The 56,888-nt window shown below is 72.8% G+C and carries 49 protein-coding genes and 2 pseudogenes (1 of these 51 running past the window's edge); 27 read left to right on the top strand and 24 right to left on the bottom strand.

The window, feature by feature from the left end:
- On the bottom strand, positions 1-1,258 hold the 5' portion of the coding sequence (locus tag ACFYUY_RS33605; RefSeq protein ID WP_387906259.1) for a M48 family metalloprotease. It extends 65 nt beyond the left edge of the window; the window shows 1,258 of its 1,323 coding nt (coding positions 1-1,258); it begins with the start codon at positions 1,256-1,258; its stop codon lies off the left edge, out of view.
- Positions 1,259-1,415: 157 nt separating this feature from the next.
- Positions 1,416-2,318 carry a LysR family transcriptional regulator gene (locus ACFYUY_RS33600; protein ID WP_387906257.1) on the bottom strand — a complete coding sequence of 301 codons (903 nt, stop codon included), beginning with the start codon at positions 2,316-2,318 and terminating at the stop codon, positions 1,416-1,418.
- Positions 2,319-2,508: 190 nt separating this feature from the next.
- On the opposite strand from ACFYUY_RS33600, the gene ACFYUY_RS33595 reads away from it, so the two are divergent.
- From ACFYUY_RS33595 to ACFYUY_RS33580, 4 genes are all read left to right on the top strand, one after another.
- A complete protein-coding gene (locus ACFYUY_RS33595) occupies positions 2,509-2,802 on the top strand; it encodes a DUF1330 domain-containing protein (RefSeq protein WP_360215380.1) in 294 nt (97 codons plus the stop codon).
- An 875-nt stretch (positions 2,803-3,677) separates the two neighbouring features.
- Positions 3,678-4,379 carry a helix-turn-helix transcriptional regulator gene (locus ACFYUY_RS33590; protein ID WP_387906253.1) on the top strand — a complete coding sequence of 234 codons (702 nt, stop codon included), beginning with the start codon at positions 3,678-3,680 and terminating at the stop codon, positions 4,377-4,379.
- 281 nt (positions 4,380-4,660) lie between these two features.
- Positions 4,661-5,044 carry a peptidase inhibitor family I36 protein gene (locus ACFYUY_RS33585; protein WP_360215386.1) on the top strand — a complete coding sequence of 128 codons (384 nt, stop codon included), beginning with the start codon at positions 4,661-4,663 and terminating at the stop codon, positions 5,042-5,044.
- 7 nt (positions 5,045-5,051) lie between these two features.
- Positions 5,052-5,966 (top strand): hypothetical protein, encoded by a 915-nt coding sequence (locus ACFYUY_RS33580; protein ID WP_387906251.1) that lies wholly within the window; start codon positions 5,052-5,054, stop codon positions 5,964-5,966.
- 213 nt (positions 5,967-6,179) lie between these two features.
- Here the strand turns inward: ACFYUY_RS33580 and ACFYUY_RS33575 are convergent, their stop codons facing one another.
- Positions 6,180-6,749, bottom strand: a complete 570-nt coding sequence (locus ACFYUY_RS33575) for a hypothetical protein (RefSeq protein WP_387906249.1) — start codon at positions 6,747-6,749, stop codon at positions 6,180-6,182.
- 145 nt (positions 6,750-6,894) lie between these two features.
- Positions 6,895-7,878, bottom strand: a complete 984-nt coding sequence (locus ACFYUY_RS33570) for a hypothetical protein (RefSeq protein ID WP_387906246.1) — start codon at positions 7,876-7,878, stop codon at positions 6,895-6,897.
- A 292-nt stretch (positions 7,879-8,170) separates the two neighbouring features.
- Between ACFYUY_RS33570 and ACFYUY_RS33565 the strand changes: the two genes are divergently transcribed.
- On the top strand, positions 8,171-8,632 hold the full coding sequence (locus tag ACFYUY_RS33565; RefSeq protein WP_387906243.1) for a hypothetical protein: 462 nt from the start codon (positions 8,171-8,173) through the stop codon (positions 8,630-8,632).
- A gap of 193 nt (positions 8,633-8,825) precedes the next feature.
- On the opposite strand, the gene ACFYUY_RS33560 is transcribed toward ACFYUY_RS33565, so the two are convergent.
- Positions 8,826-9,242 (bottom strand): hypothetical protein, encoded by a 417-nt coding sequence (locus tag ACFYUY_RS33560; protein ID WP_360215401.1) that lies wholly within the window; start codon positions 9,240-9,242, stop codon positions 8,826-8,828.
- 526 nt (positions 9,243-9,768) lie between these two features.
- Between ACFYUY_RS33560 and ACFYUY_RS33555 the strand changes: the two genes are divergently transcribed.
- The gene (locus ACFYUY_RS33555) at positions 9,769-10,203 is read left to right on the top strand and encodes an Hsp20/alpha crystallin family protein (RefSeq protein ID WP_387906241.1); all 435 of its coding nucleotides are present in this window, start codon (positions 9,769-9,771) and stop codon (positions 10,201-10,203) included.
- Positions 10,204-10,467: 264 nt separating this feature from the next.
- The gene (locus ACFYUY_RS33550; protein WP_360215404.1) at positions 10,468-10,866 is read left to right on the top strand and encodes a DUF2267 domain-containing protein; all 399 of its coding nucleotides are present in this window, start codon (positions 10,468-10,470) and stop codon (positions 10,864-10,866) included.
- A gap of 239 nt (positions 10,867-11,105) precedes the next feature.
- Here ACFYUY_RS33550 and ACFYUY_RS33545 read toward each other — a convergent pair whose 3' ends face one another.
- A complete protein-coding gene (locus ACFYUY_RS33545; protein WP_387906238.1) occupies positions 11,106-11,756 on the bottom strand; it encodes a hypothetical protein in 651 nt (216 codons plus the stop codon).
- Positions 11,757-11,943: 187 nt separating this feature from the next.
- Between ACFYUY_RS33545 and ACFYUY_RS33540 the strand changes: the two genes are divergently transcribed.
- From ACFYUY_RS33540 to ACFYUY_RS33525, 4 genes are all read left to right on the top strand, one after another.
- On the top strand, positions 11,944-12,234 hold the full coding sequence (locus ACFYUY_RS33540; protein WP_360215466.1) for a hypothetical protein: 291 nt from the start codon (positions 11,944-11,946) through the stop codon (positions 12,232-12,234).
- Between the two features lie 155 nt (positions 12,235-12,389).
- Positions 12,390-14,462, top strand: coding sequence for a SpoIIE family protein phosphatase (locus ACFYUY_RS33535; RefSeq protein WP_360215409.1), 2,073 nt, complete (start codon positions 12,390-12,392; stop codon positions 14,460-14,462).
- A 105-nt stretch (positions 14,463-14,567) separates the two neighbouring features.
- A complete protein-coding gene (locus ACFYUY_RS33530) occupies positions 14,568-15,101 on the top strand; it encodes a DUF6924 domain-containing protein (protein ID WP_387906236.1) in 534 nt (177 codons plus the stop codon).
- A gap of 201 nt (positions 15,102-15,302) precedes the next feature.
- Positions 15,303-15,899, top strand: a complete 597-nt coding sequence (locus tag ACFYUY_RS33525; protein WP_387906234.1) for a GNAT family N-acetyltransferase — start codon at positions 15,303-15,305, stop codon at positions 15,897-15,899.
- Positions 15,900-16,349: 450 nt separating this feature from the next.
- Here ACFYUY_RS33525 and ACFYUY_RS33520 read toward each other — a convergent pair whose 3' ends face one another.
- Entirely contained in the window at positions 16,350-17,261 is a 912-nt protein-coding gene (locus ACFYUY_RS33520) for a YihY/virulence factor BrkB family protein (protein ID WP_387906231.1), read from the bottom strand.
- Positions 17,262-18,303: 1,042 nt separating this feature from the next.
- Here ACFYUY_RS33520 and ACFYUY_RS33515 point away from each other — a divergent pair.
- A complete protein-coding gene (locus ACFYUY_RS33515; RefSeq protein WP_387906229.1) occupies positions 18,304-18,618 on the top strand; it encodes a DUF6296 family protein in 315 nt (104 codons plus the stop codon).
- A gap of 388 nt (positions 18,619-19,006) precedes the next feature.
- Here ACFYUY_RS33515 and ACFYUY_RS33510 read toward each other — a convergent pair whose 3' ends face one another.
- The gene (locus ACFYUY_RS33510; protein ID WP_360215424.1) at positions 19,007-20,104 is read right to left on the bottom strand and encodes a glutamate--cysteine ligase; all 1,098 of its coding nucleotides are present in this window, start codon (positions 20,102-20,104) and stop codon (positions 19,007-19,009) included.
- Between the two features lie 570 nt (positions 20,105-20,674).
- Here ACFYUY_RS33510 and ACFYUY_RS33505 point away from each other — a divergent pair.
- From ACFYUY_RS33505 to ACFYUY_RS33495, 3 genes and pseudogenes are all read left to right on the top strand, one after another.
- Positions 20,675-21,805 (top strand): annotated as a pseudogene (locus tag ACFYUY_RS33505) (molybdopterin cofactor-binding domain-containing protein); the annotation flags it as partial.
- A gap of 163 nt (positions 21,806-21,968) precedes the next feature.
- Positions 21,969-22,760, top strand: a complete 792-nt coding sequence (locus ACFYUY_RS33500) for an ABC transporter ATP-binding protein (RefSeq protein ID WP_387906228.1) — start codon at positions 21,969-21,971, stop codon at positions 22,758-22,760.
- Positions 22,754-25,159, top strand: coding sequence for an FtsX-like permease family protein (locus ACFYUY_RS33495; RefSeq protein WP_387906225.1), 2,406 nt, complete (start codon positions 22,754-22,756; stop codon positions 25,157-25,159). The genes ACFYUY_RS33500 and ACFYUY_RS33495 overlap by 7 nt, the downstream gene beginning before the upstream one ends.
- Positions 25,160-25,407: 248 nt before the next feature.
- On the opposite strand, the gene ACFYUY_RS33490 is transcribed toward ACFYUY_RS33495, so the two are convergent.
- Positions 25,408-26,472 (bottom strand): aldo/keto reductase, encoded by a 1,065-nt coding sequence (locus ACFYUY_RS33490; protein ID WP_360215434.1) that lies wholly within the window; start codon positions 26,470-26,472, stop codon positions 25,408-25,410.
- A 127-nt stretch (positions 26,473-26,599) separates the two neighbouring features.
- Between ACFYUY_RS33490 and ACFYUY_RS33485 the strand changes: the two genes are divergently transcribed.
- Positions 26,600-27,436: a helix-turn-helix domain-containing protein gene (locus ACFYUY_RS33485; protein WP_387906223.1), complete on the top strand. Its 837-nt coding sequence runs from the start codon at positions 26,600-26,602 to the stop codon at positions 27,434-27,436.
- Positions 27,437-27,731: 295 nt separating this feature from the next.
- Here the strand turns inward: ACFYUY_RS33485 and ACFYUY_RS33480 are convergent.
- Positions 27,732-27,920 (bottom strand): annotated as a pseudogene (locus ACFYUY_RS33480) (IS982 family transposase); the annotation flags it as partial.
- A 307-nt stretch (positions 27,921-28,227) separates the two neighbouring features.
- On the opposite strand from ACFYUY_RS33480, the gene ACFYUY_RS33475 reads away from it, so the two are divergent.
- The 4 genes from ACFYUY_RS33475 to ACFYUY_RS33460 all read left to right on the top strand — a co-directional run bounded on the left by ACFYUY_RS33475 (position 28,228) and on the right by ACFYUY_RS33460 (position 31,149).
- A complete protein-coding gene (locus ACFYUY_RS33475) occupies positions 28,228-29,061 on the top strand; it encodes an inositol monophosphatase family protein (RefSeq protein ID WP_387906220.1) in 834 nt (277 codons plus the stop codon).
- A gap of 95 nt (positions 29,062-29,156) precedes the next feature.
- Positions 29,157-29,753, top strand: coding sequence for an NADPH-dependent F420 reductase (locus tag ACFYUY_RS33470; protein ID WP_387906217.1), 597 nt, complete (start codon positions 29,157-29,159; stop codon positions 29,751-29,753).
- 243 nt (positions 29,754-29,996) lie between these two features.
- Entirely contained in the window at positions 29,997-30,380 is a 384-nt protein-coding gene (locus ACFYUY_RS33465) for a hypothetical protein (RefSeq protein WP_360215452.1), read from the top strand.
- A gap of 175 nt (positions 30,381-30,555) precedes the next feature.
- On the top strand, positions 30,556-31,149 hold the full coding sequence (locus tag ACFYUY_RS33460) for a GNAT family N-acetyltransferase (protein WP_387906214.1): 594 nt from the start codon (positions 30,556-30,558) through the stop codon (positions 31,147-31,149).
- A 15-nt stretch (positions 31,150-31,164) separates the two neighbouring features.
- Here the strand turns inward: ACFYUY_RS33460 and ACFYUY_RS33455 are convergent, their stop codons facing one another.
- Positions 31,165-31,983 (bottom strand): glycine betaine ABC transporter substrate-binding protein, encoded by an 819-nt coding sequence (locus ACFYUY_RS33455; RefSeq protein WP_360215457.1) that lies wholly within the window; start codon positions 31,981-31,983, stop codon positions 31,165-31,167.
- Between the two features lie 595 nt (positions 31,984-32,578).
- Here ACFYUY_RS33455 and ACFYUY_RS33450 point away from each other — a divergent pair.
- Genes ACFYUY_RS33450 through ACFYUY_RS33440 form a run of 3 tightly spaced genes read left to right on the top strand, consistent with a single transcriptional unit; the run spans position 32,579 to position 34,331 of the window.
- Complete coding sequence (locus ACFYUY_RS33450) at positions 32,579-33,262, top strand: LodA/GoxA family CTQ-dependent oxidase (RefSeq protein WP_387906211.1); 684 nt, start codon at positions 32,579-32,581, stop codon at positions 33,260-33,262.
- The gene (locus tag ACFYUY_RS33445) at positions 33,259-33,612 is read left to right on the top strand and encodes a hypothetical protein (protein WP_387906209.1); all 354 of its coding nucleotides are present in this window, start codon (positions 33,259-33,261) and stop codon (positions 33,610-33,612) included. The genes ACFYUY_RS33450 and ACFYUY_RS33445 overlap by 4 nt, the downstream gene beginning before the upstream one ends.
- Entirely contained in the window at positions 33,609-34,331 is a 723-nt protein-coding gene (locus ACFYUY_RS33440) for a hypothetical protein (protein ID WP_387906206.1), read from the top strand. Before ACFYUY_RS33445 ends, ACFYUY_RS33440 begins: the two co-directional genes overlap by 4 nt.
- Positions 34,332-34,845: 514 nt before the next feature.
- Here ACFYUY_RS33440 and ACFYUY_RS33435 read toward each other — a convergent pair.
- Together ACFYUY_RS33435 and ACFYUY_RS33430 are read right to left on the bottom strand one after the other, a co-directional pair.
- Positions 34,846-35,265, bottom strand: a complete 420-nt coding sequence (locus ACFYUY_RS33435) for a hypothetical protein (RefSeq protein ID WP_387906204.1) — start codon at positions 35,263-35,265, stop codon at positions 34,846-34,848.
- Positions 35,266-35,330: 65 nt separating this feature from the next.
- Positions 35,331-36,356, bottom strand: coding sequence for an IS982 family transposase (locus ACFYUY_RS33430; RefSeq protein ID WP_387906201.1), 1,026 nt, complete (start codon positions 36,354-36,356; stop codon positions 35,331-35,333).
- 572 nt (positions 36,357-36,928) lie between these two features.
- Between ACFYUY_RS33430 and ACFYUY_RS33425 the strand changes: the two genes are divergently transcribed.
- Positions 36,929-37,771, top strand: coding sequence for a hypothetical protein (locus tag ACFYUY_RS33425; RefSeq protein WP_387906199.1), 843 nt, complete (start codon positions 36,929-36,931; stop codon positions 37,769-37,771).
- Positions 37,771-38,388, top strand: coding sequence for a HEAT repeat domain-containing protein (locus ACFYUY_RS33420; protein WP_387906325.1), 618 nt, complete (start codon positions 37,771-37,773; stop codon positions 38,386-38,388). Before ACFYUY_RS33425 ends, ACFYUY_RS33420 begins: the two co-directional genes overlap by 1 nt.
- Positions 38,389-38,479: 91 nt before the next feature.
- On the opposite strand, the gene ACFYUY_RS33415 is transcribed toward ACFYUY_RS33420, so the two are convergent.
- From ACFYUY_RS33415 to ACFYUY_RS33395, 5 genes are all read right to left on the bottom strand, one after another.
- Positions 38,480-39,232 carry a hypothetical protein gene (locus ACFYUY_RS33415; protein WP_387906197.1) on the bottom strand — a complete coding sequence of 251 codons (753 nt, stop codon included), beginning with the start codon at positions 39,230-39,232 and terminating at the stop codon, positions 38,480-38,482.
- Positions 39,233-39,707: 475 nt separating this feature from the next.
- Positions 39,708-40,898, bottom strand: coding sequence for a HEAT repeat domain-containing protein (locus ACFYUY_RS33410; RefSeq protein WP_387906195.1), 1,191 nt, complete (start codon positions 40,896-40,898; stop codon positions 39,708-39,710).
- A 1,124-nt stretch (positions 40,899-42,022) separates the two neighbouring features.
- Positions 42,023-43,414, bottom strand: coding sequence for a DNA-binding protein (locus ACFYUY_RS33405; protein WP_387906193.1), 1,392 nt, complete (start codon positions 43,412-43,414; stop codon positions 42,023-42,025).
- Positions 43,415-43,820: 406 nt separating this feature from the next.
- Entirely contained in the window at positions 43,821-44,516 is a 696-nt protein-coding gene (locus tag ACFYUY_RS33400) for a DUF4241 domain-containing protein (RefSeq protein ID WP_387906191.1), read from the bottom strand.
- A gap of 732 nt (positions 44,517-45,248) precedes the next feature.
- Positions 45,249-46,127: a hypothetical protein gene (locus tag ACFYUY_RS33395; RefSeq protein ID WP_387906188.1), complete on the bottom strand. Its 879-nt coding sequence runs from the start codon at positions 46,125-46,127 to the stop codon at positions 45,249-45,251.
- Positions 46,128-46,207: 80 nt separating this feature from the next.
- On the opposite strand from ACFYUY_RS33395, the gene ACFYUY_RS33390 reads away from it, so the two are divergent.
- Complete coding sequence (locus tag ACFYUY_RS33390; RefSeq protein ID WP_387906185.1) at positions 46,208-46,690, top strand: hypothetical protein; 483 nt, start codon at positions 46,208-46,210, stop codon at positions 46,688-46,690.
- Positions 46,691-47,277: 587 nt separating this feature from the next.
- On the opposite strand, the gene ACFYUY_RS33385 is transcribed toward ACFYUY_RS33390, so the two are convergent.
- The 4 genes from ACFYUY_RS33385 to ACFYUY_RS33370 all read right to left on the bottom strand — a co-directional run bounded on the left by ACFYUY_RS33385 (position 47,278) and on the right by ACFYUY_RS33370 (position 49,702).
- Entirely contained in the window at positions 47,278-47,787 is a 510-nt protein-coding gene (locus ACFYUY_RS33385; protein ID WP_387906182.1) for a hypothetical protein, read from the bottom strand.
- 135 nt (positions 47,788-47,922) lie between these two features.
- The gene (locus ACFYUY_RS33380; RefSeq protein ID WP_387906180.1) at positions 47,923-48,066 is read right to left on the bottom strand and encodes a hypothetical protein; all 144 of its coding nucleotides are present in this window, start codon (positions 48,064-48,066) and stop codon (positions 47,923-47,925) included.
- Between the two features lie 311 nt (positions 48,067-48,377).
- A complete protein-coding gene (locus tag ACFYUY_RS33375; RefSeq protein ID WP_387906178.1) occupies positions 48,378-48,860 on the bottom strand; it encodes a TniQ family protein in 483 nt (160 codons plus the stop codon).
- 122 nt (positions 48,861-48,982) lie between these two features.
- Entirely contained in the window at positions 48,983-49,702 is a 720-nt protein-coding gene (locus tag ACFYUY_RS33370) for an ATP-binding protein (RefSeq protein ID WP_387906322.1), read from the bottom strand.
- Between the two features lie 357 nt (positions 49,703-50,059).
- Here ACFYUY_RS33370 and ACFYUY_RS33365 point away from each other — a divergent pair, with 357 nt between their 5' ends.
- Positions 50,060-51,568 (top strand): HEAT repeat domain-containing protein, encoded by a 1,509-nt coding sequence (locus ACFYUY_RS33365; RefSeq protein WP_387906176.1) that lies wholly within the window; start codon positions 50,060-50,062, stop codon positions 51,566-51,568.
- Between the two features lie 2,420 nt (positions 51,569-53,988).
- Here the strand turns inward: ACFYUY_RS33365 and ACFYUY_RS33360 are convergent.
- Together ACFYUY_RS33360 and ACFYUY_RS33355 are read right to left on the bottom strand one after the other, a co-directional pair.
- Entirely contained in the window at positions 53,989-54,150 is a 162-nt protein-coding gene (locus ACFYUY_RS33360; protein WP_387906173.1) for a hypothetical protein, read from the bottom strand.
- A 782-nt stretch (positions 54,151-54,932) separates the two neighbouring features.
- Complete coding sequence (locus tag ACFYUY_RS33355) at positions 54,933-55,460, bottom strand: hypothetical protein (RefSeq protein ID WP_387906170.1); 528 nt, start codon at positions 55,458-55,460, stop codon at positions 54,933-54,935.
- Positions 55,461-56,888: the final 1,428 nt, after the last annotated feature.

The following is a 56,888-nucleotide window of genomic DNA, read 5'->3' as shown; positions in this document are numbered from 1 at the left end:
CGGACTCGGCAGCGTCGGCGGTGACCGCGGCCGGGACGGCGGGGCCGCGGTCGAGCAGGGCGATGCGCAGGTGCGTCGGGGGGTGGGTGGCGTCCACCGCGCGGCCCTCGCGCCGCGAGCGGCGCACCAGCCGTTCGCGTTCCAGCGGCGGCAGGGACGCGAGGTGGTTACGGAGTTCCTGCCAGAGCAGATCGGTGTCGGGCGTCGGCGAGGCCTCACGGCGGCCGCGGTGCGGGCGGGACTTCACCTGCGCGCGCACCCGCAGGACGACCGTTGCCGCGGCCTCCGCGAACAGCAGCGCGTGGAGCGTCGCGATCGCGGCGCCGGTCGAGCCCGCGCGGGCGGCGAGCTCGTCGGCGCGGTACTCGGCCTGCTGGCCGGCCCGGGCGGTGAGCCGGTCGAGCAGCAGGACCAGGCGCAGCACCAGCCAGGCGACGACGTGGAGGAAGGCGTTGCCGAGGTAGTCGGCCACGAGCATCAGCAGGTGGAACCCGCCCACGCCCGAGCTGCCGGCCCGCTGGCGCGGCAGGGCGAAGTGGTACCAGTGCGCGAGGGAGCAGATCGCGGACCCGAGCCAGAGCCGGCCGCGGTGGTCGCCGTTGATCCGGTGGGCGAGTTCGTGCCCGAGCAGGGCGATCCGCTGCTGGTCGTCGAGCACCTCCCAGAGCGGCAGGCCGACGGTGAGGACGGAGGTGCGGCGCAGGCCGACCACGGCCATGCTCGCGTTGAAGTCGTCGCCCACCACGATGACGTCGACCTTCCGGGCCCCGAGCTGCTCGGCGATCCGGTCCGCCAGCGCGTACAGGGCCGGTGCCTCGGCCCGGGTGAGCACCCCGGTGCCGCGCGGTGCCCGGCCGAGCCGGGGGCGCAGCAGGAACACGACGGCGAGGACGGCGGCGCCGACCCAGCGCAGCGGCGTGTTCCCGGTGACGAGCAGCCAGATCCCCGTGCCGGCGAGCGTGGCGGTGAGGAGGTGGACCAGGGTCGCGACGGCGGTCGCGGCGAGCCAGCCGCGGCGGCTGGTGTCGGCGCGGCCGGCCATGACGTCCTGGAACACCTGCTCGGTCCGCTCGGCGGCGGACCGTTCGCGGGCGGCCGTCCTGGCGTCCTTGGCCGCCTCCTCGGCGGCCTCCTGCTCGGTGACGACGTTCCACTCGCAGGCCGGGCACCAGGTGGTGAAGCGGGGGTCGGCGTCGAGGGGCCGGGTGCAGTCCGGGCAGGTCTGCGGGCGCGCGGGGGCGACGGTGGGATTCGGCACGACGGGTGATCATGCCATGTGGCGCCGACACGACAAACCGGTATTCGGCACCCCGGACATCCGGCAGGACCGCCGTCGTCATCACCGCGACGTCCGCCGGGCGATGGGTCTTAGGCTCCGCCATCGCAGGCGTCCGTCCCGCTCGACCTCGTGCGCGTCAGTGCGGCAGCCAGTGCAGCTCGTGCGCCAGGGTCCTGGCGACGGCACGGACACGGCGGTGCAGCGGCGACTGCTCGCGGGGGAGGACCAGGTGGATCGTCATGCCGGGCGCGCCCCGCAGCGGCCGCCAAGTGAGCCCGGCCGGCGATGTCGTGGCCGCGGTCTCTCCGGCCGGGGCGAGGGTGACCCCGTCGCGCAGGTCGCGCTGGGACATGTCGAAGGCGACTGCGGGCGTGTGGAACCGGGGGTGCGGCCGGGCGCCTCGGAACAGGGCGGACAGCTGATCGTGGATCACGGGGTTGGTCGCTCGGTCCGGGATGCGCAGCGGATACGCGGCCGCCTCGGCGATCTCGATCTCGGCGTGTTCGGCGAGCGGATGGTGCTGCGCCAGCTGGACCCCGATGCGCGCACGCCGCAGCAGGGACCGGCGCACGCCACGGCCCGGTTGTTCACCGCGGGTGATCCCGGCGTCGATGCGGCCGTCGGCGACCGCGGGGGAGATCTCCGGCGTCGCCATCGGGACCGCGTGGACCTCGAGTCCGCTGGTGCCGCGCATCAGCCGGTCCACCAGGGCCGGTGTCGTCTCGGCCCCGGTGCTGAGGCTGTATCCGATGCGCAGCGTGCCCAGTTCACCGGCCGCGGCGCTGCGGGCGGTGTCCCAGGCCCGGTCCAGCGCCGCCAGTGCGGCCGGTGCGGACTCCGCCAAGGCCGCGCCGGCCGTGGTCAGTTCGACGCTACGGGTGCTGCGCACCAGCAGGGCCGTGCCGAGGTCCGCCTCCAGCCGGCGGATCCGGGCGCTGAGCGCGGGCTGGGCGATGCCGATCCGTGCGGCCGCCCGGGTGAAGTTCAACTCCTGTGCCAGCACCAGGAAGTACCGCAGGCTCACGGTGTCCGGCGCCACGTGCCCTCCCCGGCCGATTGATAACGATCCGTTCTGAGCCTATCCCGCATCGGTCTTTCCCCCGGCCGCACATCGAGTCCTAACCTGCGGATACGGCGATTCCACCGACCGCGGTAGCCGTCGCGGGAATCGATCGAGCCGAGTGTCCATCCGACGTCGGACGTGTCCGACCGAACGCAGGAGTGTGTCCATGGCCAAGGGCTACTGGGTCAGTGTCTACCCCGCCGTTTCCGACCTCGAGGGGCTGGCCGTCTACGACGGACTGGCCGGTCCGGCCGTCCGGGCCGCGGGCGGGCGCGTCCTGTCCCGTGGTGCTCGCGTCGTCGCCCGCGAGGCCGGACTCACGCAACGCGTCGTCCTGGTCGAGTTCGACAGCCTTGAGCAGGCCGTCGCGGCGTACGAGAGCGAGGCGTACCAGAAGGCGCTGGCGGCCTTCCCCGAAGGGGTCGAGCGCGACTTCCGCATCACCGAAGGCGTCGACTGACCGGCGGAGCGGTTCGAACGCCCTGGCCGTGCCGCGCTGCCCGGTCCTCGGCGGCACGGGGCGGCCCCGGGGGTGGTGCTTCCGGCCCGCCCCGGGTGGCGGGGGAGGGGAGCCCTTGGCGAGCGGCCCCTTGGCTGTCCGATTGGCCCACGGGATCGGCGCCCGATTGGATACCCGCCGGGGGCATGCCTGCTGCCTAGTCTCGGAGCACACGCTGCGTCGCCGGTGCGGCGCGCGCCAACGGGAGGAAACAGCATGCGCAGGACCATCGCCAGACTGGCCGTCAGATCGCCTTCCCCTCAAGCCGATTCGCTATCGACGCCGTCCGGCCGGAGGTGTCAGTGACCACGGTCGACCTGTCCGTCGGAGTCGGGCACGCCGTCCCCGGGGAGCCGGTAACCCCGAGGGCCGCGGCCCGGAGCCGGCCCGCTGTCCGCAGCGGCCGGGCCAAGGCCCTTCGGCGGAGCCGCGGTTGCGGTTGTCCCGCCGGGGCCGCGGCGGCCTCGGGCCCCTGCCGGATCGCGTCCCACACCGCGGCCGGGCGGCGGGGGGCGGACCGGGGCCACCGGGTGGGGCGGGGCGGGGGTGCTCGTCCTCGTGGGCTCCGGGCATCGTTGCGGACGGCGGATCACCCGCTCCCGGCACGCTCGCCGAGGCGAGTCCGACCGCGACCTCCGGCACCGCGTCCGCAGCGGCGGACGTTCCCCGTGTTGGTCCTGGGGCGACGGGCAACGAGGCCACCTGCCAAGGGCATTCGGCCCCGCGCCGGGATCCGATCCGTCCAGCTGCCCGTGTCGGGTACGGGCGTCGGCACCGCGGACGGCGTGGCCCCGCCGTCGACGCACGGTGTCGCCGGCCCGGACAGCCAGGTCTCGATGACGTGGAACGGCGAAGCACGCAACTACGTCCTCACCGTTCCGGACTGGGCCGTCGCGCAGGCCCTGGAGCCACGCAGGGGAAGGCCGTCCACCGCCTCGGGGCGCTTCGACCCGGTACTCGACGAGCAGGACCCGCTGGTCAGCGCCTGGATCGAACTCGTCCGGGGATTCGACGAGTTCCTCGCCTCGCCGTCGAGCCGCCACTCTCCGCGGGGAGCGCGGCACCGCGAGCAGCGGAACCTCGAACAGCGACACCTCGAACAGCTCCCGACCGACGGCCTGCCGGACGCCCAACGCCACTCCCGGAGCGGCACCCCGACGGGCAGCGGCCCGGCCGCTCTGCCACCCGCCGTACGCCGGGCCAAGGCGTTCTGCGAGGAGCACGTGCACGAGCCCGTCTCGGTGGCGGACATCGCCCTCGCCGCGCGCACCAGTCTGCCGAACCTGAGGCAGGGGTTCCGGGCCCACCTGAACACCACGCCCCGGGCGTACCTGCGCCGGCTGCGCCTCGACCACGCCCACCGCGACCTCCTCGCCATCGCCGACGGCCGGGCGCAGGGCACGGTGACCGACGTGGCCTGCCGCTGGGGCTTCACCCACCTCGGCCGCTTCAGCGCGGAGTACCGCAAGTCCTTCGGACAGCCGCCGTCCGAGACGCTGCGCCGAAGCCGTCGGGCGACCCAGCGTCCGGGCGCCTAGCGACCCAGCGTCCGGGCGCCTAGCGACCGAACGACCGAACGGCCGCGCAGCCGCCCGCCCGGGTGCGTGAAGAGCTTCCGCGCCGCTCCGCCATCCGCAGGTCCGCCCTGCTCCGCTATCCGAAATGCGGGAACTCCCGCCGCCACGAAAGCGGATAGCGGCGTGATCACGATCCGGAGAGGCTCTTCCCCGGAACGCGGCCGGAAGCAGTCCACCGGCCGTCGGCACCACCGCACGAAATCCAAGGCCAACGTCCACAGCACCCTCGAAGGGACACCTCCGTGACCATCAAGTCGCGCATCGCCAAGGCCGCCGCCGCGACCGCCGTCGCCGGCGCCGCCCTCTTCACCCTGGTCGGCACCGCCCCCGCCGCCCAGGCCGCACCGTCCGGCTGCAACGCAGGCGGCCTCTGCGTGTACTGGAACGCCAACTACGGCGGCGGCGTCCAGACCGTCTACCAGGACAACAACGACCTCAGCCAGTACACCAACTTCGCCCACAGCCAGGGCGGTTCGGCGTTCAACAACGGCAACAGCTGCAACGTCGTCGTCTACGCGGACAAGAACGCCCAGGGCCAGGGCTGGATCCTCTACCGCGGCCAGGGCTGGACCCTGATCGGGGACAACCTGCCCACGATCTACTCCAACCGCTGGTGCACGGTCTGATCCAGCGATGAAGACCAGGACCACCCTCGCCCTCGCGGCGGTCCTCCTGGGCCTCGGTGCCGCCGGATGCTCCACATCCGGCGGCACCACCCCGCCCGGGGCCCCGCCGCGCCCCTTCGGCGGCGTCACCCACTACGACGAGCAGCAGCGCGCCGCCCTGCACGACGCCGAAGAAGTCCTCGTCACCGGATGCATGCGCGAGCGCGGCTTCGACTACCGCCCCCAGGGCCTCGTCACCGGAGACCACCGCGTCGACGCCAACCCGTACGGGCTGCTCGGAGCCGACCAGGCCGCCGCCGACGGCTTCGGCGTGATCAGCACGGTGCTGCACCTGAAGCAGGCCGCCGACCCCAACCAGGAGCACGACGCCGACCAGGCGTGGAAGGCTGCCCTCCTGGGGACGGACGCGCACCGGGTCACCGTCGACCTGCCCGGCCAGCAGCAGTTCTACTACAACGGCGACTCCTGCCTCACCCGGGCCCGCGACACCCTCTACGGCCCCGACTACTTCCGGCTGTTCAACACCTTCCAGGTGCTCAGCGGCGATGTCGTCGCCGGCGTCCAGGCCGACGGCCGGTACGCCGCCGCCGAGGGCCGGTGGCGGGACTGCATGTCCTCGGCCCACCAGAGCGCCACCCACCTGGCAGACCCGGTGGCCGTGATCGACCAGCGGGTGAAACAGGAGGGCGGAGATCCGGCGAAGACCCACGACCTCATCGGCGGCGAGCTCTCCCTCGCCAGGACCTCGGCCCGCTGCCAGGACCAGGCCGGCTTCGCCGCCACCGTGGAACGGATCCAGGCCGACGTCGAGAAGACCGTGCTCGGGGCCGACCAGCCCCTCCTCGACCAGCTCCGCGGCCTGCGGCAGCAGGCCCTCGCCCGCGCGTCCCACCCGGCCCCGACCCCGACCGCCACCCGCTGACGGCACGACCCCCGGCCGCCCCGCCGCCACCCGGCCGTCGCAACCCGCGGCAGCGGACCACCCGCCGCCCCCACCGGCCACTCCGCGCCCGAGAGGCGAGTCCGGCGGCGGCCCAGCCCCGCAACCCGGGCCGCCGCCGGATTCCGACAACCTCTTCTCCCGTCCTTCTCGTTGCACCCGTGGCTGGACCGAGTGCGTCTGGATGCGGTCGTCTCAGTTGCACTGCCCACAGAAGCAGGGGGTCCGTTCGAGCCGTTTCGCCAGCCACCTGCTGGCGCGTATCCGTGCAACCGGATTCCTGGCCATACCGCAAAGGCGCAGCAGCTCCCACTCGTCCCGACGAAGCTTGCGCAGGTGCCGTGCGCCGAAGTACATGGCCATGTCGGTCTTCAGTCGTGTCCGCAGGACGGACAACTGTCTGGCCCGGATGCAGGTGATCCTCAGACCGGCGGTCGGCCCCTCGACTTCTGCAGGAGCAGTTCGTACAGACGCAGGCTGGAGGTTCTGGACGGGTGCCACCAAGTTGCCGCGTACGGTGAAGAAGAGCGCACGCGTCTTGGGTGACATCAGCATGCCGTTACCGTTCGCGTAGTACCAGGTCATCATCTCCTCCGCGAGCTGACGGCTCTCCTCGTCGGTCATCGGCGGTTCACGGTTGAGATCGGATACCGCAGTCAGTTCCCAGAGCTCCAGGTAGGCAGCCAGCATGCGTTCAGTGAGCTTGCCTTTGAGCTGGCGCCGGTAGTTGTGGGCCAGCCACAACCCGGCGGCCGCCACTGCCATGGTCAGGAGCGTCTGCATCCCGTCGTGCACTGCGTCCCCCCGCAGGACTCGTCAGAAGGTGAAACGCCGAGGCAGCCCCCGCGGTTCACGACCTCCTTGCAAGGTCCCTGATGACACGCCAAGTCGCAAGGCCGTCGGCGGCCGGTCAGCCGCAGGTCTTGTCCGGGTGGTCGTGGGTGATGGCGCAGATCATCGCCTTCGCCCGGTCGTTGTTCGGGTACCGGCGCTGGAGCTCGCCCTTGAAGTCGTTCCACTGGCGGGTGATGTCCTTGACGGCCAGGTCGTAGGCGCGGTCGAAGTTGTGGCCGGCGGCCGAACGCGGGCTGTCCGCGGTGTCCTTGTTGAGCACCCCGTCGTGGGTGACGCGGTTCGCGCAGTCGGACACCGTCCCGGTGTGGTCGCGGTCCGGGTAGCAGCCGGTGGCCAGGTCGTGGGGGATGTGGCCGGTGGCGTCCTTGGCCCAGTCGGTGCGGCTCATGGCGCTGTAGCGGGCGATGGAGAAGAACGCGGGCAGGTCGGTCCTGCCCAGGCCCGGGGGGTTCCTGACGCCGACGGCTCCCGGGCCGGCCTGGTCGACCCAGTTGCTGTGGGCGTAGAAGTCCTCGATCTGGTGCCAGCCGCGGCCCAGGTCCTCCAGCACCTCGCACTTCGCCCGCCCCGGCTGGTCGTTCCACGTGCAGGCGGGGGAGAGGGAGGTCTGGGCGGCGAGGACGTGCCCGTTCGCGTCGACCAGCCGGTCCGCGGCGGCGACGGCCCGCTTGAAGTTGTGGACGGAACCGTCGATGCAGTCGATGATCTCGGCGTCGGCCTGCTGGCGGCTGCGGGGGTAGCGGCCGTCGTACCGGGGGTCGAGGTAGTCGGCGTTGTCGCAGTGCAGCTTGCCGATGCCGAAGTACTCGCCGTGGTCGTTGGCGACGATGGCGCCCGAGTTCCCGTCCGCCATCGCCGTCAGCGAGTTCGGGTGCCAGCCCCCGGCCCCCAGCGCGGCCCGGGTGATCCTCTCGTGGTTCCCCCCGCTGAAGGCCTGCGCCGGTGTCGCGGCACCGAGGGCGGTGGAGCACAGCAGGGCGAGGCAGGCGGCGCCGGGGGCGAGCAGGCGCCGCCTGCGGGAGGCGGTGGCGGGATTCACGGGGTCTCCAGGGGTGCGGTGGACGTCTTCGGACGGGCGGCGCGCGACCGGGTGCGGTGTCCCGCCCCGTCCCGCCCGCCGCATTAAGCATGTCCATGCCATATCAGCCTGAACCGCCACGGAGCCTGAGGCCCGTGTGCCGGTGCCGGGCGCCTCCGCCCGCCCCGGCCGGCAGGCCTCCGCGCGGCCCTGCCCGTCGCCCGGCGGCCTCTTCGTGTACGCCTGCGTTTGCTACCATCGCGGCTCGCGCGGACGCCCGGGGGCCGCGCACGGGGGAGACGGAGCCGGATCCATGAGCGTGCCCACTGGAGTCGCACAGTTCCGCCTGGGCCACCGGGCGAGCATGACCCGCACCGAGGGGGTGCGGAGCACGACCTACCGGTCGCAGTGGCACCTGTTCCCGCTCGGCGCGAGCCGGCGCCCGGAGTCGGGGGCCGTCGTCCTCGACGTGTTCTGCGGCGACTGTCGCCTCCCCGTCAGGGTGGTGCTGGAATCCGGGCCGACCGCCGCGCAGAAGCAGCGCACCCGCAGCACGTTCGGCTGGCTCCTGCTCGTGGCGGGGATCGTCCTCGTCGTCATCGCCTGCCTCATCGGCGGCGGCGGCGCCGTCGCCGGCCTGTCGGGCGTGAGCGGCCTGCTGGCCGTGGCCACCAGCTTCGGGGTGCGCAGCGCCGCAAAGACGTACCCGGGCGTCCACGTGGAGCGCAAGCAGGTCGCCACCTCGGACGCCCCGCACCGGATCTTCGTCAGCTGACACCGCCCGACGGTGACGGGCTCCGGTGAGTCCGGCCGGTCCCGGCCGCGGTCGAAACCCCGTACGCGATGACGTCGGCGCGTCGCGCGTCAGGCCGGGCCCCGGTTCCGCGCTGCGCCCCCGTGTGCCCGTTCGCCCGCCTGTGCCCCCTTGCCCCCTGTGTGTCCGCTCGCCTGCGGGGCCGAGTGGCCGGTCAGCTGCGGCCGGTGCGGGTGAGTATGGCGGCGACGGTGCGGATGGCGGCTTCGGCGTCGGCGAGTTCGTCGTCGGTGGGCGGGACGGCGCCGAAGGCACGGCCGCCGGGGGCGTCCAGAGCGCGCCAGTGGAGGACCGGTGTGAGGTGGCTGCTGGCGTCGGCGAGGAACCAGGCGAGGTGGCCGTGGGTGCGTGCGACGGTCGTGGCGAGGGCGGCGAGGGCCTCGCGCAGCGCGGCGAGCCGCTCGATCCTCGGCAGCGCCTCCTGGACGTCGGCGGGGCCGACGGCGCCCGCGAGGGCCTCGGCGGTCTGCCGGGCCAGCGCCGAGTCGGGCGTGCTGAGCTCCCACGTCCCGTCGGTGAGCTGGAGTTGCGCCTCGTGAACGACCTGCTCGACCGCTTTGGACATGCTCATGGCGGCACCCTATCCGCCGAACGGATCTTCTCGTCTCCGAGGGTCCGTCCCCGGGGGCGGGTCGCCGTACGGCCCGGCGGAGCCTGGCCGGTGGAGGCCCGGCAGCAGGCCCGGTCGCTCGCTCCGGTCGGTCCCCGGCCCGCGACTCGGGCTGAGGCGGCGGTGCCGGTCATGCCGGCATCCGCCCGCTCCGGACCGTTCCCGGCGGGCGGCCGTCCGGGGTGTGCGAGGCGTCCGGGTCCCACGGCGGGCCCGTCGCGTCGGTCGGGGCGCAGGGCGTCGAGGTGCGCCAGGTGGGTGTCGACGGCGTCGAGGGCTGCGGCGGACGTCCGGTGGATCCGCTGGCTGCCAGGAACGAGGCGGGCTCGACCGGCCGGGGAGGTGTCGGCGGCGGCTCTGCGGGACTTCTCGCTCATGAAGTCACTCTATAGGCGACACGCCGACTTGTCATCGGATGGATGACCGCGCTACAAAGGTGTCAGGTGAAGCGCACTGGCACCCATTCGATCTGTGGAGGTGTTTCGCGATGCTGCTGCGCACTGACCCGTTCCGCGAGCTGGACCGGCTGACCCAGCAGTTCCTGGGCAACACGGGGACCTGGTCGCGTCCGGCGCCGATGCCGCTGGACGCCTACCGGGCCGGCGACGAGTACGTGATCTGCTTCGACCTGCCGGGGGTGGACCCGGAGGCGATCGACATCGACGTCGAGCGGAACATGGTGACCGTCAAGGCCGAGCGCCGCCCGCGCCAGGAGGGCGAGGGCGTGAAGTGGGAGCTTTCCGAGCGCCCGCTCGGCGTGTTCTCCCGCCAGGTCATGCTCTCCGACACCCTCGACCCCGCCGGGATCACCGCCGACTACGACGCCGGCGTGCTGACCCTGAAGATCCCGGTCGCCGAGAAGGCCAAGCCCCGCAAGGTCGCCATCAGCCACAACGGCGACCGCAAGCAGATCCGGGCCTGACCCGTCCCCGACCGTTCCGGCCGCCCCCGATCTCTCCCCCTCGATCGAAGGGGCGGCCGGAACACCCCCAGTCGGTCGCTTCCCGAGGCCGCCCGGACGGGCAGCGCCCCGGACGCCCGGAGCGCTGCGCCAGGCCCGGGGGCCGCAAGATCCGGCTGCTGAACCTCACCGGTCTACACCGGCGCCGGGCACTCGGACTCCGACCGACCACCCTCACGCCGCCGCCGACCCGCGGCCGGCCGGCCCCCGGAAGGCTCCACAGCCATGACCCGCTACCGCCACCTGATCCAGCAGGTCCGCACCCTCGGCCGCTACGCCGGCGACGAGGAAGCCGAACGCGTCCTCACCGCCGTCCTGGCCGTCCTCGGCTCCCAGCTCACCGGCGAGGAGCGCTGCGACCTCGCCGCGGCCCTGCCCGACCGCGCCCGCGCCGTCTTCGCCTCGCAGATCCCCCTCCCCGCCCCGGTCGCAGCCCCCGTCTTCGTCGAAGCGGTCGCCCGCAACCTGGGCACCAGCCTCACCGCGGCCCGCTGGGACACCTCCTCCGTCCTCGCCGCCGTCACCGACCTCGCCGGCGACGACCTCAGTGACCGCATCCTCGCCCAGCTGCCCCGCGGCTACGCCCTGCTGTTCGGCCGCGCCGACCTGACGGTCGCCGCCTGAACAGACCCGGAGGGGGAACCCGGGAGACCCCGGCCCGGGCGTTCCACCTCCCGTGGGCCGGACGTCCGTCCCGCCACCGCCGACGCCGGCTCCCTGGCCACGACCACACTGATCGAGCCCGTCCGGGACCACCTTGCCCCGGCGCCGCCGACCGCTCCCGGGCCGGACCCTCCGCTCCTGCACCGACGGCGCGCCGCCGCGGGCCCGGGCCGCTCGTGCGGAGACCGCCCGGCGGGTCGTCACTCGGTCTCGAACTGTACGAGGTGGGCGACCTCTCGCCCTTGCGCGTCGAGACAGGGGTAGATGCCGCCGTTCTCGCCGTGGTCCAGCAGCGCGATGACCGTCGACCCGGTCCGTTCGTCCGACAGGACGTGCCATCCGGCACGGAACGTGTCAGGCGAGGATTCCTCGGGCGGCTGCAGGGCGTCGGGACTGTATTGCCGACACGCCCCCTCGAACGCCGGCAGCAGACCTCGGTCCCGGCCGTTCGCCGCACGGCGCCGGATCTCCTGCCCGGCCAGCCTCATCAGCCCGCTCACCAGGGCACCGTCGTCGTCCCGCCGATCGCCGAGGCACACGACGCCGCAGTGCGTCATCACGCCCACGCCCGAGTACTCACCGAGTTCCACCGGCGGTGCCTCGTCGAACCACAGCAGCAACCCGAGCGTCATCGGCGCCTCTCCCGGCGCCGCATCCATCACCGCGTACACCCGATGGCTGCCCGCAGGCACCTCCAGGCCGTCGGCCTCACCCGACGTGGGGTCGAACACGAGGGCCATGTCCGAGGAGACCGGGAGCGTACCCACGGGGTGGATCCACCACGAATCGCGCGGCCCGCTGGTCTGCGGTGCCTCCGCGAGGTGGGCGAACAGGGTCTTGGCGAAATCCATCTGACGTCTCCTCACTGCCAGGGCAGAGCGGGGCCGCCCTCCTCCAGGCCCGCATCCTCTCAGCAGCCCCTGACAACGAAGGCCTTCAGGAGCAGCGGAACCCTCCCGGCCGCCGTCCAAGCCGGGGTGCCGACCATGCCCACGCTGTTCATCGCGTTCGACCTGCTGCACGCCCACGGCCGCCCCCCTGCTCGCCGAGCCGTACGCACGACGACGGGACCTGCTCGAGAATCCGGAACCGGGGCAGCCGGGTCTGCGCGTCCCGCCGACCGGGGACTCGGTGGCCGAGGCCTACGGGTGGACACGCGAACACCGGCTCGAAGGCGTCATCGCCAGACACGGCGACTCCCGCTACCTCCCGGGGGCACGCTCCCGGGACTGGATCAAGATCGAACACCTCCGGGCGGCCGACGTCGTGATCGGAGGCCGGCTGCCCGCGGGCCCCGGCGCAGCCTCGGTACGCGCCGTCCTGACCTGAGTGGGCGGCGACGGGACACCGGGAGCCCGGCGTCCCGCTTTTCGCGCGGGGCCGAGGCCCGGGCCGCCGGTCACGTCCGCGGCATCGGGCAGACGATGGAATGACACGGGATCCTGGTGCGGTGGCCGGGCGAGCGGGCGAGGAGGTGGTGCACGGTGGCGGAGCGGTTGGGGCCGGCCGATGCGGCACTGGCGGCGGGCGGCCTGCTGGACGTCCTCGGCGTGGCGGCCGTCGTGGTGGACGCGCAGGGGCGGATCTCGCTGTGGAGCCCGCAGGCACAGGCGCTGTTCGGCTACCGGGGCGAGGAGGCGCTCGGCCGCGCGGCGATCGACCTGCTGGTCTCGCCGGACCGGCGGCAGACGGTGCTGGAGGCGTTCGAGCGGGTGATGGCCGGCGAGGGCACCTGGGCGGGGGCGTTCCCGGCCCGGCACAAGGACGGGCGCACGGTGCTGGTGGAGATGCGCAACATGCGCCTGCAGGCCGCGTCCGGCACCTGGTACGCGCTGTGCATCGTGTCGTCCCGGGAGACCCTGCAGCGGGTCGAGCGGGATCTGGCGCTGTCGGCGCGGATGGTCGACCAGGCACCGATAGGCCTCGCGGTCCTGGACGAGGACCTGCGCTACGAGCTGGTGAACCCGGCGCTGGAGCGGATCAACGGGGTGCCGGCCGCCGAGCACCTGGGCCGCACCCCGCACGAGGTCCTGCCGCACCTGGACGTCGCGGCGATCGAGGACCGGATGCGCGGGGTGCTGGTCACCGGCCGGCCGGTGCTGGAGGAGTTCACCGTCGGGCACATGCCGTACGACGACCGCACCCACGCGTGGACGTCGTCGTTCTACCGGCTGGAGGACCAGGCACACCGGGTGATGGGGCTGGCGATCTCCGTCATCGACGTCACGAACCCCTACGAGCAGTCCCTCACCGCGGCCCGCGCCCGGCGGCGCCTGTCGCTGATCGCCGACGCGTCGATCCGGGTCGGCACCACGCTGGACCTGCCCACCACGGCCCGGGAGCTGGCGGAGGTGACCGTGCCGGAGGTCGCCGACATCGCCGCCGTCGACCTGCTGGACGCCGCCCTGCCCGGGGCGACGGGCCGCGCCGACGACGGGCCCGCCCGCTTCCGCGCGATGGCGATCAAAGCCGCCCAGCCCACGCCCGCGACCCTGGCCGCGGACCCGGTCGGCGAGGTCACCCGCTACCACCCCCGCCGCCTGGTCACCCAGGCCGCCGTCGGCGGCCACCCCGTCCTCGTCGCCCACGTGAGCGCCGCCGACCTGCCCCGGATCGCCCGCGACGAGACCGCCGCCCGCCTCCTCGCCGAGGCCGGCGTCCACTCCTACCTGGCGGTGCCGCTCATCGCCCGCGGACGGGTCCTCGGCGCCCTCGACCTCAAACGCACCCGCAACCCCGACCCGTTCGACCAGGACGACGTCCTGCTCGCCACCGAACTCGCCGCCCGCGCCGCCGTCGCCATCGACAACGCCCGCTGGTACCAGCACCAGCGCCAGGCCACCATCGCCCTCCAGCGCCACCTCCTGCCACCCCAGCACGCCCCCGACCCGCCCGGCCTGGCCATCGCCCACCGCTACCAGCCCGCCAGCGCCACCGACGACACCGGCGGCGACTGGTTCGACACCATCCCCCTGGCCGGCCACCGCACCGCCCTGGTCGTCGGCGACGTCATGGGCTCCGGGATCAACGCCGCCGCCACCATGGGCCAGCTGCGCACCACCACCCGCGCCCTGGCCCGGCTCACCACCGACCCGGCCGACCTCCTCACCCACCTCGACGCCACCACCCGAGACCTCGGCGACGCCATGGCCACCTGCCTGATCGCCCTGTTCGACCCGGCCACCGGGCTCCTGCGCATCGCCTCCGCCGGCCACCCCCCGCCCGTCCTCGCCCGCCCCGGCGACACCCCGCACCCGGTCCGGATCGACCCCGGCCCGCCGCTGGGCGTCGGCGGCCTGCCGTTCCCCACCCGCGACCTCACCCTGCGCCCGGGCGACGACCTCGTCCTCTACACCGACGGCCTCGTCGAAGTCCGCGACCAGGACATCGACCGCCGTCTGCAGACCCTCGCCGACCTCCTCGCCGGCCCCCGCCGCCCCCTGGACGACACGTGCGACCTGCTCCTCACCGCCCTGCGCCGCCCCGACACCCCGGACGACGTCGCCCTCCTCATCGCCCGCGTCCTGCCCGCCGGCCCGGACACCCCCGACCCGTGAACCGGCAGTGCTCCCGGCCCGGCCCCGCCGATCGCCGCCGCGCGGCTCGGCCGGAGGCCGGGCCCCGGGCCCGTGCGACCGGCTGTCAGCGGTGGCTGGCAGGGTGTGCGTGACACGTACGTACGGTCACGTGAAGATCGGAGCCTGACGATGCTGCCCGCCATTGCCGAGCGCGACGAGTTCGCCGCATTGGTCATCAGAACCGACTTCAGCGACGACCGGGCCTGGCAGTCCGTGCTGGCAGAGCTGTCGAAGCCGTGGGAGTTCGACGGAAGCGACGATGTCGACCCCCACCTCCACGTGGTGGACGATCCGGCCTGGTCGGGTGCGACGCCCGATGCCGTGATCGCCGCGCTCTCGGGCGATCCGGAACTGAGCGTCGTCTACCTGGCGGACGGCGTCGCCATGGAAGGGCGCGAGCACACCCTGCTGGTGGTGTCCGTGCCGACCCGTGAGGAGCACGCGAGCGACGAGGAGTACACGAGCGACGAGGAGTTCGAGGCGGACGGCGGCACCGTCCGGACCGTTCCCGCCGGCATCGGTGACATCCACGCGAACCTGTCGATCGCCAATCTCGCCTTCGCGGACATCGTCGAAGCCGCCCGGAACGACCCCTCCGGCATCTTCCGGTCCTTCTGAGAACCCGCCGTGTGAGCTGGTCGAACTCCGGGGGCCCGTCCAACTCGCCACGGGGCCCGCCCGTTGAACGGCGCGACCCGGTCGGGCTGAGGCGGCGGCCGGCGGAGAGCCGCCCAGAGCACCAACCGGGGCGACCGCCGTGCCCGGCGGGACCGCAAAAGCGGTGGACAGCCTTCCGGCCGCCGGGCGAGCATCTCCGCGATGAACAGCGAACCCCACCCCACCAGCCCCCAGCGCGTCCGCTTCGTCGAGCTCGGCGCGAAGGCGCTGCGGGCGCTCGCCGACGGCGACCTCGCCGGCGCCAGCGCCGAGGCGGGCGTGGCCCTGGACCCGCACTTCGTCGGTGACCGGGCCCGCTGGATCTTCGGCTACCGTGCCTCCCAGCTCGCCCGGGAGCCGGAGGCCGCGCCGTGGATCACGCGGGCCGTGGTGTCCGAGCCGGACGGGGTCGTGGTCGGCGACGCCGGGTTCCACGGGCCGCCGGACGAGGACGGCACGGTCGAGGTCGGCTTCACCGTCGTGCCCGGGCACCGCCGCCAGGGCTACGCCCGCGCCATGCTGGAGGCGCTGCTCCGCAGGGCCGCCGCCGAACCCGGCGTCAGGACCGTGCGGGCCAGGGTCAGTGCCGACAACACCGCCTCCCTGGCCACCGTCGCGGGCTCCGGGTTCACGCGCGTCGGCGAGCAGGGAGACGAACACGACGGGCTCGTGATCGTCTTCGAGGTCCCGGCGGACGCGATCCGGACCGGGCACCCCGCGGCTCCGGCGGACTCGACGTCCGTCCCGGTCGAGCCCTGACCGAGCCGTGGGACATGGCGGCAGGGTGGCCGGGTCAGAAACTCCCGACCCGGCCACCCGCCCGAAGCGGGCCGCTCACGCCGTGCCGTCCTCCGGGCTCCACCGCGGGACCCTGACGGCACTCCTCGACCACGGCTTCCGCTGGTTCCGCTTCGACGGCTGAAGCCTGGCCGACGCGCTTGGGTAACCGGCCGACCCGCCCGCCCCGACGGCTGCCGGGTCACTGCGGCCTGCCGGTCACGCCAGGCACGCCCGTTCGGACCGTTGCCGGTCCTGTGACCAGCAGCGGAAGGACCGGGGAGCCCAAGTGCAGCCGGAGGCCGCCCGTGCCGCCGACGCCGCGCTGCGCCCGTGCCGGCGAGGACCGCCGGCGGTCGTGGAGCGCCGGTGCGGTGGCACTCGACGAACACGAAGCTCAGGAGGAACGGCCCGGCACCTCGTGGAGCAGCTTCAGCCTTCGGCCGGTCGGGGGCTGCTGACGGGTGGCTGAACCGTGGCTCCGGATACGCCGGCCGGACCGGCGGCGTCGCGGCGTAGTTCCGCTGCGAACTGCGCACCCGCCAGCAGCGCCAGGTTGGAGAGCCACAGCCAGATCAGGAACAGCACCGTCCCCGCAAGCGAGCCGTACAGGCGGCTGTAGGTGCCCAGGGCGCTGGTGTACAGCGTGAAGCCGGCCGAGAAGGCCAGCCAGAGCGCCGCCGCCAGGGCTCCGCCGGGCAGGCTGGTGTGCCGCCGCCGCGCCGGTTCGGGGCCGGTCCGGAAGACGACCAGCACCAGGACCGCCACCACCAGCAGCAGAACGGGCCAGCGGACGAGCGACCACACCAGCGGTACCGTCCCGCCCAGGTGCAGAGCCCGGCCCACGCCCTCGGCGACAGGACCGCTCAGGATCAGGGCCAGGGCGCTCACCGCCAGCAGTACCAGCAGCACCGCCGCCGTCGCCACGATCCGCGGGGCCTTGCGCAGCGGGGAGCGCCGGTCGCTGGTGCCGTGCATCCGGTGGAGCGCCCGCCGGAACACCGCCAGATAGCTGCAGCACGACCACAGCGCGCTGCCGGCGCCCGCTGCCAGCAGTGTCCAGCCGGTCGAACCACCGCCCAGTGCCTGGGACAGCACTCCGCCCAGCTGCGCACCGGCCTGGCCCGGCACCAGCCCGGCCAGGTGCGCCGCCGCGTCCCGGGCCACCGCCGGGCTGATCAGTGCGAAGCCGACCACCGTGGCCAGCAGTGCCGGCAGGACCGCCAGGATCGCGTAGTACGTCAGGGCTGCGGCGAAGTCGGTGACGTCGTCGTTCCACATCGTCAGCGGCGTGCGCCGCAGGGCCCGCCACCACCGTCCGTCGCCACCCGACGACCGAGCCATCGCACACCCCCAACTGCCCAGGAGACCGAAGGCGTCCGATCGGACGCCTCGGCCGCCTGCCCGCTCCCTACGATGCGAAACGCCTCATCCGCATGGCGTCCGTATGACGGCTGTCGTGCCAGTCGGTGAGCCGGACTGACCGGGTTCTGCAGCAGGGCCACCAGGGCACGGGGCGTCGCTCCGGCAGGGCCGCGGGGGAGCGGCGCACGTCGTGCGCGCCGTCTCCGTCCAGGGCCCGGGCCGCCCGCTCGTCGAACGTCCCGGGTGGGCCTCGAAGCGCACCCGGTTCTGTGCGTGTGCCCCTTCCGAGGAGCCACCGCAGTGCCAGCCGTCGGACGCGTGCACGGACCACCCGGGGGTTGTGCTGTCGGCGGGCACCGTTGGCGGCGGCTCCTCTGTCAGGGCCTCGAGCCGAGGCTTGCCGGACGGCTGCCCGTCCCTGGCAGGCGGGAAACGACCGTGCCGCCGCCAACGGAATGGACCTGGTGGGCGTCGCCGCGCGGCTGGGGTCGAGGAGGGCGGCGACGCCCTGTCGGGCGCCTGGGCAGCGGGTGCCGGTCCAACCCCCTTGGCCGCGTCGACGGCGGCCGGCAGACGGGGGAGGAGGCGTCCTTCCGGGCTGTGGGGTGGCGCAGTAGCCTGAAAGATTCACCCGCATGCGAAGGGGTTCTCTGCTGATGCGTCCGAACTGGGACCCGGCGTCGGTCGGCGAGATTCTCGAACCAGCCGGTTCGGTACCGGAATCGGTCCTGTGCCGGGCGCGCAGGACGATAGCCGCTCACGCGCTCGACCGCGAAGACTGCAGGCGGCTTCTGGAGGCGTTGGGCCTCGCGGAGGACGAGCCGTCGGCGACCCCGGGACATCAGTGACCGGACCGAAGCCGCTGTGGTTCCCGCGAGCCAGTGCCGCAGGCGCTTGCTCGAGGAGACCTGAGCGGGTGAGGGCTGGTCACTGACCACCTTCGGACTGGTCGGGTTCCTGCGGGCCGACACCTGTTCGGGCCTTCTGGGAGTAGCCTCCGGCCGGACGGCGGGACGGGCCCTTGGTCCCCTGGTCACGCCGGTGCTTCGAGGGGCTCTGCTCCTCGCCGCGCGGGCTTCGCTCTCCACGCTCTGCCCTGGCACCCCCTGCTCCTCCTCTTTCGAGGGTTCGCTCCCCGGGCCGGGTCGGACACGTCCGTCCCAAGGTGCTGCTGGTGCATCTGAGCGACGACGTGGCTCCCGGTGGCGGCCACGTGTGGAAGGACCCTGCCGGGCTGTGGCGGCTGCGGATCGAGGGGGAGGCGGCGACCGTGCTGTCCGCGCCCGACGACTACGCCGACGGCCATCCGGTTCTGCACGCCGTCGCGATGCCCTGAGGACCGGTCGACGCCTGCCTGCCCGCGTTGTCCGGTTCTCAGAGGGCGGTGGTCCCACCGGCACCACCACGGGCCGTCGGCGGGGCCGGTCAGGCTCACGGGGCTCCTGCGGCGCATGTCCACGCCCTGGCATGCTGCCACGCCGGGGCGGTCGGCCCCGCCAGGGCGGTGGAGACGGGGACGGGGAACGACGGGGACGCGCCCGACGGGATGCGCTCGGTCCCGGGGAGACGGCGGTGGCCCTCGGGCCGATGACGGTCGAGGCAGCGCCGGCCGTCCCGGAGCCCGCCCTCGACGGGGCCGCCGGGACGGCCCCGGGCCACGGGCGCCGGGCACACCGCCGACCAGGCCCGGGCTGCGGGGAGGTCGGCTCCGGGGAGCGGGGAGCTCAGTGGCCGGTGGTCTGGTCGGTGAGCATCGCCACGAGGCCGGTCCGGCCTTCGGTGCGCAGTCGGCGCAGCTGGCGTCGGGCGCCGTTTCCCTCCCGCAGCAGGCGTTCCAGCGCGGGGGCGATGTGGCGCCCGTCCCCGGTGCCGTCGATCACCGGGCCGGTGTGGTCGAGCAGGGCGGCCACGGCATCGGCAACGGGGGCCAGACGGTCGGAGGTCGGGTCGAACACGGTGCCCGTGCAGCCGTGCCGTGCACTGTGCCACATCGCGGCCGCCAGGAGTTCCGGTTCGACGGGCGGGGGCCGGTGTCCGGATCGCGCGTCGGTGAGGGCTCGGGTGGCCAGGGCCCTCACGATTCCCGCGAGCATCACCGCTTCGTCGGGCCGTACCTGGACGTCCATGGCCCGGATCTCGACGGTGGGGAAGTGCTCGGAGAGGCGGATGTGCCAGTAGATCTGCCCGAGGTCGCCTATCAGCCCGCGTCCGACCAGGCCCGTGGTGCGCCGGTCGTAGTCGTGCGCGCCGTCGAACACCGGCGGCGGTCCGCTGACGGGCCAGCGGCCGAAGACGAGGGTGCGCCAGCTCGCGAACCCGGTGTCGGTGTTGTGCCACAGCGGCGAGTTCGCGGCGAGCGCGACCAACAGGGGCAGCCAGCGCCGCAACCCGTTCATCACCGTGACCCCGGCCGCACGGTCGGGAATGCCCAGGTGGACGTGCATGCCGCAGATCATCTGCTCATCGGTGAGCATCCGGGCGTCGGCGTGCATGGCCTGGTAGCGGGCGGTGTCGGTCACCGGCACGGGCACCCGGTCGGCGAAGGGCGCCGCACCAGATGCGACCAGGCGGCAGCCCTCCTGCCGGGCGGCTTCGCCCAGGGCCAGGCGCATGCGCAGCAGATGGCCGCCGGCTTCCTCCAGGCCGTGGCAGACGGGGGTGGCGACTTCCAGCTGGGCCTGGAGGAGTTCGTGCTGGACCTCGTCGCGTTCCAGGGCGGGCTGGAGACGGGCGGCGCGGCGTACCTGGGCGGCGCGGGCCACCGGGAGGCCGGTGGCCGGGTGGAGCAGGAGGTACTCCTCCTCGATGCCGAGGGTCAGCATGCCGGGCGGGTACCCGTGCGCCGGGCGCGTATGCGCCCGCGGTCCGCCCGTGGCCGCGGGCGTTCCTGGGGTCCGTGAACGGTGAGGCGCAGCACGCGGTCGCCGTGGCTGTCAGGTCCGGGCGGATCTCAGGTCAGTGCGCCGGGCCAGGCCCGGGTGGCGTCCCGCTCGGGTGGTGCCCGCGTCGGCGGGCTCGGTTGCACAGCCCGGGGGAGGGGGCAGGCCGGGCAGGAGCGGTGCCGGCCGGCGAGGCGGCCGGCGGGGCAGTGGCGGCGCCGGGGGCAGCGGCGCGGTCGGTGCGGCGATGGCGGTCATGGTCTCGACCCCTCTTCTTCCTCGGCCCGGCCCCTGACAGCGGGCGCCTACCCGTGCCGGGTGCCCCCACGCCCGGTTCCGCCGTCGGGCGGTCCTCCGGCCGCCGCCGGCCGTCCGGACAGGGGACCGCAGCGGCAGGCTGCGGCATGCGGGTGGTCTGCCCGGCGCGCCCGCGCGGGTGCCCGGAAGCCGGGTGCCAGTGCGTCCGGCGCCGACTTCCACCCCACCGAAAGGACCGTGCATGGACGCGATCGTGCTGCTGAGGGAAGACCACAAGAGCGGCTCGCCGCGCTCGACGTGCCGGTGCCGTCCTGGATGCGCGCTCCCGGCGAGTGTCCCGGCATGTTCGGCCCGGAGGTGGCGATGGACGAGCTGGCCGAGCGGCTGGGCGTGGACCCGGTCGAGTTGCGGGTGCGCAACGAGCCCGCGGTCGAGCCCGGCTCGGGCAGGCCGTTCTCCAGCCGCAACCTGGTGGGCTGCCTGCGGGAGGGGGCGGCGCGGTTCGACTGGCCGCGGCGCGACCCGCGGCCCGGGGTGCGCCGGCGCGGCGACTGGCTGGTCGGTACGGGCGTCGCGGCCTCCACCTATCCGGTCAGCCGCATGTCGAAGTCGACGGCGGTGATCCGGTGGGAGGGCGGGCGCTTCGTCGTCGAGATCGGCGCGGCCGACCTCGGCACCGGGACGTGGACGACGCTGGCGCAGATCGCCGCGGACGCCCTCGGGGCGCCGGTGGGGGAGGTGGAGGTGCGCATCGGTGACACCGACTACCCGGTGGCGTCGGTGGCCGGAGGCTCCTCGGGCATGACGACGTGGGGCTCGGCCGTGGTCGAGGCCGCGCGTGCCTTCCTGGCCCGGTACGGGGCCGAGCCGCCGGAGGGGGCCGAGGCGCTCGGCTCCGTCGGGCCGGCCGACGACCGCTACGCGATGCACGCCTTCGGGGCGCAGTTCGCCGAGGCGCACGTCCACGCGGACACCGGTGAGGTGCGGGTGCCGCGGCTGCTGGGCGTGTTCGCCGCGGGTCGGATCATCAACCCGCGCACGGCGCGCTCGCAGTTCGTCGGCGGGATGACGATGGGGCTGTCGATGGCGCTGCACGAGAGCGGAGTGCTCGACCCCCGTACCGGGCACGTCGTCAACCACGACCTCGCGGACTACCACGTGGCGGCCAACGCGGACGTCGTCGGGATCGAGGCGCACTGGCTCGCCGAGCACGATCCGCACGTCAACGCCGTGGGGTCCAAGGGCATCGGGGAGATCGGCATCGTCGGCACGGCCGCCGCGGTGTCGAACGCGGTGTGGCACGCCTGCGGCGTGCGGGTGCGGGACCTGCCGATCACGCTGGACAAGGTGCTGCCGGCGCTGGAGCGCCCGGCCCCGCCCGGGTGAGGGGCGCGGCGGCCGTCGTCCCCCGGCCCGCTGCCCCCGGGCCCGCCGCGCGTCCGCCACGGCCTGACAGGCCGGACGTGCCCGAACTCAGCCCTCGATCGGCTCCCAAGCTGGTATGACTGTCACCTCTTTCAATGATCATTCAGCTCGGGGGCAGTTCAGCATGGTGCAAGACAGCGCGGTCGTCGCGCTGACCGGAGTCCGGCGGGTGTACGGCAGCGGTGAGAGCCGGGTCGCGGCCCTGGACGGGGTGACCCTGGAGTTCCCGGCCGGCTCCTTCACCGCGGTGATGGGGCCGTCCGGCTCCGGAAAGTCGACCCTGCTCCAGTGCGCGGCGGGGCTCGACCAGGTGGACGAGGGCCGGGTCCGCCTCGCCGGAGTGGACCCGCGCGGCATGTCGGAGACGGCCCTGACCAGGCTGCGCCGTGAGCGGATCGGCTTCGTCTTCCAGTCCTTCAACCTGCTGCCCACGCTGACCGCCCGGCAGAACGTCGAGCTGCCGCTCCAGCTGGCCAAGAAGCCGCCCCGGCCCGCCGACGTCGACCGGGTACTGTCCGAACTGGGCCTGGCCGCGCGAGCCGCGCACCTGCCGAGCGAGCTCTCGGGCGGCCAGCAGCAGCGCGTGGCCATCGCCCGCGCCCTGGTCACCCGCCCTCAGGTGCTCTTCGCCGACGAGCCGACCGGGGCCCTGGACTCCCGCACCTCCCGGGAGGTGCTGGCGCTGTTGCGCCGGATCGTCGCCGAGCACGGGCAGACGATCATCATGGTGACCCACGACCCGGTGGCCGCCTCGTACGCCGGGCGGGTGGTCTTCCTCGCCGACGGCCGGGTGGTGGACGAGCTGGCGGACCCGACGGCCGAGGCGGTCGCCGCCCGGATGGCCGCGCTGGAGCCGACCGACGACGAACCCAGCGGCGCCGGCCGCGACCACCTCGAGGAGGCCGCGGCGTGCTGAAACTGGCCATGGCCAACCTGCGCAGCCGCTGGACCGCCTTCGCCGGGGTGTTCGCCGCCCTCGTCCTGGGCACCGGGCTGATCTCGATGATGTCGCTCGTCCTGGCCGCGACCGCCGGTACGCCCCACCCCGCGCCCCAGCGGTTCGCGGCCGCCACGGCCGTGGCCGTGCCCGCCGACGCGCGCGGCGAGGCGGCCCGGCTTCCCACCGGGCTGCCGGCCACCGTGGCGGGCGGTGCGCCGGCCGGGGTCGTCGCCGACCGCACCTTTGCGGCCCGCCACCCGGGCGGCCCGTCCGACGCCGTCGGACACGGCTGGTCATCGGCAGCCTTGACGCCGTACCACCTGACGACCGGCCGGGCGCCGGTGGCGGACGACGAGATCGTGCTGACCGGCGGCGCCGAGCTGGTCGGCCACCGGATCCCACTCACGACCGCGGCCGGACGCTCCGCCTACACCGTCGTCGGCGCCACCGAGCAGCGCTGGTTCGAACACGCCGCCTTCTTCACCGACGCCGCCGCCGCGCGGATCTCGCCACCCGTCAACGCACTGGCGACCACCGGCCCGGCAGCCGCCCTGCCGACAGCCGACGGCGTGCTGCTGCTCACCGGGCAGGACCGCCGCCAGGCCGATCCCGACCCGTCCGGCGGTGCGGACCAGCTGCTGAACGCGCAGGCCATGGCCGCCACCACCAGTGGAATCGCGGTCTCGGTCGCGGTCTTCATCGTGATCGCGACCTTCGCCTTCTCGATCGAGCAGCGCGGCCGCGAGCTTGCGCTGCTCCGGCTGACCGGGGCCACCCCGTGCCAGGTGGCCGGCCTGGTCCTGGCCGAGGCCGGACTGGTCGGCGCGGCCGGGTCGCTGCTCGGGTCGCTGCTCGGGGTGGCGGGCGCCGGCGTGCTGCGCGGGTGGATGGTCCACCACGGTGTCGCACCCGGATGGTTCGACGTCGGCGCCGATCCGCTCGCGCTGCTGCTCGCCGCTCTCCTGGGCGTCGCCGCCGCGCTGTCGGGCGCCGCCGCCGTCGCCGTCCGGGCCGCCCGGGTACGCCCGGTCGCGGCGCTGCGGGACTCCGCCGCGAACACCCGGGCGATGACCCCGCTGCGCTGGGTACTGGCCCTGGGCCTGCTCGCCGGCGCCGTCGCGACCGGCTGGACGATCACTGCGACCTCACCCGAGTACGCGGTGAACGCCCGCAAGTACGGCGCCGTGCCGCTGCTCTTCGTCGGCGGTCTTGCCCTGCTCGCGCCCGTGCTGCTGCGGCCCGCCGCCCGACTGGCCACCTGGCCGCTGGCCCGGCTCGGCGCAGGCCCGCTGATCGTCCGCCAGAACACGCTCAACGCCGGGCGCCGGACCGCCGCCACGGTCACCCCCGTGGTGGTGGCCGTGGGGTTGGTCGCGGCCATGATGAGCATGCAGGGCGCCGGCGACGGGGCCCGCGCCGATCTCGCGCGAAGCCAGACCCGTGCCGCCGCCGTGGTGCTGCCCCTGGACGGCGGGCTGCTGGACCGTCCGACGGCCGCCGCGCTCGCGAACCTGCGGGCCACCACGGTCACCCCCACCCGGCTGGAGATCAGCGGCGCCGACGGCACCGTCCTGGACTCGCTCAGCGGAAAGGCCGTCCGGCCCGACGCACTCGGCTCGGTGCTGAAGCCGACCGTGGTCGCCGGCTCACTGACCGGGCTCGGCGACGACTTCCTGGTGGTCGACGAGCACACCGCCCGCAGTGACGACCTGTCACCGGGGCAGACCGTCACCTGCTGGCTCCCGGACGGGTCACGGACCGCACTGCGCATCGCGGCGGTGGTCCGGACCGGTCTCAACGGCGACGACACCTACCTCTCGGCGGCACACACGGCGGGCGCACTGCCCGCGCTGGCCTGGCTCGACACGCCCGCCGACGCGGCAACGGCCCGGACGGCGCTCGACGGCCTGGACGCCGCGGTCGGACCAGCCGACCTCTACTTCGACCGCTCGGCGGCCAAGCAGCGCGCGCAGTCGCGGAACGCGAGCGTGGTCGTGCTCGGGATCTCGGTCGGCTACTCGCTGCTCTCGGTAGCCAACACCCTGGTCATGGCCGCGGCCGGCCGGCGGCGCGAACTCGCGGCACTCAACCTCGCCGGGGCGACCAGGGCCCAGACCCTGCGGCTGATCGCGGCGGAGTCCCTGCTCGCCGTGCTGGTGGGCACCCTGCTCGCCGCCGTGGCCGGCGCGGCGGTCGCGGCCACCCAGGCGACCGCGCTGCACCGCCTGGTGGGCGGGTTCGCGGCCACCGTCCCGTGGGCACCGCTCGCGCAGGTGGTGGTCCTGTGCGCCGCGGTCGCGGTGACCGCGGCCGTGCTCGCCGCCTGGCGCGTCACCCGCGGGCGGTCGATCGAGGCGGCGGGGGCGCGGGAGTAGCGGGGCTTGACGCGGAGGCCGAGCGCCACCCGGCCCGGGCCGGCGGCTCCGCCGGCCCGGGCCGGGTACGGGTCACGCGCGAACCCGACGATGCGGTCGGCAGGCCGCTTCGACGGAGTCCGACGACGGAAGCCAGCCGGACGCGGTTCGCCCGGACGGTGAACCGACGGCTGCTCCCGACCGCGGGCCCGGCCCCCGGTCCCTGACCGCGGATCCGGACCCCGGTTCCCGCAGCTGACGGCCGGCCGTCAGCTGCGGGTCTCGATCCTCAGGTCGCCGGTGGTCACCCGGCGGATGGGCTCGCTCGTCAGCAGCTCGTGCGGCTGGCCGAGGGCGATCGCGCCCGCCGCGTCGAGCCGGCCCAGCTGGGCGTCCGTCAGCTCGACCGCCAGGGCGCCCAGGTTGTCCTCCAGCTGGGCGGGGGTGCGTGCGCCGAGCAGCGTGCTCGTCACGCCCGGCTTCCGCAGCGTCCAGGCCAGCGCCACCTGGGCCGGGGTGCGCCCCAGCTCGCCGGCCACCTCCCGGACCACCTCGGCCACGCCGAGGCTGCGTTCGGTGAGGGTGCCCAGGGCTAGGTTGTGGCTCCGGCGGGTGCTCCCGTCGGGGCCGGCACCCGTCGCGCCCACGTCCTCCCGACCGTATTTGCCGCTGAGCACCCCGCCGCCGAGCGGTGAGTACGGGACCACGCCCAGGCCCAGCTCCCGGGCCATCGGGATCAGGTCGCGCTCCGCGGTGCGTTCGATCAGGCTGTACTCGACCTGCAGCGCGACCAGTGGCGACCAGCCGCGCAGGTCGGCGATCGCCTGCATCCGGGACACCTGCCAGGCCGGGGTGTTGGAGATCGCCACGTACAGCACCTTGCCCTGCCGGACCAGGTCGTCCAGGCCGCGCAGCACCTCCTCCACCGAGGTCCGGAAGTCCCAGACGTGCAGGTACAGCAGGTCGAGGTAGTCGGTGCCGAGCCGCCGCAGGCTGCCCTCCACCGAGCCGGACAGCGCCTTGCGGTGCCCGCCCCCGGAGTTGGGGTCGCCGGGGCGGCGCAGGGTCGAGTACTTGGTCGCCAGCACCAGGCGTTCGCGCTCCTCGCGGGCGAACTCGCCCAGCAGGCGCTCGGAGCTTCCGTCGGTGTAGGTGTCGGCGGTGTCGAGGAGGTTGCCGCCGAGCCCGACGTAGCGGTCGAACAGCTTGCGGGCCTCGGCCCGTTCGGCGCCCCACCCCCATTCGGTGCCGAAGGTCGCGGTGCCCAGGGCCAGCGGTGAGACCCGCAGTCCCGAGCGGCCCAGCAGCCGGTAGTCGTCCAGGGCCAGTGCCATCAGGCTCTCCTGTGCTCGCGTGTGTTCGGGTTCCGTTGCCGGGACCGAGTCTGCGGCGGCGGCCGACCCCTGATAAGGGAGGGACTTTCCTGGGAAGGCCGGTCCCACCCTGGCGGTTGGACCGGTCATGACGACACGCACCGTGGACACCACCGTCGAACTGGCAGCCTTCCTGCGAAGCAGGCGCGAACGGCTGGATCCGGAGCGGCTGGGCCTGCCCTCGCACCGGCGGGCCCGGCGCACGCCCGGACTGCGCCGGGAGGAGGTCGCCGAACTGGCCGGGGTCAGTACCGACTACGTGGTCCGGCTGGAGCAGGGCCGCGGGCTGCGGCCCTCGGCAGAGGTTCTGGCGGCGCTGGCCCGGGCCCTGTGCCTGGACCCGGGCGAACGCGACTACCTGTTCGACCTGGCCGGACGCCGCCGTCCCGGCACCACCGGCGGTCCGGACGCCGGTGTGGCCCCGTCGCTGGCCCGCCTGGTCGGCGACCTCTCGCCGCTGCCGGCCATGCTGCTGGACTACCGCTACGACCTCCTCGCCTGGAACCCCGAAATGGCCCGCCTGCTACCGGGCTTCGAGGCCGTGCCGCCCGCACGGCGCAACGCGATGTGGCTGTGCCTGCTGCACCCGGAGATGCGCGGCTTCTACGCCGACCGGGAGCAGGTGCTGCGGGACGGGATCGCCCACCTGCGCGCGGCATGGGCCGCGCACCCGCAGGACCGGGAACTGTCCGGCCTCATAGCCGAGTTCGCCGCACAGGACGAGGAATTCGCCCGCTTGTGGGCCGAGCGGGAGGTCAGCGTCAACGGACGCGGCCGGAAGTCGCTGCGGCATCCGGTCGTCGGTGCGATCACCGTCGACTTCGACGTCCTGCTGCCGCTCCAGGACCCGGAACTACGCCTGCTGGTCTACCGAGCCGCGGACGAGGAGAGCCGCGAGGCCCTTGACCGGCTCTGCGTGCGGTGACGGCCGCCCGGGAGCCCGGCCACCTGGGGGGCTCGGGCTCGCCGCGCGGACTGGGCGGCCGTCGCCCGAAACGGTGGGCCCGACCCGACAACGGGGGCGAAGCGTCCGGCTCCCGGTCCGGTGACGTGCACCCCGTGGACTGGGAGAATCGCTCCGGAACTCCGGGACCAGCGGGACTGCGTGGAGACCATGAACGTGCTCTCTGAAGCGCGCGAGGTCGTGAGGGCGTACAGCACCACTTCTTCTCCCTCCAGGGGCGGGAAGGACTGCCGGACTAGACGAGTGATGCGAAGGGTTAGTGGTCGTAGCCGGTCAGCGAGCGCATGACGGGCTGGCCGGTGTGGTGGTTGTGCCAGATCGCGCTGGTCAGGGCGAGGACGCGTTGTAGGACACGGACCATGACACCGCCCGGGGTGCGGCCATGGTGGCGTTCGAGGTCGAGCTGGGCCTTGAAGGTCTGGTTGACGGACTCGATGGTCTGGCGGCGGCGCTGGCGACCGACCCCGCGACCCGCGGGATCGGCCAGTGGCGTCCGGCTGGAAGCGAGCCGACCCGCCTACGCCCACGCCGGGCTCGGCGAGCGGCGCGAGCCGATCCGCCGGGAGGGGGCGAGGAGCGGTCGAGGGCGGCGAGCAGTGCCCGTTCAGTTGCATGGGAGTCATCCTTCCCGTGCTTGACATGCACTTGAAGGTAATGTCGGGCCTGGATACCTTCGTCACCAGAGCGCAGGACGCACCGCACGACGCGGCCGGACCGGCCTCAACCACCCCTTCTCGCACGGGAGTACCGCCATGTCCGCAATGCCTCAGGCCACCGCCGCCGACCTCTCCGGCGCCACGCTCCCCGCCGCCGACCTGCTCGCCCGGACCACGGACGCGGTGCGCGAGGCCGGTGCGGCGCTGCGCGAGCGCTTCGGCGACGTGGTCCCCTACCGGACCCGCGAGGAGCTGACGGCCGCACTCGCCGCCAACGACGACGCGGCCCTCGCCATCCTGCGCCCCGCCCTCACCGAACTGCGCCCGGGCGCGGGCTGGGTGGAGGACGAGCTGGACGGCGGGGCGCTGCCGGCCGGCGAGTGGTGGGTGGTGGACCCGGCCGAGGGCAACGTCAACCACCTGCACGCCCTGCCGGAGTGGGCGGTCACCGCCACCCTGGTGCGCGACAACCAGCCGGTGCTCACCGTCGTCCACCTCCCGCTGACCGGCGAGACCTACACCGCGCTCGCCGGCGCGGGCGCCCACCTCGACGGGCGGCCGCTGCGCGTCTCCCCGACCGAGGACCTGGGCCTGGGCATCGTGGCCACCAGCCAGGCCCGACCGGACGAGGACGAGACGGTCGTGCGCCGGGTCGGCTCCTCGATCACCGCGATGCTCTCCGACGCGCTCGTGGTGCGCACCGCCGTGCCCGCGACGCTGCACCTGGTGAACGTGGCCGCCGGCCGGATGGACGCCTTCTGGCAGTTCGCCGGCGCCCGCGCGGACCTGCTGCCCGGCGCGCTGCTCGTCACCGAGGCCGGCGGGACGGTCTCCGACGCCCAGGGCCGCCCCTGGACCCCGCAGAGCGCGAGCTTCCTGGCCGCCACGCCCGGCGTCCACGCCGCCGCCGTCGCCACGCTCTCCCGCTGACCGCACATCACCACCCGCGGCCGCAGCCCACTGCCACAGCTCACGGCCACGACCCGCGGCCACAACCCATCCGCAACGAAAAGGACCTGACCACCATGACCACGATCGCAGTCCTCGGGAACGGCCGCGTCGGCGGCAACCTGGCCGCCGCCCTCACCCGGGCGGGGCACGAGGTGAGCGCAGTGGACCGCGCACCGGGCGCCGCCGCCGCTGCCGCCCGGACGGCCGAGGTCGTCATCAACGCCACCCCGGGCGCCGGCTCGCTGGAACGGCTCGCCGCCCTGCGCGAAGAGCTGCGCGGCAAGATCCTCGTCGACGTCTCCAACGCCACCGTCGACGGACCGGACGGACTGCCCGCCGACCTGATCTACCCCGGCTCCAGCCTGGCCGAGCAACTGCAGGAGGCTCTCCCGCAGACGCGCGTCGTCAAGACCCTCAACACCATGCTCTTCCCGGTGATGACCGCGCCGGCCACCCTCACCGAACCGCCGACCGCGTTCCTGTCCGGCCAGGACCCCCAGGCCAAGCAGACCGTCCGCGACCTGCTCGCCGACCTCGGCTGGCACGAGGAGTGGATCACCGATCTCGGCGGCATCCACACCGCCCGCGCCACGGAAGCCGCGATCCTGTTCGTGCCGCACGTCATCCGCGCCAGCGGGTTCACGCCCTTCGCGATCTCGATCGCCCGCTGACCAGCCACCGCGCGACGGCCTCCGGGACCACCTCAAGACCCGGCAGCCCACGGCCGTCGACGAGGCCGGCAACCGGCTTCCGGCGCCCCCTCGGGACCAGCGCACCACGCCGCCGCCCGCGGCCACCCCGGCGGCGAGCGTCCGACGCAGCCTGCCCCACCGCCCGGATGCACCCGGTCGTACGGAGTGGTCGACTCGAAACGACGGGAAGTCTCGGGGGCCGTCACGGAGAGGAGCCGAGCGATGCCGAAGGTATCCAAGCAGTCCGCGACGAACGTCCAGGAGTTCGGTCCGGTGACCGACCGCCGCGAGGAGATGAACGGCTACACCGTCGAATTCGTCTCCTTCGCGGCGGACGCGGACCTGGACGGGCCGCTTCAGTCGCTGCCCGACGGGCAGTGCCACTGCCCGCACTGGGGCTACGTCATCGCCGGGCGCATGCGCTTCGTCTTCACCGACCACGAGGAGGTGTACGAGGCCGGCGACGCGTTCTACCAGCCGCCGGGCCACCGGCCGTACGTCGACGCGGGGACGGAGCTGCTGCAGTTCAGCCCCACCGACGCGCTCGCCCGCACCGAGCAGGCCATCATCGACTGGATGGGCCGCCAGCAGGGCGGCACGCCTTAACTGCTCGGGTGGCACGGCTGCCTCCGTGTGAGGGCCGGCGGTTCCGGGGCCGAAGGTGGACTCGAGGGTGCGGGCGGACTTCGGGGGCCGTGGTCCCCGACCGGGACGATCGCCCTGTCCACCGGCGTCGTAAAGCAGTGGACAGGCCTTCATCCGTTGGACGGGCATCTCCGCGGTGAACAGCGAATCCCGTCCCGTCCCCAGGCGTGTCCGTTTCGTCGAACTCGGTGCGAAGGCGCTGCGGGCGCTTGCCGACGGCGACCTCGCGGGCGGCAGTGCCGAGGCCGGTGTCGCCCTCGATCCGCATTTCGTCGGTGACCGGGCTCGTTGGATCTTCGGCTACCGTGCCTCCCAGCTCGCCCGGGAGCCGTCGGCCGCGCCCTGGATCACGCGGGCCGTCGTGTCCGAGCCGGACGGGGTCGTGGTCGGCGACGCCGGGTTCCACAGGCCGCCGGACGAGGACGGCACGGTCGAGGTCGGCTTCACCGTCGTACCGGCGCACCGCCGCCAGGGCTACGCCCGCGCCATGCTGGCGGCGCTGCTCCTCAGGGCCGCCGCCGAACCCGGCATCAGGACCGTACGGGCCAGGATCAGCCCTGACAACACCGCCTCCCTGGCCACCGTCGCGGGCTTCGGGTTCGCACGCGTCGGCGAACAGGGGAACGAACGCGACGGACTCGTGATCGTCTTCGAGCTCCCGGCGGACGCGATTCGGACCGGGCACCTCACCGCCCAGGCGGACACCGAGATCGTCCTGGTCAAGCCCTGACTTTCGCCTCGGCTGTCAGTCGCCCGGGTGGATGCGGGGAAGCAGGTGCGGACGGCCCGCGAGGTAGCGGTCGGCTGCCTGCAGCGGCGTGAGGCCGGCGACGTTGATCAGGACGTCCAGTTCCTCGACACCCTCGTTGCCCGGCTCGAGTGCCGCGAGCCGGGCGAGTGCCTCCGGGCGGATCCGCTCGATCGCCTCGTTCCGAACCACCGGACTGGCCGCGTCGACGGTGCCCAGCAGGCCCTTCGGCTCCGTCAGCGGCCGCAGCCCGTGGAGGCGGTTGAGGTACTGGGGCCGCCAGAGCGGGATGACGAACCATTCGTGCCGGGCGAGCCCGCGTTCGACCCTGGCGACGAAGCCCGCTTCGTCGCCAGGGGTGAAGCGGTAACCGGCCCGGTCGAGGCCGTAGTCCGCCACCATGCGGGCCGAGAAGCGGCTGATGCCGGCTCCCGGGTTGACGCCGTCGATCACGCGGGTCATCCGCTCGGCCACCTCGGGGCGGGCGAGGTCGCCGACCTCTGCGACCTCGGCGGCGGGGACGTAGGGGGGTACCGCCCAGAGGCAGTACGGCTCGTAGTGCGGGGCGAGCACGGTGACCTCGTCCCGGTGTCCTGCCAGGTACTCATCGTGGCTCGACGGCAGCCAGGCGGACACCAAGATGTCGATCTCTCCGGCGGACTGACGGCGGAAGAGCTCCTCGTGGGGCGCCTCCACCACCGAGACCGGGTGTCCGTGCGCTTCCAGGACCCGGCGGACGAGTGCCGCGGTGCCCCGGTGGAACGACAGGGCGATCGAGCCGACGGTCAAGGGACACGGGCGCGTTCGGCCGGACATGGCAAGAGTTCCTTCCGCAGGCTGACTGCCGGCCGACCTGGACCGCTCCGGCGTGTTGGGCACGACGGACGCTATGGGAGAGGTCGTGGTTACCCGCAAGGGCCATTGCTACCTTTTGGGTACTGTCGGCCGGCGGCCACGAGTGCGGAGCCGGGGCGTCGGCGCCGACCAGCACCGGGGCTCCCCTGAGCTGCGTCGGGCGCGCTGGGTCGCCTCAGGCGGTCCGGAAGCCGGGTCGCCCGCGGTCGGCGGAGCGGGCGTGCCCCGGGCCACTGGCGTGCTTGCGCCGGGCGTTCAGGTGAGTTCGCCGGGCTGGAGGTTGGGCAGACCGGTGTGTCGGGCGACTCCTTCGGATACGACCCAGTGTGGAGGTGGCGCACGATGGCCCTGGCACACGACCGGGCGCCCTGGGAGGCCGGGAGCGGTGGCCCGCCGGATCGGCGAGTCCTCACCCTCGTCCCCCTCGTGTCGGATGTCGGCGTCCGGCGGTCGTGGCGGCTGCGGCAACGGGTCGTGAGCGCGGTCGACGCGGCCACGCGAGCCGACACCGTCCACGACCGGATCCACAGGCCCTGCGCCACGGCCCCGGCAACCGGTGCGCGGCGCCGACGGCGCCGCGCACCCGCCGCATTCCCCGCTGGGCGCGGACGGCCCGCTGCACGCGCAGGGGCCGGGCGACCTGACCCGCTGGATGGCGGTTCCGTGGCAGGCCGACACCGCGAGCTGCCGCTCCGGCTACGAGTCCGCTGCGCTCCCCAAGGGCCGTTACGACCCCCACCTGCCGACGTTCTGGCCGGCCCGGGTGCCCAACCACGTCCTCACCGAGGACGACTTCCGCATCGTCAACAAGGAGAGCGGGACGAGTTCGGAGGACGAGCGCCTGGACGCGTTCGCCCGCCGGGCGTCGTGGCTGCGCGGCCTGCACGGCGAGTACAAGCAGCAGCTCGCCCAGGCGGCGAAGGAGTGGCACCACTTCGGGATCGTGGAGACCCGCCGCTACACCGTGGGTGACGGCAGGTTCCCCGAGGTCGTTCAGGTCGAGTCGGTCCCCGGATTCCCGCTGGAGGGCGTCTCGCTCGACCGCAACCTGGTCACCGTCCACGTCCCGGAGACCACCGCCCTGGACGCCGCCGCCCACGACGGCGTCCTCGCCGAGGTCGTGGACCGGACCGGCTACAGCGCGGAGGAGATCACGGTCGGCTACATCGACAAGCTCGACCCGTTCGGCGAGGAATCCGCCAACGGCGGCGGTGCGCACCCCGCCCACAGCACCCCGTGAGGCCGGCCGCGGCTGCCGCCACCGCCCTGGTACGCGCCGGCCGGACGGTGCCGGTCACCGATGCCGGAAGCGGCCCGGCCCCGGCCGGTGAGGCACCACCCGCCGCCCCGCTGCCCGGCCGCCGCCGGCTGCCGGCCCGGCACACCGACGCCGACCTGCCCGCCGCCCGGGCCGTCCACACCCACCTGGCCGGAGACCCCCGCGCCCTCGACGAGTACGGCCGGAGCGTCACCGCCGTCCGCACCACCTACCTGCGCAACCACCGAAACCACAACGCCGCCGGACGCCGCCGGCCCGCCCGGCCGTTCTGGCAGCGTCGCCACCACCCGACCCCGGAGGAGACACCGTGACCGTGGAACACCGGCCCGACACCGTCAGCGCCACCGCCGACAGGCACGGACACCGCTTCCTGCTGATCGGCAAGAAGACCATCTTCAGCTACCACCTGGGCCTGTACTACGTCCCGATCCACGCCTTCCAGATGATCACCAGGTTCGGACTGCCCGACGGACTGCGCGACACGTACCTGAGCGACCTCGAAGCCCACGAGGACCAGCAGGTCTACTACTCCCTGTTCACCGAAGGGCACTGGCCGCTGCAGGACATCGTCGACGGCAGGCGGACCTCACTGCCGGTCGAACTCGAACGCGTCACCGTCGACGCCCAGGGCAACCGCACCTTCACACCCCTGCTCCCCGCCGTCGACGCGACCTGCCGCAAGGAGGACGTCGTCCACTACCGGCCGCTCGAGCCCGACGCCGGCTACCCCGACTTCCTGACCGCCCTGTCCTTCGGCCAGGCCGACGAGGTCCACCTCGCCCACCGCCTGGCCGGAGCCCCGAACTGGGACGAGGTCATCACCACCGTCGACCCCCGAGGGTTCCAGCCCGGCGACCTCGCGCCCGCAGGCACCGTCACCGTGTCCACGGTCAAGGATCCCCACGGCGCCGCCCCGAAGAGCCCGCTGAGCACCGGCACCCGCTACGAGGGCACGACGGGCGGGCGCACGGTCGCCTTCACCGCCGGACGTCAGGGCTGGTGGAACAACACCTCCCTCAACAAGAAGTAACCCACCTGCACCACCCCGCAGGAGCCACGCCGAGCCGTCTGCCCCCGCGGTGGGGGCAGACGGTGAGGCTGACGGCATGTCGGTCACAAGACGTTCGGCAAGGCCTCCACTTGGCTCTCCTGCTCCAGCAACGCCGGGACCTGGGAGGGCTTCACGGACAACGGTGACGCCAACCCGTTCTTCTTCGATCGCGACAAGACGTCCGGCCTCTACAGGCTTTGGGCGGATGGCAAGCACATCGAGGGCTACGACAACTCGATGAGCGGCTGCTGAGGGCAGGCCGACCGGAACTGCTCTGGGGCGTAGGACGACCTGTCACCGGTGGGGCCGGCACGATGCGGAGTACACGCTCGCCAGGCTCTCCGGTCGAGACGACCCTGGGCGTCGGCCTCGGCCTGCAGGGAGGTCAGGATCCCCTCCCGGATACCGTCAGAGCGGCTCCCACCGTCCTTGCTCAGATCTCCCCGCCCCATGACCAGTACAACGAGCTGCGACGTTCACAAGAACCGCGGCACTAGCCGTTCGGGGGCTTCGGGACCCTCGGGTCGAAGGGCGCGGTGTCGAGGGGCGGGGCCGCCGGAGGGTTCGGGGCGCTCCGAAGGCCCGGTGGTGTCCTCCGGTGCGCGGAGCCGCTCCGCAGGAGCAGCTTGCCGACCGTCTCGGCGACACCGGCGGCCAGGGCCGCCGCACCCACGATGATCACCAGGATCACCAGGACGTTCCGGTGCTCGCGTGCATCGGGGCACTCCACCGGCTCCGGCGTGCTGGTGATGGTCATGCTGTCCTCGCCCCTGGTCATGATCGTGTGGATCCTGCTGTGGGACCAGAGCGACCCGCAGTCCCCGCCCTTCGCCTCGACCGGCATGGCGCCCCAGAGCAGGCCCCCCAGGAGCAGGACCGCCCCCATCACCGTCAACCGCACTGTACCCGCCATCGTTCTTCCCCCCGACGCGTCCCCGTAGCGCTCTGCTAGGGGGATACCGCACGGGCCGGGCGCTGTCAGCACCACGGGAGAGAGCTCCGGCGAAACTCGTCCATCTGCGGGTCCGGACGTCGACGCGCCCGTTCGGCGCCCCCGGGCCCCGCTGTCGGGCCCTGCCTACCGGCCCACTGCATGTTCAACGGTCGTCGCAGGCACGGGGGGAGTCCGATGCGCGGGGCGGAGACGTACGGGAGGCCTGGGGCCGGATGGTCGCGTTGTAGGACACGGACCATGACACCGCCCGGGGTGCGGCCGTGGTGGCGTTCGAGGTCGAGCTGGGCCTTGAAGGTCTGGTTGACGGACTCGATGGTCTGCCGCAACGGCTTGAACACCTCGGCGCCGGCTCGCAAGGGCTCGCCCTTGCGGGCCGGGCGAAGCAGACGCACTCCCCATTCGGCGAGTTCGTGTTCGAAGGCGCGGCCGTAGTACTGCCGGTCGCCGATCAGGGTCTGGCCCGGGCGGGAGAGGGCGAGGCCGGGTTCGGCGTGGAGCATGCCGAGCAGGGTCTCGCGCTCGTCGGCCTTCGCGCCGGTCAGCGCGAAGGCGACGGGCAGCCCGTGCAGGGTGCACACCAGGTGCAGGCGCAGGCCCCGGAAGAACCGGGAGTGGCTGGCGCAGTAGCCGTACTCGGCCCATCCGGCCAGGTCGGATCGCTTGGCCGTCTCGCGGGAGCGCCCGCACTCCACCGGCGTGGAGTCGACGACCCACACGCTGTCGGTCCACAGCGGGGTGTCGGTCGCCAGCAGGCGGTTGACCCGTGCGATCAGGTCTGCGGCCTTGCGCAGGCGCCGGTTGTAGCCCGACTGCCCGAGCAGGTAAGGGAACAGATGGCGCAGGTGGGCATTGGCGTGGCGGATCCACCGGCGCTCGGAGGTGAAGCCGAGCAGGGCCTGCATCACCGCGAGGGTGACCAGTTCGGCGTCACTGAGCCGGGGCGCGATGCCGATCTCAGGCCGCCACGGCGCCAGGTGCGGCGATTCCTTCAGCAGGTCGTCGGTCTTCACGTAGAGTGCGGTCGCGAGGGAGTCCAGGTCAGGCGTCACAACCGACCTTTGGACTCCCTCGCTTCATGTCATGCGCGCCAGCAAGCCCTTGGTATCACTCATCTAGGCGAGCGCGAACCGGTCGGCCTGCGACACCGACGGCTTCTTCGGCCGGCCCGCGGCCGCCGCCTTGCGCGCCTTCTTCACCGCGGCGGCCTGCACCAGCGCCGGGTCCTCCTCGATGCCGATGGCGACGAGAAGGTCCTGCTGCTCCTGCCACCAGGTTCGCGCGGGCGAGCCACGGAGAGAAGTAGCTCATCCCCACCCTCGTGTGTGACCTGTTGGTTGTGGTGGGCGTGAAATGGCCTCGGATGCCGAGTTGTCTGGACCTTTGGTTGGAGTGTTGGGGGCTTTGCGAATCTGTTGTTTGTTGTCACTGGGGGATCAGCTGGTGTCACTAGTCCCTGTTGACGGCGGCGTGTGGGGGCGGGGAAGTCGTGGGTGTCACCGGGGTGCGGATGTGTGGTGACATCAGGAGACGCCGCCAGGTGACATCATGATGCAGATCGCTTTGCCAGCCAGCATGGCGGGCTCCAGCCCTGGATGCCGGGTGGCCGGTGTTCAATACCGGGGTGGTGGACTGGGCACGCATACGTGACAGCAGTTTCGATGTCGATCGCGTCCCGGTGCTTCTGGCGCGGCTGGAACGCCGGGACGACGCGGATGCGTGGCAGGAGCTGGGCTGGCGGCTCGTCCTCGAGGGCGACCTGGTCTTTCCGGTCGGCTTCGCCGCCCTGCCGCGGTTGGTGAGCCTCGCGCCGCGCAGCGCGCAGGCGCGCGCCTTGGCGGGGCGGATCCTCGAGCGCGCGGCCGCGCACCACGGCTGCGACGACCTGCTGGCGGACTGCGCCGGCACGATCGCGGAGCTCGGCGAGACGCTGGACCGGCACCTGCGGTCACGGCCGACCGACTATCTCGTCTCCTTCCGTGCTCTGCTCGCCGTGGTGCAGGAGTACCACTGGGCGAACGCTCTGGAGGGCTTCACGGACGACATCTACGAGCTGGAGTGCCCGCACTGCGCTGCGGGGATGAAGATCGCCGTCGGCCGGTTCGGGTGCTACTCACAGGTGTGGGACGGCGACGAGGAACTGCGACGGGAACTGCGACCGGCCGTCGCCGAGGAGCTGACCGGGACCGGCCGGTGGATGTACCGGACCGCGGTCCGTGACGAGCAGGCGGTGCTCCCCGACGGGATCGCTCACCTCTTCGGCGACGCGGAATGCCCGGTGTGCGCCAGTGTCTTCAACATCGCGGACGAGTACACCCACGCCAACCGTCCGGCCGCATTCATCGATCGGGTCCCCTCCTCGGCCCAGGACACCGGAGCGGGCGCATCCCCCAGCCACCCGGCAGGCGGTGTCGGTACGGGGCCCTACGCTGCGCCCGGAACGAAGCCGAGCAGACAGGGACCGTGATGGCGTTGACGTTGGATGAGGCCGTGGAGCAGCTCGGCCACCGGTTGTCGCCGAAGCGGCGTTGCGCCGCGACGCGGCTGCGCCGGCTTGCCGACCCCGCGGCGGGTCCGCCGCTCCTGGAGGCTCTTGAGCGGGAGGTTCGTGACCCCCGTACGTGGGAGACCCAGTACCAGATGGTCATGGCACTGGGGATGTGCGGGCACCGCCCCGCGCTCGGCCTGCTCCGGGACCTTGCCCAGCGCCCCTTCGAGGCGACCATGGTGTACACCGCGCTCGGCGACGCCATCGTGCGGCTGAGCGCTCCCGAAGCCACAACCGATTCCCTGCGCTGGTGCCTGGACAGCGGAACCCCGATGCTCGCCGACGGCGCCCTGCGCGCTGTCGCCATGCAGTGGCTGCGCCCGGACACAACCACGATCGACCACGTTCTCGATCTCCTCGGCCCCCTGGGCCCCCACGATGGCCTTCGGTTCTGGGCCGCGGCCGCCGCAGCGGGATGGCCGGGCCCCCGGGTTCAAGAGTTCCTCCGGGATTGCGCAGCCGGCCCTCGAGCCGACGTGGCCAGTGCAGCCGCCTCGTCCTTGCAGGGCAAGTACCAGACCTACACGCCCTTGTAGCAACCCGGCCGATCCACGTTCGACGGCGCGCCGGTGGCTGTTCGCGGTCGGTGGCTGGCCTCATGGTTCCCGGAGCCCTGGTGGGGGCCGGTCAGCGGTTGGCCAGGTGGCGGGAGGTGAGTTCGACGTCCTGGAGCTGGGCGGTGGTCAGGCGTCGGGCTTCCCAGATGACGGCGGCCACGTCGGCGGCCCGGGAGTGGAGCGGCGGCAGGTCGTCCGGGAGGCGGATACCGCCGAGCGCCGCCAGATCGCGGGCGGGGATACCGAGCAGGCCCGCGAAGCCGGCGACCAGCTCGGGAGTCGCTTCGACGGTGCCACGGCCGATCCCGCCGACGGTGGAGGCCGACAGGTAGATCCGCCCGCCGGTCACCGCGTGCAGGGCCTTCGCCGTGCACGTCCAGGTGAGGTTCCGGCTGTGCGTGAGCTCCAGCAGCACCGCGCCGAAGCCCGGCTCGTACCGGTGGTACGGCCGGTCGGTCCCGCCCCGCCCCTCCCGCGACACAAGCGGCTGCGCCCGGATCGCGTCCAGCAGCAGCCGCCGGTTCTCGGCGGGCATGACCATCGTGTTGTAGACGACGGGGCTGACCGACCAGTGCGGATTGCGGGTGACCGGTGTCAGGTCGTCGGGTACCGGTTGCCCGGCGAGGACGAACAGGTCGGCGGCGTGCAGGCCGAGCACCGGCCCGAGACCCCTGAGCAGGCGTTCAGTCGGCGCCCGCCCGTCGAGTACCGCCTGTAGATCCGCCGGGTTGGCGCCTGCCGCCGCCGAGAGCACGGCGGAGTCGAGCACCCGATGGCCCATCAGGCACGCCAACAGCGCATCGAACTCCAGCACCCCAGTCATCCCGCCAACCTATCGACCTTGGCCTTGAGCGGGGGCCGGGCGGGCGTGTTGCGCCGCCCGCCCGCCCGGTTCGCCGGCCCTGCCGCCGTGCGGTTCGCCGGCCTCGTGCCGGCTGTCTCCCGCCGTGCTGCCCCGTTGCTGCGCCCTGGCCGCCGTCCGGGCCTGCGCCGCTGTCCGGTGTGCTGCGCCTGGCTCCGGCTTGGCTGGGTTCGCGTCATGCTCGGGCGGGGCTGCGCCGTTGCTCGCCTCGCTGCGCCGCCGTCCCGGCCTGGCTGGGCTGGGGGCTGGTGCTGGGTGGTCGTCAGGCCGCCCTGGGGGCCGTCCTGGCGTCGTCCTGGGTGGTTGGTGGGTGTGCGGCGGAGTCGACCGCTTCGCAGGCGCGCCGAGTCGGGCCTGCCGAGCTGCCTGGCGTGTGTGCGGGCGCGAGCGGCGTCCCCGTTCTGACCGGGAGGCCGGTACTTCGCGGCTGTTGCACTCAATGGTTGCGGAACTGCTCCCAGGGATCGCGGAGCGGGGCGTTCGGGTCCTTGCCTTCGGTGGACAGGCCGGCGTAGGCGCGCAGGGCGCAGTGCCCGGTCGGCACCTTCCACCGACTCAGAGCGTTCATTGCAGGGTATGGCCTGGCATCCGCGCCCTGGTCGGCGACGAAGCGCACGACACGCTGCTGCACGTCGCTCAGATCGCCGAAGGACTGCGGGGGTTCGGCGGGTTCGCCTGGGAAAAGCAGCGTGAACAGCATTTGCACTGTGTAGTACTTGTCGTAGAACCTCTCGACGCCCGTGCAGTCAGCCAGGCCGGCCAGCACGGCATCGACCGCCCGGAGCGTCGTGGCCTCGGACGTTTCGGCCAGGGCCATCATCGCGAGGCTGCCGTAGGAGCCGCTCAGGAACGACATCGTCCCGGTCTTCTCCGGCGGCCGGGCGACGACCTGGATCAGCACGTCGACGACGGCCGGACAGGCGATGCCGAGCCGCGTCAGCGCGAAGGCGGAGGCCCAGCGCAGCTCGACGATGGGGCTGTCCAGGTAGCTTTCGATGAAGGGGACGGTCGCCGGCTCGCCGAGCAGCCCGAGGGCGACCACTCCCGTCGCCGCGGCGCCAGGTGAGACTTCATCGGCGACGAACGCCTTCAGCAGCGGAACCGATATCGAGGCGAACTCGGGGAACCATGCGAGCAGGTTCGCGGTCTCGGCGCGCAGTTCGGGGCTATCCGAGGCAAGCAGGACGGCGAGTGCGGGAAGTGCTTCCCGAACGGCGTCATAGGAACGCACCACCGCTTCGGCGTCGATGAGTACTTGCTCGCAGCTCTCCTTGCGCTGTTTGCGCTGCACATCGTCCGCGGCTTCGGCTATCCACTGAGCCCAATCGTCGGCTTCGCCTCGCATCCTTGCCAGGTAGTCGCGGTCTTCCCGAGGGTCGTAGCCGTTCGGCAGGTAGTTGTTGTCCAGCCCGATCGCTATGGCGGCCAGCAGGCCGACGAACCGGTGCCTGTTGACCAGTCTCGGGTCGAGTGCCATCCGCACGAGGAACGGAACGGTGTGCACCGCAGCCTGCGATCGCGTGCCCTGGTGCACGATCTTGTTCGCGAGCAGCACGCTCGGCGGGTACTGGCCCTCCCAATCCCCCGCCTGCATGGCCCGAAGGTGTCCGGGTACGTCGTCGGCCATACCGTAGGAGTGTCGTAGTTGGGCCCAGGGCACATCGTCCAGGCCGGCAAGAGGGTCGCTGTCCGTCACAGCAGCAGATCCTGGCATTCCAGGAGTGCGTCCTGCGATTCGACGTCCGATCAGACGATGGCCATGCGATCGTCCGCGACCTGGGGGTTGGCGCTGGTGCGCTTGCCTATCCGCCCGGGCGGTTCGTCCTCGGCTGCGGGGTAGCCACCCGGGCCGCGCCGTCCTCGCCGTCGTTCAGGCCGTGGCTGGCTCCGGGCCCGGACTGGGCGTCCAGGCGCCGGAGGCGCCCTGGACGTCTCGGCGCCCCTGCTCCGGTCGTCGTCCGGCCCGTCCCGTCGTTCTGGCCCGGCGTTCGGTTTGGTGTCGCGCTTGTGGTGATTGCTCCGAGGTCGCCTCCCTCGAATTTCTCGACCGGGCTGGATCGGCGGTCGTGGTGTCGGTGGCGAGGGCCGTAGGCCCCTTTCTGGCGCATCCGAACTCGATTTCAGGGCGCTGCGCCTCGCGCGGCTTTCCTGTTTCGCATCGACAATGGATCGGATTGTAATTCGCATTCTCCCCCGTGGTGAAGCCTGACAGGGCTGTCGCGGGCAGTCTCCGAGAGGCTGGCTATTCGCGTCTCATGCCCGGTCGCAGGTAGTCAGGGTAAGACTGTTCGGCGCTCCAGGAAACACGCCCAGAACGCTGCCGGAACCGCTTCGGGTGCCGGTCCGGAATCTGCGGTTGAGGGCCCGTCAGGGACCGGCGTGCGGGGTGTCCGTGAGGGCCCCGCCACGGAGCCCCGGGCGGGCGAGCCCGGACCGGCGGGCAGGGAGTCGGGCGCGAGGGCCGCAGGCCCGCCTCCAGGGGCGTTGGCTGGGCCATCAGCCCAGCAATCAGGCGGCGAAACCGACCCCGAGAGGGCCGCCGAGTGGCCCCTGGTCACGGTTCTCAGCCAACCCGCCACACACGCCCACGCGGACGACTTTCCCCGTTCCCACCCCACCCCGTGACCTGGTGCGGTAGAGCACTCCACACGCACCCGCGTTCTCACCCGGACCCACACCCCACCACCGAGCCCAAGCCCGGCGCCGCCCCACACCCCCTCTGCCCCCGGCTCAACGACCCGTCAGACCTCTCTAACGCCCCGCCCCGCCACCAGCCCCGAGCACCTCGGCGAGCGCATCCTGGGACAGCCCCGCCCATCCGGCCACGTCTTCGACCCGTACCCCGGCCTCCAACGCAGCCCCCACCGTCTCCCGCACCGCCTCCTCAAGCCGGCCGATGCTGTAACCCAGGCCCTTCAGCAGCCGCTCCGCCGCCTCCGCACTACTGCCTCGCTGCGCCCCACGTAGCTGGATCAGCTGCTCCTGCGCGTCGTCCAGCAAGTTGCCGATCAGCGCACGCCGTTCAGGCGCCACCGCCGAGCGCCACACTGTCCCCGACCCCGGCAGCCTTGATTCCTTCGCCAGCGCCCGCAGCTGCGCCGCCATGCTCGTCGGCTGGAGCTCACGGCGCACCCACCACAACTCGTCCCTGTGACCGGGCGGCATGGCCACGCCGCGGCGCCGGCGGATCACCGCTCCCATCCAGGTGATCAGCGGCCCGCCGAAGTCGACCGCGGCCAGCGGCCCCGGCCACTGGCGCCCCACCCGCTCACCCAGCCGCCGGCAGAACGCCCCGTCCGCCGGCAACGCCCGAGGCCGCCCGGCCCCGCTGTCCTGCCAGGCCAACTCGGCCATCACCGGATCCAGCAGCGCCCGCGAGACCTCCACCACCTCCGGGAACACTGCCGCGTCCCGCGCCACTGCCCGCCACCGCCAGAAATCCCCGCCCGCGTCCCCACCCGCCAGGGCGTGCAGCCGCGTGGGCCACACTCGCTCGTCCGGCCACTCCAATGCCAGATCCCACCACCGGCAAACCACCGCATACGCCACCGCGAACACCTTCCCGGGCTCCACCCCCGCCCGCACCGCACATCTCGCCACCCGCATCCACCGCCGCTGCGCCGCGGCCACCTCGGGCAGGCCGCGCAGGTCCAGGTGCTCCAGAGCCTGGTCCGCGTCGGCGTCCAGCAGCCACCGCTCATGCTGCACGCACACCCGCGCCCACCGCTGCGCGTACCGCACCACCCGCACCGCCGCCCCGGTCCGCCGGGCCGCGCACGACCGGCACCCGAACGCCACCGGCCCCACCACCGCACCGCCCACCCGCCACACCGCCCGAGGACCACCCCCGCCCGCCCGCGCGGTCAGCTTCTCGTCGTCCAACCCCCACGCCGGCAACGCTTGCCCCAGCACGTCCTCGTCGACCCCGCACAGGCCGGCCAGTACCCGCCGTCCCGCCGCATCCAGCAGCACCTCGGCGTCCGCCCGCAGTGCACCGCTCTCGTGCCGTAGACGGTGGCCGCGCCATTGCCAGTGCGTCAGTAGAGCGGTGTCGTCCAGGCCGTAGCGGGCGGCGACCCGGCCAACCAACGAGAAGGTCGTTTCCCCGTCGATCGGAGAGACACGGAAGACCACGGAAGCCATGAGCCCAGCCTCGCGGAGAACAGCAGAACTTGAAGGCAGTTCCGCCTTCCCATCACCGCCGACTTGAAGGCTGCCCAGGAGACCAACGCCGCGCTGCGCCCGTGCTGGGCATCCCGGGCGATCCGTGGTGGGAGGACCGGGTGCTGCACCCCAAGCTCTACCCGGTGAGGGACCGCAGGGTGTGACCTGTTGGTTGCCCGTTCCTCAAGGACCGCGGTATTAGGTGAGCATTTCGCCCCGGCCCGAGCCGCCGACGGGCTGGGTCTCCGAGTCCGGCAGAGCGGACGCGGAGACCTGCCGTCAGGCCGCCTCCGTCTGGCGGTCGGCTATGCGTCGGCCGGAGCCACGGTGCTCGGTAGCCCCCCGACACGGTGGCAGGGGTCGGTCTGGTTCTCACCAGGCCGTCTCAGTCCCATGGGCTGGTGGGCACCGGGCCCGGGGCGATGATCACCGCGATTTCGCCGTCGCGGGCACGGCCCGCCCAGACCTGGCCCCAGCCTTCCGGGACACCGAAGGTCAGCAGGTCGGCCCGGCGTTCCTCGTCGCGGGCGAGCTCGAAGTAGCCCTCGCAGAGGTCGTCGGTGGTCCGCCCGATCGGTGGGCCGCCGAATCCGGCGGCGGTCACGTCGGCCAGGTAGCGGTGGAAGGGTTCGGTCAGCAGTTGCCAGGCGGTGGCGTCGGCGAAGCAGCCCATGGCGTCCTCCGCCTCGAACCCCGCGCCGGCAGCGCGCAGGGCCGGGTCCTCGCCCACGCCGAGGGCGAGCTCCCACGTGGCCACCGGCTCGTCGCGCACGCGCAGGCGCGTTGCGGCGCACTCCCGATGTTCGGTGTAGTAGCCGCCGGAGAGGTGGGGCCAGTTGGCCCAGGAGACGTCCACCGGGTACTCGCCGGGCGGGATGCGGAACGCGAGCTCGCGTGGCGGCCTGGTGATCCAGGGCGAGTCCACGATCAACCGGCCGCTCGGCAGCCGGATCGTGGTGACCTCCTGAACCTCCGCTATCTCGATCCAGCTGTACGGGGTGTGCGGATCGCCGCCGATCCGCAGGCCCGGTGTGAACAGTCCGTCGAGGTACTCGCGCGTCTCCGGCCTGACCTCGTCCATTCCCGCCCCTTCCTTCTCTCACTTCTGTGAACCCTGCTGCCTCGGACGATACGCATCTCCGCAGACAACCCCCGGTGCCGCGGTCCGCGCGTGAAGTGGTCCGGGGCCGGGCACGAGGCATCTTTCCCAGGCCAGCGGCCCGCGCTGCGAACGCTGCGCTGCGTCCGTGTTGGACGTGCCGGGGCTCGATCGGGGGGGAGGGCGGGTTCGGAGCTGGAGCTGACCGAGAAGGCCGGCCCGGATCGGCTTGAGTGCCCGCAGTGCGAACAGGCTCGCGCCGTCAAGGACTTGGGCCCGCTGGTGCTGCCCGCCCCGACCAAGCGCGAGCAGATGGCCGCACTGGTCTCCACCCCGGATGACCCCTGGTGGGAGGACCGTGTGCTGCACGCCAACTCTACCCGGCGAAGGGCCGCTGGGTGTGACCTGTTGGTGGTGGTGGGCGTGGAATTGTGGCGGGTCGGTGAATCGCTGGTTGGTCTTGCTTGTGGGCTGGTGTTTTGCGGGTTGGTTGAGAAGTTTTGGGCGGGTCTGACGGCATGCTCAGGTGTACGTGCTGGTTCTGCGGGTGTTGGAGGGTGGGGTGTCCGGGTGGTTTGACCTTTAGGTCTGTGTGATTGGTTGAGAATCACAGGGTGTTGTGAGAAGTATCGGGGTTTTCCGCAGTCCTGTTGAGAGCTCTTTTTGTGCCGGATGGTGAGCGGGCGGCGGTGCGGTAGGGGCGGCCGCATGCGCTTAGGTGGTGGTGGCGCGGCGTCGGCGGCGGAGGTCGCGTTGGGCTTGGGCGCGGGCGCATTCGCGGGAGCAGTATTTGACGCCGGTGGTGCGGTGCTGGCCGTATTCGGCGCGGCCGCGCTGGCGGACGAAGTTGCGGCCGCAGTTGTCGTTGGCGCAGCGGCGTACGGAGGCTTCCTCGGCGAGGTGGTTGTACAGCTGCAGGAATGCCACGGAGTAGATTGTCGGGTTGCGGTCGGCCAGGCCGCTGACGCCGATGCTGAACCGGCTGAGAGCGCTCTCCAGGATGGAGTCGAAGCTGGTGAGGCGGAAGTCGATGAGGACGTCGCGCAGGTGGTCGAGGGAGTGTGGCCATGGCGGGCTGTCGGGGTTCTGTGCGTGGAAGAACGCCAGCTTCTCGTCGGTCACTTCGGGTTCGACCAGTTCCTCCAGGCCGCCCTCGCGTTGACAGGCCAGCCATGTAGCGACGGCTTCTTGGGCCGTCTGCAGGTGCACCTTGACGAGATCGCGGTGGACACCCCCTAGCCACGGATCATCGCACGGGTCGAGCCTCGTCAGTTCGACGATGGCCTGGCGTTCCGGCTCGTCGTAGTCGTTGAGGTTCAGGTCCCTGCCATCCAGATCGAACAGCATCCCGTAAGTGGAGAAGGTCTCTGCCACGCCGTCGAGGTCATCGGCAGACAGGTCCATGAGTTCGCGCAGGTAGAAGTCGCTGGGCAGATGGCTCGTCTCCGTTCCCCGGGAGTCCTTGATCCTCCACGTGATCCAGTCGCCCTCGACTGCGATCTCCCTGGGCCCAAATGGGCGGAGGGGCGGTGCGGGGATGACGGTTCCGGGCCAGAGCGTGGGACGAAAACGTGGGTCAACGTATGCCGACATGGCGTCAGCTTAGCGGGTAGCCTCGTAGTACGGAAGTACCGGTTTTGGTGCTACGGAAGCGTGTTGAAGGGGAGGGCCACGTGGCTGACTGGACCCACCGCAAGGCGATCGGGGACCAGCACGAACAGCACGTCATGGACGAACTCGAACGCCGTGGCTGGACGGTCCATCCGTTCGGCCAAGGCACCTATCCGCCGGCGGTCCAGGCCGCGCTGGGCCTGACCGACTCGCCGCTGCGGCAGCTGCCCGACATGATCGCCGCGCGTGGCGCGCAGGTGGTGTGCATCGACGCCAAGACCTCGCTGGGCAGTACGGACTCCCATCGTTTCTCCGTCTCCCGCAAGAGCCTGTTGGCGGGGCTGCAGTTCACGGCCATCGGGGTGTCCGTGCCGCTGTACTACGTCTTCGGTGACCTGAGGGTCCTGACCCCGGCGGAGGTGGCGTCCTACAGCGGCTACGGGCATCAGCACCCCGGCGGCTCCTACTGCCTGGTGAGCACGGTGCGGGCGCATCGCTTCGATGACGTATTCGGCGCCGGCGACGGTTTGCGGCAGGCAGGCTGACGGCGCCGGACTGCTTGCGCTCCGAGCGGGTACCGGTCTCCCGCAGAACGCCCCCACTTCCGCCACTGTGTATCTACGCAGTTCAGGGCCACGACAGGGACCGAAGTGACTGAATCTGGGGATTGGGTGCACAACAGCGTGCGGCCTGGTCTCCAGCGCCGGGCAGGCCGCCGTGTGCCGGTGCGCTCCGGCTGCCGCGACGGTTTTCACCAGCATTGCGTACAGGGCCCGCGGCCTGAGTGTGTTGAGGACGCGCTGGCGGCGGTGCGCCGGAAGCGTTCTGATCCGGCTGCACTGCTCATGCTGCTGGTGGGTCTCCTGTCTCTGGGGGATCCGGACGCCTGGGTGCTGTCGGTGCCGACGGCGGCCAGGCGTCCGGCCCGGGCGAGACCGGCACGGTGGTGCCGGTGCGCGCTGCTGGACTGCTCTGCTTGTGGACCGCAGGCCTGGTTGGTGTTGGTCAGTGGGCTGCCAGGATGCCCGCGTGGTAGAACGGGCCGGCATCGTGGCTTCCCTGATGGCCGAGGGGATGCAGGCAGAGGTCCTCTTCTTCACCGACGTACGGGCACGGCTCGAGCACAGTGATCTCATAAGGGCCCTGGCTGCCCGGCCAGATGAGCCACCAGTCGGCCTCCGACACGCCCTCGTGTTCCTGGCTCTGCAGGAGGGCGAAGCGCACCGGGGTGGCCGGTCTCGAGCCGGCACCGCTGCTCCGTTTCCATCTCGTGGACGGCGTTCGGGAGGTCGTTGAGGCGTTCGGCTTCCTGGGCAGTGATCGCGGTGGTGACACCGCAGTGCGGGTAGCGGGGGGCGGAGCAGCCGCTGCCGTCGGGATGTGAGGCGGGCAGCGCGCAGTTGGCACATGAGGCGCCCGGGACCAGCTGGTAGCCGGTGGGATCCCAGCTGAGCCAGACGGAGGTGAAGGGCGGCTCCTCGTCGAGTGCGCAGGGGTCGACGAGGCCGATGTGCGGGCCGGGATGGTCCGCGAACAGATCGCACATGTAGTGGTCTTCGTCGACGAGTTCTCCCCCGGGCAGGCGGGCGAGGCGCGTGAAGTCGTCGTCTGTGAGGGTGAGGAAGGTGCGGCACGATGACATGCGACGGATGGTCGCACCAATCACTGACAATGACGCTGGTGTCGCGGAGAGTAGATTGATCGGCGGCCTTCGCGAGACAGGTACGCCTCTGCGTCCGGCGGCTCGGGGTGGCTGGTACCCGGCTGGTCCGGGGGATCAGTGGGTGTGGTGGTGGGTCCAGGTGGTGAGGAGGTCACCGGCCAGGGGTGTGAGGCGGGGTAGGCCGAGCGCGGTGGCGGCGGTGTTGAGGAATGCGCGTACGGCTGGGTGAGGGTGGCCGTGGTGGGGTGTGGGGAACATGGCGGTGGTGGCCAGGGTGCGGGCGAGGGTGACGGTTCGGGGTAGGTGACGGCGTCACGGGCCAGGAGTGTCCAGGAGCCGGTCACGGGCTGCACATGGGGGTTGGTGGCCTGGAGGAGGTGTCGGCGGTGCTGCCAGCGGGCGGCGAGGGTGGTGTGGGTGGAGTGGTCGTGCCAGCGGGTGGTGATCGCGGTGGCCCAGGTCCACGCGTCCGCAGTGTCTGTGCGGCGGTGTAGGCGTTGGTGGCTCGTGTGGGCGCGGGTGAGTTCGGGGAGCGCGGCGGTACCGAGGCTGTGGTGGGGGCCGGCGGTTCAGCGGTGGTGCTGGGGGCAGAGCCGGGCGTGGTCGGGCAGGTAGGCCAGGGCCCGGCTGGTGGTGCCGTGGGTGCGGCGCAGGGTGCAGGCGGGGCAGGCCTGCGCGGGCGTCTCGTGGGCCTCGAGCCGGCGCCAGGCGGCATGGCCGCCTGTGTGGCCGGGTCGTGCGGGGACCTGGGGGAGGTCGTTCAGGCGCGGCAGGGCGTGGGTGAGGTAGTGATGGGGGAGGCGGGTGAACGCGGCCAGGCGGTGCTGCGCCGTGTGGTCGAGGTGGAGTTCGCTGCCTCCGGGTGTGCGGCTGGGGCGGCTGCTCGTGGTGATGGCGAGGCCGTCCAACAGGTGTGCGGGCGCAAGGTGGTGGGCGTTGGCGAGGCGCTGCAGCCAGGAGGCGGTGCTCTCCGCGGGCAGCGGCCGGATGTCCAGGAGGGTGGGCGTCGGTGTGAGGAGGCTCGGGAGCGGCCGGGTGCCGGATACGGGCACGGCCCCCGGACCGGGTCCGAGGGCCGTGCGCGGACCGCCTGGGGAGGGCTGCGCCTGGTGCCCGGGGGCGGGGCAGTCGTCTGCCTCCGGCCCGGCGGTGGTTGCGGGCAGGGGGAGGGTGTTCACCGTCGCCGTGCCGCCAGCCGGGTGGGGCGGTGGTGTTCTTCAGCGAGGTGGTCGAGGGTGATCGCCTCAAGGGAGGTCTTGGTGATTTTCTCGGTGCCGTCGACGATGGCGGTGATCGCGGCCTGGCGGATGAGGCGGGAGAGGCTGCCGATGCGGCCTGCGGTCCGTTCGTGGAGGTAGGGGGCGAGCCGGCGCAGGGAGCCGGGGCGGTGGTGTGTGAGGTCGAGGGCGTTCTCGAACGCGGCCACGGTGGAACGGAACGGTGTCTGGTGGCCGGTGCGGGCGGGCAGGGGGTCACAGTCGATCAGCGAGGCGCGGCCGGCGAGCTGGGCTCCGCGCACACCGGAGAACAGCGGGGTGTCGGTGACGTCGACGCCGGCGTACACGAACGTCGCGGGAAGCCGTTCGGAGAGGTCTTTGAGGAAGTCCGCGGCCTCGGCTTCGCCCGTGGTGCGGGGGTTGAGGCGGTGGATCTCGTCCACCAGGACCAGGCTCACCCCCAGGCTGGTGTACATGCTGCAGACGGTCGCGGTGAGCAGGGCCTGGGTCATGCGCTGGCCGACCGGCAGGCCGACGAAGCGGGCGAACTCGGCGGCCAGGCTCTTGGCGCTCGCTCCGGGCGGCACCAGGATGTACGCGACCGGCGCCCGCCCGGGGACGGGAGTGTGGGACAGAGACCGTTGGTGCAGCTCGTAGGTTCGACCGACTTCCTGCAGGGCGGTGCTCTTGCCGGTGGTGGGCGGCCTGGTGACGATCAGCCCGGGGCGGGCGGCGCGCGTCCTGGTGGCGCCCGAGCAGGGTGAGGGTTCGCACGCTGGTGGTGATCTTGTCGAGGGCCGGTGTGCGTACGACGACGAACTGGGAGTGGTGGTGTTGGATCACTCCGAGGTGCGGTGAAGCACAGACGCCGGTCGTTGTCGCGGCTGCTGGGTCCGGCTGGTCGTGGTGAGGCCCGGGACAGGGATCCTGTGGGCGTCGTATATGGGAAGCGGCAGGTCGGCCGGCTCCGGCAGGATGGCGGGGTGAACTTCTTCTCCCGTCGTCGGCAGCCCCTCTCGCAGCCTTCCCCGGGCGTGGATGTCTTGGAGCGGGTCCGGCTGGCGGTTGCCGGGGCGCGGTCTCGGGACGGGGACGCGTTCGAGGAGTTGATCGCCGCGCTGCTGGCGGCCGGCTCGACCGGAAGCGCTGAAGACTCGTTCGAGGCGCTGCGCATGCTGACGGAGCGCCCGGCACTGCTGCTGCGCCTGGACGTTTTCATACGGCGGGAGTGGTGGCACCCGACGCGTCCCACCCCGCGGCCCGCCGAAGCCGACCCGGTCGCGCTCGTCCTCGCCGCCTCGCACGCCGACGGCCGCATCCGCGAGCGCGCGGTGCGCCGGATGCTGGACCAGCCGCACCCCGGGACGATGCCGTTCCTCGTGCTGCGCACCAGTGACTGGGTCCGCCAGGTTCGGGACGCGGCGAGCGCGGGCCTGGCCGTGCTGCTCCATGGCGACCCGCTGCTGGCCACCCCGGCGACCGTGCGCACTGCCCTGCTGATCAACCGGCGCCGACGCGGCGCATTCGCCCACGGCCAGTTGCTTGTGCCGTTGTTGACCGGGTCGACCACGGCCCTGACCGGAACGCTCCTCGCGGCCCACCAGGCGCCGGTGCGCCGCTTCGCCCTGGACGCCGTCGCCCACCGCCTCGGGCTCCGAGACCTCGCGGTCCTCGCCGAGCGCGACTCCGACCGCCGGGTCAGGGCCCGGGCCGCGGAGGCCGCCACCCGCCAGGCGGTGTGGACGGACCAGGCCGAGCTGCTGTGCCGGCTGGCCCGCAGCCGTCACGCCGAGGTGCGCGTCACCGCCCTCACGGGGCTGATGCGCACCGGCTCCCCGCAGAGCGTGGTGGCGTACCTCGACGACCCGTCCGCGCAGGTCCGGGCCTTGGCACGGGAGGCGGCGCGCCGCACCGGTACGGACCCGCTGACGCACTACCAGGCGGCCGTCCGGGCCGACGAGCCGCAGGTCGGGGCGGTCGCGGGGCTCGCCGAGACCGGTGGCCGGGCCGACGTCCCCCTGCTCGACGCGCTCCTGGACAACCCGGCGCCCCAGGTCCGCGTCCATGCCCTGCGGGCTCTGCGGAGCCTCGACGTGGTGCCCGTGCCCCGGGTCACGGCGCTGCTGCAAGACGACTCCGCCGCAGTGGTGAAGGAGGCCGCCGCGGCTCTCGTTCCCAGCGCCACCCGGCTGCCCGCCGACCTGCTGTGGGACATGCTCACCGACCCGCAGCGGCCGGCCGTGCGGCGTGCGGGCTACCGGCTGCTGAGCCGGCGCGACCGCCTCACCGCACTGCGCGCCGCGGTCCTCGCGAGCGGCGACACCCACCCCCGGCTCGCTGCCCAGGGCAGGACCGACGCCACCACGCGGATCCGCGAACTCACCCCGCACCCCTGGCTCACCCGCCCGGTCTCGACCCTCGACGCCGACCCTGCACAGGCCGCCGAACTGCTCACCCTGGTGGAGGAACGCCGCACCGTCCTCACCGAGGGCGTGATCCAGCTGCTGCACGACGCGCTTCGTCCGGTGCCCGGCAGCCGGTAGCCAGGTCGCAGGCAGGCGCACCTCGTGCAGCCCGCTCGTGTTCGGCGCAGGCGTTGAGGATGATCTGGTCGAAGCACGCGAACGCCTGGGAGCGCGGCCACGCCTACGCCCGCGCCCGGGCTGCCCAGCAGTCACGCTGACCCGCCCGAGTAGCTGCTCGAGCAGCTCGACGGGTCGTTCTGGCCACCCGCGCGGGCCCCCGCCCGGGCCGGCGGCAGTCTGCCCGCCCGCTGCCCGTTCTCGCCGTCCGTTCTCGCCGTCCGTCTCGGCTCCGTGTGTTCTCGGGGCTCGGGGTGGTGTGGTTGGGTGCCGTCCGGCCCCAGCGCTGCGCCCTGGTGCCTGGGCTGCTGCGCTCGCCGCCACCGCTGCGCCCTGGTTGGTGAGGTGCCAGGCCTTCGCCCGGCTCCGCCCGGGCAGGCAGGCAGCCTGTCCGCTGTCCTGCCTGCCTGCCTGCCTGCCTGCCTGCCTGCCTGCCTGCCCGTTCGGCCGGCCCGTTCGGCCGGCCCGTTCGGCTGGCCTGCTCGCCCGCTCGCCCGCCCGCTCGGTTGGCCCGCCGGTGCCCGGCTGGCGCGCCGGTTGCTTCCTGCTGTCCGGCCGGCCCGGCCGCCCCGCCGGCGGGCCTGGCGGGTGCTCGACTGCTGCGGCGCGGTCGGCGGATCGTGTCGTGGTGTCGTTGTGGGGTGGGGAGGGTCTGGCCGGGCTGGTGCCCGTCGGGCCCTGGGGCGGAGCCCTGCTATGTGGCGGCGGGCGGTTTGCGCGTTCTGGTCGGTCGGTGTCTCGTCCGGCAGCGGGCCGCGTCGTGGCCCGTGCCCGCTCCGGTTTGTTGTGCCGTCATCCGGCTCTGCTGCGTCGGCTGCTCTGGTGCCGCGCTGCCGTGCTCGGGACGGCCGCCGAGCGGGTCCTGCTCGCCCGCCCGGCGTGGTCCGCCCGGTGCGGCCCGGCCGGTGGGCCCGCCGGTGTCCGGCTGGCGTGCTGGTTGCTTCCTGCTGGCTGGCCGTCCGCTGGTTGTTTCGTCTCGTGGTCCGCGGCCGCCGGTTTGCCGGTCCGCCGCCCGCGGTCGCTGGCGCCGTGGTGCTGCTTGTGCCGGGTGGCCGCTGCGTCCGGTCGCGGCGCCGTGTTTCCCGCCCGTCGTTGGGCCTCGCGGTCCTGGTTGGCTGCCGGGTCCGGTCTGGGTGGTGTCCGAGGACCTGTTCGTCCGCTCGTCGGGTGGCCGCCTGTTGGTCGGTGCCGCTGGTTTCGGCTGGCCGGCCCGGCAGGGGCCCGGCCGCGGAGCAGTTGGAGGTGGGCCAGGCGGCGAACGCCGCGCTGCGCCTGTGCTGGACGTGTCGGGGTTCGGTCGGGGGGAAGGCTGGCCTGGAGCTGGAGCTGAGGGAGATGGCCGGTCCGGGCCGGTGGGAGTGCCCCGGGGTGCGTGCAGGCCCGCGCCGTCAAGGGCTTGGGCCCGCTGGTGCTGCCGGTGCCGACCAAGCGGGAGCTGGTGGCCGCGCTGGTCTTTGCTCCGGGCGGTCCGTGGTGGGAGGACCGCGTGCTGCACGCCCAGGCTCTACCCGGCGAGGGGCCGCAGGGTGTGACCTGTTGGTGTTGCGGGGTGTGGAATGGCCACTCACGCCATGTTGTCTGGACCTTTGGTTGTGCCTGTTGGGGTGGTGGGCCGGGTGATGGTCGACCGTGTCGTTAGTAACTATCTGTGACTGCTGGGCGGTGGTTGGGTTGTCTCGGCCTCCGGTTCGGTGACGGGGTTGTTTTCGCCTGTCTTTCGGGGGTGAATTCCATCGGTAATTCCCTCTGGTTGTTTTGGAGGATTGGTTTCTGGTGGTGGTCTGAGTTCGGGTTGGAATTTCGGTGGTGGGGGTGGTGGCGGTGTCCGGTGTTCGGTTTCGTCCGGGTGGAGCCGCCGGGCCCCGTGTCGTCCCGGGCGTGCTGCGCCCGGCTCGGCCGCTGCCGTCCCGGGTCCCGGGTCCAGGCCGTGCCCTGTCTGGGTTGTCTGCTGTCGCTGTCCAGCGGTGCGCGTCCCGGGTCCGCCGGTCTGTCCCGGCGCCGCTGGGGTGACCATCCGCGCGCCGGCTCCGGGCCGCGAGGCGCTACTGGAAGACCTGGAGGCGAGCGGCCTGACGGCCCCGCGGGTGGAGGTGCGGGCAGAGGCCTGGGACCGCCTGGAGGCGAAGGTCCGAGGGGTCAGGAAGGACCGGGCTCGAGCCACGCGGCTTTCTTGCGCCGACGGTCATGTCGCCGGTGACGGGAAGCCCAGAGCACTCCCAAGCCGGCCGTCAGTCCCCGCGCCCGCCGTGGTCCCGCGGCGCCTTCGGCGGCCGGGCAGCGCCGCGCCTGCCTGCCTGCTGAGGGGCTGTCCGGGGTCGTTCGTCGTTCCGCTGTCCCGGCTTGCTGGGCACTGCCGGGCAGCCGCCGTTCGGGCCGACCCACTATTCCTTGACGATCAGGCCTACCAGGATCAGCGCACCGGAGACGGCGGCGCCGGTCCGCTGGTGGCGGCTCCAGTTGTCCCAGCCGCGTACGCCCTTCGAGGCGACGAGCAGGCCCACCGTGCCCGACAGGAACACCGAGAAGCCGATCAGATGCCTCATTGCACCCCCCGTCCCCCCGCGGCCGCCGGATCTGCGACCCGTGTCGACTCCGACAGTCCCGCAGCGAAGCGTACCGGCGTCCCGCCAGCCCGCTCCCGGCCGGTGGCGGCCCGCTGGCCGGCAGGCGAGCTGCAGTAGCCCCGCGGGCCAGGTACTGGGCGGCAGCCGTCCCCGCCCCGCTGCGCCGCCGTCCAGGCCGTGCCCGCCGCTGTGCCCCTCGCGGACGGCTGGGTGGCCGTCAGGCCGCCCCGGGGGCTGTTGTGGTGGTGGGCGGGGTGCTGTCGCGTTGCCTGCCGTGTGGGGGGCTGTCGTGGGCGGATGCCCCTGATCTCCTGTGTGTGGTCCGGGCACGACAGGTGGGTGGGACAGGGCGTCGGGGTGGGGCCGCGGCTGCTGCTCGGTGGTGGCCGCCTCCGGTGTCGGCGGGCGACCAGGTGCTGGCGGTCGCCGGGAAGGCCGGCCTTCCCGGCGGGCCTGGTCCTGGTGGGTGGTGTTCGGCGGCGGGGTGGCCGGTGGTGGGGGTGCAACGTGGTGTTGCGGTGGGTGTGACACGGGGTCGTGTTGCGGGTCTGAACTGGCGTTATGTGGCCGGGATCGGGGGCTGGTGGGCGTGTTGCACTTCGTGATGCGCCGGTTGGCTGGCCCCGGTGGCTCCCCGCCGCCGCGGCCCGGTGCCGCGCCCTGCTGGTGCCGTTGCCGGGGCCCTGGCCGTGGTTCCGGCCGGCCGCCAGGCCGTCCCGTCTCGGCCGGCCGCTGTGCCCGTGCCCGTCCTGGCCGCCCGGTCAGCCGGCGGTCAGGTTGATCAGGTATCCGGGTTGGACCCCGTTGATGGTGCGGATGGCGGTGCCGGAGGACACCCAGACGCTGGTGGGGGTGTCGCTGGTGGGGATCTGGAAGACGCCGTGGACGGGGCCGGTGCTGTTGGGGTTGATGCCGAATGTGGGGCCGGTCTGGCCTTGGCTGTGCCAGTACTGCTCGTAGTTCAGGGCGTGTGCGGCGTCGTCCTGGGTCTGCTGGTAGTGGATACCGCCGACGTTGAGGGCGACGGTGTTGTTGGCGTCCCAGACCGCTTTCTCGGTGCCGACGTTGGTGGCGGTCATGGCGAGGACGCAGTACTTCTTGCCGGCCTCGGGCGTCGGAGTAGGGGTGGCGGTGCCGCCGGTGGAGTTGGCGGAGTAGGCCAGGACCTGAGGGTCGAGACCGTTGCACGTGACGCTGTCGACGGTCACCCGCAGCATGGTGGGCGGGGTGCCGTTGCTGTAGGGGATGGTCAGCGTGAACGGCTCGCCGACGCGAGGCTGCCCCAGCACCGGAGCCCCCACTGGCGCGCCAGCAGTGCTGCCAGCCGTAGAACCGCTGGGCACCCGACTCACTGACACAGATGGCACGCCGATACTGGGACTCGGTGTCGAAGGCGAGCTGGAGCAGGCCGCCACAGATACCGCCAGCAGTGCTCCCATCGCAGCCGCCATTCGCTTCATGGCCACGCGCACCTCCCGCGGGAACGTTTTGTCTCGATGGTGCGATACAGCCGTCTGCACCGCATGGCCGCCGTCACCGTCCCCGTCGCTGCCCCAGGCCGCACCCTGTGTTTGTCCTGGCCGCCGTGCTGGTCGGCCGCCAGGCCAGCCTGCTGCGCCCGTCTCGGCCGTCCGCCACTGTGCCTGTGTCCCGCTGGCCGCCCGGTACCGCCCCGCTGCGCCCGGTCCTGGTCCAGCGTTCGATTTGGTGTCGCTGCTCCGGGAATTGCCAGGTGGCGCTGGGTGGGATTTCTTAGGCGGTCTGGAAGGGCGGTCGCTGTGTCGGCACGGTGGGCCGCAGGACCATTTTCTGAGCGCCTTAATTGGATTCCTCTCCACTGCGCCTCGAAATTTTGTGGTATTGCTTGCCAGAAAGGAAGCCAGGGGGAATTGCGATTCCCGACGAGAGTGCGTCCCGATAGAGCCGGAATGGATGGTTCCCGTGAGGTTGCCTGTTCGCCTTCGGAACCCGCCATGGAACTGGTGGGATAGAGCTGTTCGAAATCCTGGGAAACGCGCTGTAAACGCCGCCGGGTAGGCTTCGGAGTCCGGTCCGGAGTGTGCGGTTGAGGGCCCGCCAGGGACCGTGACACGAGGCGTCCGTGAGGGCCCGCCATCGGGGCGGGGGAGCCCGAGCCGGACCGGAGGGCGCCCAGGGTTCCCCCGAGGGCCGCAAGCCCCGCCCCGGGGACGGAGGATGTGCCGCCAGCCCAGCAACCACAAGGCGAAACCGTCCCCGAGCACCCCACGGGTCGGGACCGGGGGAGGGCCCCCTGGGTGGGGTTGTGACTGATACCGGAAGTCCGCGACACATCGTCAACGACGAGGGGCCGCAGGCCCCGGCCGGCACCCCGCCCGTCCGGAGGGACGGGCTACTACCCGAATTCCGCGTCACATCGTCAACGCTCACCCCCGGCGCAGCCCGGGAAACCCTGCCGGCAAACCGGCCCGTAGGGCCGTGAAAACACCGGGCCCAGCAAGACCGGAAAGCCGCCCGATAGGCGGAGCGCAGCGACGCCCAAGCCCCGCCACCAACCACCCGAGCAAGCCCGCGAATTCGCCACCGGCGAATTCCCCCAACCACCCACCACCCGCCGAGGCGCAGCCGAGGCCACACCACGCACGGTGACGGCGTAGCCGGCACCCCCGCACCTGGCGGTGCGTCAGCACCGCCGCAGGGCCGCCAGGCCCTGCTTAAGCCGCAGGCTTCCGCCCCCA

The sequence above is a fragment of the Kitasatospora sp. NPDC004745 genome, from assembly GCF_042873275.1.
In the GTDB taxonomy this organism is placed as follows: domain Bacteria; phylum Actinomycetota; class Actinomycetes; order Streptomycetales; family Streptomycetaceae; genus Kitasatospora.
The sequence above is the reverse complement of the archived record's forward strand: the minus strand, read 5'-3'. Positions and strand labels throughout refer to the sequence as shown.

Excerpts from the sequence above, each read along its gene's own strand:
- ACFYUY_RS33595 (WP_360215380.1), top strand. The coding sequence starts at position 2,509 with ATGGCCAAGGGCTACTGGGTCAGTGTCTACCCCGCCGTTTCCGACCTC.
- ACFYUY_RS33590 (WP_387906253.1), top strand. The coding sequence starts at position 3,678 with ATGACGTGGAACGGCGAAGCACGCAACTACGTCCTCACCGTTCCGGAC.
- ACFYUY_RS33580 (WP_387906251.1), top strand. The coding sequence starts at position 5,052 with ATGAAGACCAGGACCACCCTCGCCCTCGCGGCGGTCCTCCTGGGCCTC.
- ACFYUY_RS33575 (WP_387906249.1), bottom strand. The coding sequence starts at position 6,749 with ATGGCAGTGGCGGCCGCCGGGTTGTGGCTGGCCCACAACTACCGGCGC.
- ACFYUY_RS33565 (WP_387906243.1), top strand. The coding sequence starts at position 8,171 with ATGAGCGTGCCCACTGGAGTCGCACAGTTCCGCCTGGGCCACCGGGCG.
- ACFYUY_RS33560 (WP_360215401.1), bottom strand. The coding sequence starts at position 9,242 with ATGAGCATGTCCAAAGCGGTCGAGCAGGTCGTTCACGAGGCGCAACTC.
- ACFYUY_RS33555 (WP_387906241.1), top strand. The coding sequence starts at position 9,769 with ATGCTGCTGCGCACTGACCCGTTCCGCGAGCTGGACCGGCTGACCCAG.
- ACFYUY_RS33550 (WP_360215404.1), top strand. The coding sequence starts at position 10,468 with ATGACCCGCTACCGCCACCTGATCCAGCAGGTCCGCACCCTCGGCCGC.
- ACFYUY_RS33545 (WP_387906238.1), bottom strand. The coding sequence starts at position 11,756 with ATGGATTTCGCCAAGACCCTGTTCGCCCACCTCGCGGAGGCACCGCAG.
- ACFYUY_RS33525 (WP_387906234.1), top strand. The coding sequence starts at position 15,303 with ATGAACAGCGAACCCCACCCCACCAGCCCCCAGCGCGTCCGCTTCGTC.
- ACFYUY_RS33520 (WP_387906231.1), bottom strand. The coding sequence starts at position 17,261 with ATGGCTCGGTCGTCGGGTGGCGACGGACGGTGGTGGCGGGCCCTGCGG.
- ACFYUY_RS33510 (WP_360215424.1), bottom strand. The coding sequence starts at position 20,104 with ATGCTGACCCTCGGCATCGAGGAGGAGTACCTCCTGCTCCACCCGGCC.
- ACFYUY_RS33500 (WP_387906228.1), top strand. The coding sequence starts at position 21,969 with ATGGTGCAAGACAGCGCGGTCGTCGCGCTGACCGGAGTCCGGCGGGTG.
- ACFYUY_RS33490 (WP_360215434.1), bottom strand. The coding sequence starts at position 26,472 with ATGGCACTGGCCCTGGACGACTACCGGCTGCTGGGCCGCTCGGGACTG.
- ACFYUY_RS33485 (WP_387906223.1), top strand. The coding sequence starts at position 26,600 with ATGACGACACGCACCGTGGACACCACCGTCGAACTGGCAGCCTTCCTG.
- ACFYUY_RS33475 (WP_387906220.1), top strand. The coding sequence starts at position 28,228 with ATGTCCGCAATGCCTCAGGCCACCGCCGCCGACCTCTCCGGCGCCACG.
- ACFYUY_RS33470 (WP_387906217.1), top strand. The coding sequence starts at position 29,157 with ATGACCACGATCGCAGTCCTCGGGAACGGCCGCGTCGGCGGCAACCTG.
- ACFYUY_RS33465 (WP_360215452.1), top strand. The coding sequence starts at position 29,997 with ATGCCGAAGGTATCCAAGCAGTCCGCGACGAACGTCCAGGAGTTCGGT.
- ACFYUY_RS33455 (WP_360215457.1), bottom strand. The coding sequence starts at position 31,983 with ATGTCCGGCCGAACGCGCCCGTGTCCCTTGACCGTCGGCTCGATCGCC.
- ACFYUY_RS33435 (WP_387906204.1), bottom strand. The coding sequence starts at position 35,265 with ATGGCGGGTACAGTGCGGTTGACGGTGATGGGGGCGGTCCTGCTCCTG.
- ACFYUY_RS33420 (WP_387906325.1), top strand. The coding sequence starts at position 37,771 with ATGGCGTTGACGTTGGATGAGGCCGTGGAGCAGCTCGGCCACCGGTTG.
- ACFYUY_RS33415 (WP_387906197.1), bottom strand. The coding sequence starts at position 39,232 with ATGACTGGGGTGCTGGAGTTCGATGCGCTGTTGGCGTGCCTGATGGGC.
- ACFYUY_RS33410 (WP_387906195.1), bottom strand. The coding sequence starts at position 40,898 with ATGGCCGACGACGTACCCGGACACCTTCGGGCCATGCAGGCGGGGGAT.
- ACFYUY_RS33405 (WP_387906193.1), bottom strand. The coding sequence starts at position 43,414 with ATGGCTTCCGTGGTCTTCCGTGTCTCTCCGATCGACGGGGAAACGACC.
- ACFYUY_RS33400 (WP_387906191.1), bottom strand. The coding sequence starts at position 44,516 with ATGGACGAGGTCAGGCCGGAGACGCGCGAGTACCTCGACGGACTGTTC.
- ACFYUY_RS33395 (WP_387906188.1), bottom strand. The coding sequence starts at position 46,127 with ATGTCGGCATACGTTGACCCACGTTTTCGTCCCACGCTCTGGCCCGGA.
- ACFYUY_RS33385 (WP_387906182.1), bottom strand. The coding sequence starts at position 47,787 with ATGTCATCGTGCCGCACCTTCCTCACCCTCACAGACGACGACTTCACG.
- ACFYUY_RS33380 (WP_387906180.1), bottom strand. The coding sequence starts at position 48,066 with ATGTTCCCCACACCCCACCACGGCCACCCTCACCCAGCCGTACGCGCA.
- ACFYUY_RS33360 (WP_387906173.1), bottom strand. The coding sequence starts at position 54,150 with ATGAGGCATCTGATCGGCTTCTCGGTGTTCCTGTCGGGCACGGTGGGC.